At 73.2% G+C, this 56,445-nt stretch carries 46 protein-coding genes (1 of these 46 cut by a window edge); 23 read left to right on the top strand and 23 right to left on the bottom strand.

Annotated features, from left to right (window positions below):
- The first annotated feature begins 212 nt into the window (after positions 1–212).
- Positions 213–1,145, top strand: a complete 933-nt coding sequence (locus RM446_RS20095; RefSeq protein ID WP_311546920.1) for a nucleoside hydrolase — start codon at positions 213–215, stop codon at positions 1,143–1,145.
- Positions 1,146–1,187: 42 nt separating this feature from the next.
- Here the strand turns inward: RM446_RS20095 and RM446_RS20090 are convergent, their stop codons facing one another.
- Positions 1,188–1,862, bottom strand: a complete 675-nt coding sequence (locus RM446_RS20090; RefSeq protein ID WP_311546919.1) for a response regulator transcription factor — start codon at positions 1,860–1,862, stop codon at positions 1,188–1,190.
- Between the two features lie 79 nt (positions 1,863–1,941).
- Positions 1,942–3,180 carry a PspC domain-containing protein gene (locus RM446_RS20085; protein WP_311546918.1) on the bottom strand — a complete coding sequence of 413 codons (1,239 nt, stop codon included), beginning with the start codon at positions 3,178–3,180 and terminating at the stop codon, positions 1,942–1,944.
- A gap of 283 nt (positions 3,181–3,463) precedes the next feature.
- Between RM446_RS20085 and RM446_RS20080 the strand changes: the two genes are divergently transcribed.
- The 8 genes from RM446_RS20080 (at position 3,464) to RM446_RS20045 (ending at position 13,748) form a co-directional block, all read left to right on the top strand.
- Positions 3,464–5,119, top strand: coding sequence for a PspC domain-containing protein (locus RM446_RS20080; protein ID WP_311546916.1), 1,656 nt, complete (start codon positions 3,464–3,466; stop codon positions 5,117–5,119).
- The gene (locus RM446_RS20075) at positions 5,106–5,351 is read left to right on the top strand and encodes a hypothetical protein (RefSeq protein ID WP_311546915.1); all 246 of its coding nucleotides are present in this window, start codon (positions 5,106–5,108) and stop codon (positions 5,349–5,351) included. Before RM446_RS20080 ends, RM446_RS20075 begins: the two co-directional genes overlap by 14 nt.
- A gap of 201 nt (positions 5,352–5,552) precedes the next feature.
- The gene (locus RM446_RS20070; protein ID WP_311546914.1) at positions 5,553–6,113 is read left to right on the top strand and encodes a (2Fe-2S)-binding protein; all 561 of its coding nucleotides are present in this window, start codon (positions 5,553–5,555) and stop codon (positions 6,111–6,113) included.
- A 2-nt stretch (positions 6,114–6,115) separates the two neighbouring features.
- Positions 6,116–8,518, top strand: coding sequence for a xanthine dehydrogenase family protein molybdopterin-binding subunit (locus tag RM446_RS20065; RefSeq protein WP_311546913.1), 2,403 nt, complete (start codon positions 6,116–6,118; stop codon positions 8,516–8,518).
- A complete protein-coding gene (locus tag RM446_RS20060; RefSeq protein ID WP_311546912.1) occupies positions 8,515–9,366 on the top strand; it encodes an FAD binding domain-containing protein in 852 nt (283 codons plus the stop codon). The genes RM446_RS20065 and RM446_RS20060 overlap by 4 nt, the downstream gene beginning before the upstream one ends.
- Before the next feature lie 207 nt (positions 9,367–9,573).
- Positions 9,574–10,446, top strand: a complete 873-nt coding sequence (locus RM446_RS20055; protein ID WP_311546911.1) for an SRPBCC family protein — start codon at positions 9,574–9,576, stop codon at positions 10,444–10,446.
- A gap of 194 nt (positions 10,447–10,640) precedes the next feature.
- On the top strand, positions 10,641–11,006 hold the full coding sequence (locus RM446_RS20050; protein WP_311546910.1) for a hypothetical protein: 366 nt from the start codon (positions 10,641–10,643) through the stop codon (positions 11,004–11,006).
- Positions 11,007–11,684: 678 nt separating this feature from the next.
- Positions 11,685–13,748 (top strand): serine/threonine protein kinase, encoded by a 2,064-nt coding sequence (locus RM446_RS20045; protein ID WP_311546909.1) that lies wholly within the window; start codon positions 11,685–11,687, stop codon positions 13,746–13,748.
- A gap of 15 nt (positions 13,749–13,763) precedes the next feature.
- Here RM446_RS20045 and RM446_RS20040 read toward each other — a convergent pair whose 3' ends face one another.
- The 4 genes from RM446_RS20040 to RM446_RS20025 form a co-directional block, all read right to left on the bottom strand.
- Entirely contained in the window at positions 13,764–14,618 is an 855-nt protein-coding gene (locus RM446_RS20040) for an ABC transporter ATP-binding protein (RefSeq protein ID WP_311546908.1), read from the bottom strand.
- A 76-nt stretch (positions 14,619–14,694) separates the two neighbouring features.
- Positions 14,695–15,717: a FecCD family ABC transporter permease gene (locus tag RM446_RS20035; protein WP_311546929.1), complete on the bottom strand. Its 1,023-nt coding sequence runs from the start codon at positions 15,715–15,717 to the stop codon at positions 14,695–14,697.
- Between the two features lie 95 nt (positions 15,718–15,812).
- Complete coding sequence (locus RM446_RS20030) at positions 15,813–16,919, bottom strand: FecCD family ABC transporter permease (RefSeq protein ID WP_311546907.1); 1,107 nt, start codon at positions 16,917–16,919, stop codon at positions 15,813–15,815.
- A 240-nt stretch (positions 16,920–17,159) separates the two neighbouring features.
- The gene (locus RM446_RS20025; RefSeq protein WP_311546906.1) at positions 17,160–19,481 is read right to left on the bottom strand and encodes a molybdopterin-dependent oxidoreductase; all 2,322 of its coding nucleotides are present in this window, start codon (positions 19,479–19,481) and stop codon (positions 17,160–17,162) included.
- 261 nt (positions 19,482–19,742) lie between these two features.
- On the opposite strand from RM446_RS20025, the gene RM446_RS20020 reads away from it, so the two are divergent.
- The 7 genes from RM446_RS20020 (at position 19,743) to RM446_RS19990 (ending at position 26,596) form a co-directional block, all read left to right on the top strand.
- Positions 19,743–20,684 (top strand): HpcH/HpaI aldolase/citrate lyase family protein, encoded by a 942-nt coding sequence (locus tag RM446_RS20020; RefSeq protein ID WP_311546905.1) that lies wholly within the window; start codon positions 19,743–19,745, stop codon positions 20,682–20,684.
- Between the two features lie 132 nt (positions 20,685–20,816).
- Positions 20,817–21,776, top strand: coding sequence for a bifunctional helix-turn-helix transcriptional regulator/GNAT family N-acetyltransferase (locus RM446_RS20015; protein ID WP_311546904.1), 960 nt, complete (start codon positions 20,817–20,819; stop codon positions 21,774–21,776).
- Between the two features lie 126 nt (positions 21,777–21,902).
- Complete coding sequence (locus RM446_RS20010) at positions 21,903–22,079, top strand: hypothetical protein (RefSeq protein ID WP_311546903.1); 177 nt, start codon at positions 21,903–21,905, stop codon at positions 22,077–22,079.
- A 134-nt stretch (positions 22,080–22,213) separates the two neighbouring features.
- Entirely contained in the window at positions 22,214–22,813 is a 600-nt protein-coding gene (locus RM446_RS20005) for a hypothetical protein (protein WP_311546902.1), read from the top strand.
- 24 nt (positions 22,814–22,837) lie between these two features.
- A complete protein-coding gene (locus RM446_RS20000; RefSeq protein WP_311546901.1) occupies positions 22,838–23,545 on the top strand; it encodes a response regulator transcription factor in 708 nt (235 codons plus the stop codon).
- A 4-nt stretch (positions 23,546–23,549) separates the two neighbouring features.
- Positions 23,550–25,016: a sensor histidine kinase gene (locus RM446_RS19995; RefSeq protein ID WP_398695555.1), complete on the top strand. Its 1,467-nt coding sequence runs from the start codon at positions 23,550–23,552 to the stop codon at positions 25,014–25,016.
- Between the two features lie 464 nt (positions 25,017–25,480).
- On the top strand, positions 25,481–26,596 hold the full coding sequence (locus RM446_RS19990; protein WP_311546900.1) for a DMT family transporter: 1,116 nt from the start codon (positions 25,481–25,483) through the stop codon (positions 26,594–26,596).
- A 10-nt stretch (positions 26,597–26,606) separates the two neighbouring features.
- Here the strand turns inward: RM446_RS19990 and RM446_RS19985 are convergent, their stop codons facing one another.
- The 5 genes from RM446_RS19985 to RM446_RS19965 all read right to left on the bottom strand — a co-directional run bounded on the left by RM446_RS19985 (position 26,607) and on the right by RM446_RS19965 (position 32,221).
- The gene (locus RM446_RS19985) at positions 26,607–27,890 is read right to left on the bottom strand and encodes a glycosyltransferase (RefSeq protein WP_311546899.1); all 1,284 of its coding nucleotides are present in this window, start codon (positions 27,888–27,890) and stop codon (positions 26,607–26,609) included.
- A 300-nt stretch (positions 27,891–28,190) separates the two neighbouring features.
- Positions 28,191–30,068, bottom strand: coding sequence for a trypsin-like peptidase domain-containing protein (locus tag RM446_RS19980; protein WP_311546898.1), 1,878 nt, complete (start codon positions 30,066–30,068; stop codon positions 28,191–28,193).
- 361 nt (positions 30,069–30,429) lie between these two features.
- Positions 30,430–31,332, bottom strand: a complete 903-nt coding sequence (locus tag RM446_RS19975) for a sulfurtransferase (RefSeq protein WP_311546897.1) — start codon at positions 31,330–31,332, stop codon at positions 30,430–30,432.
- A gap of 111 nt (positions 31,333–31,443) precedes the next feature.
- Entirely contained in the window at positions 31,444–31,863 is a 420-nt protein-coding gene (locus RM446_RS19970; RefSeq protein WP_311546896.1) for a hypothetical protein, read from the bottom strand.
- On the bottom strand, positions 31,856–32,221 hold the full coding sequence (locus RM446_RS19965; RefSeq protein ID WP_311546895.1) for a hypothetical protein: 366 nt from the start codon (positions 32,219–32,221) through the stop codon (positions 31,856–31,858). The genes RM446_RS19970 and RM446_RS19965 overlap by 8 nt, the downstream gene beginning before the upstream one ends.
- 263 nt (positions 32,222–32,484) lie before the next feature.
- Between RM446_RS19965 and RM446_RS19960 the strand changes: the two genes are divergently transcribed.
- On the top strand, positions 32,485–33,306 hold the full coding sequence (locus RM446_RS19960; RefSeq protein ID WP_311546894.1) for an LLM class F420-dependent oxidoreductase: 822 nt from the start codon (positions 32,485–32,487) through the stop codon (positions 33,304–33,306).
- A gap of 49 nt (positions 33,307–33,355) precedes the next feature.
- Here RM446_RS19960 and RM446_RS19955 read toward each other — a convergent pair whose 3' ends face one another.
- The 4 genes from RM446_RS19955 to RM446_RS19940 all read right to left on the bottom strand — a co-directional run bounded on the left by RM446_RS19955 (position 33,356) and on the right by RM446_RS19940 (position 39,808).
- Positions 33,356–34,033, bottom strand: coding sequence for a hypothetical protein (locus RM446_RS19955; protein ID WP_311546893.1), 678 nt, complete (start codon positions 34,031–34,033; stop codon positions 33,356–33,358).
- 951 nt (positions 34,034–34,984) lie between these two features.
- Positions 34,985–36,571 (bottom strand): glutamine-hydrolyzing GMP synthase, encoded by a 1,587-nt coding sequence (guaA, locus tag RM446_RS19950; protein WP_311546892.1) that lies wholly within the window; start codon positions 36,569–36,571, stop codon positions 34,985–34,987.
- Positions 36,572–36,650: 79 nt separating this feature from the next.
- Entirely contained in the window at positions 36,651–37,769 is a 1,119-nt protein-coding gene (locus tag RM446_RS19945) for a PP2C family protein-serine/threonine phosphatase (protein ID WP_311546891.1), read from the bottom strand.
- A gap of 458 nt (positions 37,770–38,227) precedes the next feature.
- Positions 38,228–39,808 carry a succinic semialdehyde dehydrogenase gene (locus RM446_RS19940; protein WP_311546890.1) on the bottom strand — a complete coding sequence of 527 codons (1,581 nt, stop codon included), beginning with the start codon at positions 39,806–39,808 and terminating at the stop codon, positions 38,228–38,230.
- Positions 39,809–39,929: 121 nt separating this feature from the next.
- Here RM446_RS19940 and RM446_RS19935 point away from each other — a divergent pair, with 121 nt between their 5' ends.
- Together RM446_RS19935 and RM446_RS19930 are read left to right on the top strand one after the other, a co-directional pair.
- Positions 39,930–40,328 (top strand): FAD-dependent monooxygenase, encoded by a 399-nt coding sequence (locus RM446_RS19935; protein WP_311546889.1) that lies wholly within the window; start codon positions 39,930–39,932, stop codon positions 40,326–40,328.
- Positions 40,325–41,095, top strand: a complete 771-nt coding sequence (locus RM446_RS19930; protein WP_311546888.1) for an SDR family NAD(P)-dependent oxidoreductase — start codon at positions 40,325–40,327, stop codon at positions 41,093–41,095. The genes RM446_RS19935 and RM446_RS19930 overlap by 4 nt, the downstream gene beginning before the upstream one ends.
- A 1,066-nt stretch (positions 41,096–42,161) precedes the next feature.
- On the opposite strand, the gene RM446_RS19925 is transcribed toward RM446_RS19930, so the two are convergent.
- On the bottom strand, positions 42,162–42,845 hold the full coding sequence (locus tag RM446_RS19925; RefSeq protein WP_311546887.1) for a hypothetical protein: 684 nt from the start codon (positions 42,843–42,845) through the stop codon (positions 42,162–42,164).
- Positions 42,846–43,023: 178 nt separating this feature from the next.
- Between RM446_RS19925 and RM446_RS19920 the strand changes: the two genes are divergently transcribed.
- Positions 43,024–43,830, top strand: a complete 807-nt coding sequence (locus RM446_RS19920) for a helix-turn-helix domain-containing protein (protein ID WP_311546886.1) — start codon at positions 43,024–43,026, stop codon at positions 43,828–43,830.
- Position 43,831: 1 nt separating this feature from the next.
- Positions 43,832–44,011: a DUF397 domain-containing protein gene (locus tag RM446_RS19915; protein WP_311546885.1), complete on the top strand. Its 180-nt coding sequence runs from the start codon at positions 43,832–43,834 to the stop codon at positions 44,009–44,011.
- A gap of 124 nt (positions 44,012–44,135) precedes the next feature.
- Here RM446_RS19915 and RM446_RS19910 read toward each other — a convergent pair whose 3' ends face one another.
- The 7 genes from RM446_RS19910 to groES form a co-directional block, all read right to left on the bottom strand.
- On the bottom strand, positions 44,136–45,863 hold the full coding sequence (locus RM446_RS19910) for a glycerol-3-phosphate dehydrogenase/oxidase (protein WP_311546884.1): 1,728 nt from the start codon (positions 45,861–45,863) through the stop codon (positions 44,136–44,138).
- 336 nt (positions 45,864–46,199) lie between these two features.
- Positions 46,200–47,090 (bottom strand): lytic murein transglycosylase, encoded by an 891-nt coding sequence (locus RM446_RS19905; RefSeq protein WP_311546883.1) that lies wholly within the window; start codon positions 47,088–47,090, stop codon positions 46,200–46,202.
- A 199-nt stretch (positions 47,091–47,289) separates the two neighbouring features.
- Positions 47,290–48,396, bottom strand: coding sequence for a GuaB3 family IMP dehydrogenase-related protein (locus RM446_RS19900; protein ID WP_311546927.1), 1,107 nt, complete (start codon positions 48,394–48,396; stop codon positions 47,290–47,292).
- Positions 48,397–48,586: 190 nt separating this feature from the next.
- Positions 48,587–50,080: an IMP dehydrogenase gene (gene guaB, locus RM446_RS19895; RefSeq protein WP_311546882.1), complete on the bottom strand. Its 1,494-nt coding sequence runs from the start codon at positions 50,078–50,080 to the stop codon at positions 48,587–48,589.
- A gap of 155 nt (positions 50,081–50,235) precedes the next feature.
- On the bottom strand, positions 50,236–50,859 hold the full coding sequence (locus tag RM446_RS19890; RefSeq protein WP_311546881.1) for a sigma-70 family RNA polymerase sigma factor: 624 nt from the start codon (positions 50,857–50,859) through the stop codon (positions 50,236–50,238).
- A 252-nt stretch (positions 50,860–51,111) separates the two neighbouring features.
- Positions 51,112–52,725, bottom strand: coding sequence for a chaperonin GroEL (gene groL / locus RM446_RS19885; protein WP_311546880.1), 1,614 nt, complete (start codon positions 52,723–52,725; stop codon positions 51,112–51,114).
- Positions 52,726–52,826: 101 nt separating this feature from the next.
- A complete protein-coding gene (groES, locus tag RM446_RS19880; RefSeq protein WP_186356718.1) occupies positions 52,827–53,138 on the bottom strand; it encodes a co-chaperone GroES in 312 nt (103 codons plus the stop codon).
- A gap of 214 nt (positions 53,139–53,352) precedes the next feature.
- Between groES and RM446_RS19875 the strand changes: the two genes are divergently transcribed.
- Positions 53,353–54,624: a class I SAM-dependent methyltransferase gene (locus RM446_RS19875; protein WP_311546878.1), complete on the top strand. Its 1,272-nt coding sequence runs from the start codon at positions 53,353–53,355 to the stop codon at positions 54,622–54,624.
- Between the two features lie 401 nt (positions 54,625–55,025).
- A protein-coding gene (locus tag RM446_RS19870) for an apolipoprotein A-IV repeat region-like domain-containing protein (RefSeq protein WP_311546877.1) crosses the window boundary here: on the top strand, positions 55,026–56,445 show its 5' portion. It continues 698 nt past the right edge of the window; the window shows 1,420 of its 2,118 coding nt (coding positions 1–1,420); the start codon lies at positions 55,026–55,028; the stop codon falls past the right edge of the window.

Genomic DNA, 56,445 nt, shown 5'->3' with positions numbered 1-56,445 from the left:
CAGCGCATCTGCGCCCTCAACGCCGCGATCTGGCACAACTGGCTCATCGACGCCCCGGTCAAACGGTCTCTGATCGCCTACGACCACTGACCCGGGACACCCAACAACCCCCATCAACGATCTAGGCTGTCCGTGCGAGCACCCGTCCGGGCATGAGCAGCGGCGCGCGTCGGCCGGGGCGGCGGGAACCACGTGGCAGAAGGGTTGGAAGAGTGCGAATCTACGTCGACTGCGATCCCGGGATCGACGACGCGTTGGCGCTGGCCTACGTGACCGCCCAGCCCGATGTCGAGCTGGTCGGCGTGGGCTCGGTCTTCGGAAACAACCTCGTGCCGACGACCACGGACAACGCGCTGCGGCTACTCGAGCTCTACGGCCGCCCGGACGTTCCCGTGGCGCGCGGCGCCGGGCGCGCGCTCGCACAGCCGCCGCGCCCCGCTTTGCACGTGCACGGCGAGAACGGTCTGGGCGGGGTCGAGCTCCCCGAGCCGGCTGCCGCGCCGGCGGACCTCTCGGCGGCCGAGACGCTGGTCCGCAGCGCGCGGTCGGCACCCGGCGAGATCGACGTGCTGGCCCTGGGGCCGCTGACCAACATCGCCCTCGCACTGAGCATCGAGCCAGACCTGCCGCGGCTGCTCGGCCGCGTGGTGGTCATGGGCGGCGCGGTGCGCGCTCCCGGCAACACCGCGCCGCTGGCCGAGGCCAACGTGGCCTCCGACCCGGAGGCCGCGGACGTGGTGCTGGGGGCCGGGTTCGACACCACGCTGGTCGCGCTGGACGTCACGATGCGCACCGTGGCCACCGCGGACTGGCTGGACGGACTGGAGCGTGTCGAGGGGCGCCGGGCCGAGACCACCGCGGCCATCCTGCGCTTCTACACCGACTGGTACTCGGGGATGTTCGGCGCGCGCCGGTGCGCGATGCACGACCCGCTGGCGGCGGCCGTCCTGCTCGATCCGGCGCTGGTGACCGAGGCGGTCGAGGTGCCGGTCCGCGTGGAGCTGCGCGGCGAGCACACGCGCGGCCAGACCGTCGCCGACCTGCGCCTGAACCGCGACCGCAGCGACGAGCGCCCGGCCGTGACGCTGGTGGGCGACGTGGACGGCGAGGCGTTCTTCAAGCGGATGACCGACGCGCTGCGCTGACACTTAGGCGGCCGGAACGGACCCCGCCGACGGTCGCCGTTCTCAAACGAGCTTGCGCGCCGTGGCCCATCGGCTCAGCTCGTGCCGGTTGGAAAGCTGGAGCTTGCGCAGCACCGAGGAGACGTGGGTCTCGACGGTCTTGACCGAGATGAACAGCTCCTTGGCGCACTCCTTGTAGGCGTAGCCGCGGGCGATGAGCCGCAGCACCTCGCGTTCGCGCTGGGTGAGGCGGTCGAGCTCGGGGTCCATGGGCGGCGCGTCGGTGGCGGAGAACGCGTCGAGCACGAACCCGGCCAGGCGCGGCGAGAACACGGCGTCGCCGTCGGCGACCCGGACGATGGCGTTGGCCAGCTCCCGCCCGGAGATGGTCTTGGTGACGTAGCCGCGCGCACCGCCGCGCACGACCCCGATGACGTCCTCGGCGGCGTCGGAGACCGACAGCGCCAGGAAGCGGATCTCAGGACGGCGGGACAGGACGCGCCGCAGGACCTCGCTGCCGCCCCCGCCGGGCAGGTGGACGTCTAGCAGCACCAGGTCGGGCTGCTTCTCGGCGATGACCTGGACGGCGCTGTCGACGTCGCCGGCCTCGCCGATCACGTCCACGGCGTCGCCCAGCTCGCCGCGGACGCCGCTGCGGAACAGCCGGTGGTCGTCGACGATGACGACGCGGGGCGGGGTGCCGCTTTCTGCGAAGGTCGCGGTGCTCTCGTCTTCCACAACACGGACTCTACCCACAGGTCCCCGGCCGCAGGCGCCGGTGCCCGGGTCCGGCCACGCGCGCAGCCGATCGCAGGGGTCAGGCCGGCTGCTCCTGGTCGCGCGGCATGCGCAGCTGCACCTCGGTGCCCTCGCCGGGGGCGGTGCGGATGCGGGCGTTGCCGCCGTGGCGCTCCATGCGGCCGAGGATGGAACCGCGTACGCCCATCCGGTCTTCGGGGACGGCGTCGAGGTCGAATCCGGCGCCCCGGTCGCGGACGAAGACCAGGACCTCTTCGGGCTCGACCTCGCCGAACACCGAGATCGAGTCGCTCCCGGCGTACTTGGAGGCGTTGACCATGGCCTCGCGGGCGGCCCGCAGCTCGGCGTGGACGCCGTCGTCGATGGGGCCGTCTCCGACGCAGACCACCTCGATGGGCACGCCGTGGGCCTCCTCGACCTCGGCGGCCACGCGCTCCAGCGCCGCCTTGACCGTGGTCTCGGCGTCGGCGGGCCGCTGGTAGAGCCAGCTGCGCAGGGCGCGCTCCTGCACCCGGGCCAGCCGCTGGACCTCCCGCGGATCCTCGGCGCGGCGCTGGATGAGGGTGAGGGTGTGCAGCACGGAGTCGTGGATGTGGGCGGCGAGCTCGGCGCGCTCCTGGCTGCGGATGCGCTCGCGGCGCTCCCGGTCGCGCTCGCGCACCAGACCGATGATCCACGGCGCCGCGATCACGCACATGCCGGCGATGATCGTGGCTGCGAAGGTCAGCCCGGCGCGTGCCTCGCTGAGCTGCTGCTGGAAGACGAGGAAGCCGATGGCGCCGATGACGACGAGCAGGATGCCCGCGCCGGTGCGCAGCCAGCTCTTGCTGCTCTGGCCCAGCACCGAGGTCGACATCCACTCCTCTCGCAGCGCCGGGTTGGCCTGCTGCCAGAGGATGGTGGCGCCCAGCGCACCGAAGATGATGAACCACAGCACCGGCTGGAACCAGCCGCCGAAGAGCAGGGCGAGCATGCCCAGCCCGCCGGCGAGGGCGCAGTAGGCCAGGAGCTGGCTGATGTCGCGGCCCTTGCGTTTGGCCGTGTCCTCGGGGGTGGCCTCGACCGCAGCGGAGGGATCGCCGGTCGCGCGCTTCTCGACCGGGATGAACAGCACGAGGACGATGTAGACCGCGATGCCCACCCCGCCGAAGCACAGGGCCAGCAGCGCCAGCCGCGTCACGACGGCGTCGATTCCCAGGTGGGCGGCGAGTCCGGCGCCCACTCCGGCGACCAGGCGCCCGTCGCGCGGGCGCACCAGGCTCGGCGCCGGGGTCCGCGGACTCGCCGATTCCGTCACGCTGTCCGTGCCTTCCCTTCAGGTGCTCGGCGCGCGTTCCGCGCGCATCGGGCGGGGCCGACCGCTGCGCCGCCGCGGAGCACGGCGGCGGCGCGGCGGTGAACGCGCCCGTGCGACCCAGGATGCCCCCACCCGAGGCGTCGGGGCATCAGGGACCCGCCCCGGGACTCGCCGTCGGCGCCTCAGGGTCGGGTCCGGGTAGTTCCGGATGGGCGTTCGAGCACGTGGCGGGGGAGGATGGGACCATCCGGCAGAGCTGTCGGCCGAAGGCGGAGAGGGCGCGGTGAACGAGAGCGGACCAGGAGCGGACGGCGCGGCGCGCGGGCCCGGCGACGGGGACGCCCCGCCGCCGACCGGTCTTGCCGCGGGCTCCTCGCCCGGTGAGACGGCGGGCACCGCCCCGCCGTCCCCGCCCCGATCCTCCTTCGCGCCCGCCGGTGGGCCGGAGCACCCCCCGGAGCTGGTCCGCGACAACGAACGCGGTCTGGCGACCGGGGTGTGCGCCGGCCTGGGCGCCTACACGGGCATCGACCCGATCGTGTGGCGGGTGGGCTTCGCGATCACGGGTCTGGCCGGGTTCACCGGGGTTCTCCTGTATGTGGGCGCGTGGATGGCGATGCGCGATGCGGGCCGCGGCCCGGCGATGTTCGAGCAGCTGCTGAACCGGCGGATCGACGACCGCGCGGTTCCGGCGCTGCTGGGGCTGGGCGTGGCCCTGGGGGTGGCGCTGAGCCTGATCGGCGGGGTCAGCTGGGGAACGCTGATGCTGGCGACCCCGCTGATCCTGGGTGCGCTGGTCGCGCACAACCGCGGCGTCGACCTGCGCGCGGCCTACCGGGAGCTGCCCCGGCTGCTGCGGTCGGCCGAGCCGCCGCCGTCCACACCGCCCCCCGCACCCAAGCCGGCGTACTACAACCCCGCCCAGCCGTGGGCGCAGGCGCCGAGCGGGCCGGTGGACCTGGCGGTGGTGTCCGACCCCGATCGGGACGGCGCGGCGGACGCGGACGGTACAGGCGGCGCGGCGGGCGCGGACGGTGCCGATGCCGGGACGCAGGGCGCTTCGGGGAAGGGCTCCCTGCACGGCGGGGACGACTGCGGCGACGCGGGCCGTCCCGGCCCGCGGTCCGCGAAGGCGCGGCTGCGCTCCGCCCAGGAGCGCCGCGAGGGGGCGCGCGAGCGGCGCAGGAGCCGTCGGGTGCGCAGGCGGGACCGTCGGCGGGCGCGCGGGTTCCGCCTGCTCGGCATCGTCTGGTGGGCGGTGGTGGCGGCGGCCGCGATCACGGTGGCGGCGACCCCCACTCCGTTCGTCGAGGCCCTGCTCGGTCCCCAGACAGGTCCGACCTTTCTCGGGAGCGTCGTCGTGATCGTGGGCATCGCCGCCGTGGCGGGCGCCTGGGTCGGCGACCCCCGCGGTCTGATCACCGTCGGTACCGTCGCCTCCCTGTTGCTGGTGTGCTCGGCAGCGGTGGACGCGTCGAACCTGCGGTTCGGCTCGCTGAACTGGCGTCCCGAGTCCGTCGCCGCGGCCGGGCGGCCCCACGAACTGACGGGCGGGGAGGCGCGGCTGGACCTCACGCGGGTGCCGCTGGAGCCCGGCCAGCGCGTGCGAGTCGGCGCCGAGGTCGGATTCGGGACGCTGACGGTGCTGGTGCCGAAGGACGCACGCGTGGAGGTTCGCAGCCGGGCCTCCGGCGAGGTCCGCACCCCGGACGCGGTGCGCTGGGGCATAGGGCTCGACGTGCGGGAGACGATCGAGCCCGACCCGGCGGCGGCCGCCCGCGGCTCGGACGCCCGGGGCGGCGGCGCGGGCGGCGGGGCAGCGGCCTCCTCCGGCGAGGTGCGGCAGGGCGGGAAGGACGAGCGGGGCGGGCCGCCCACGCTCGTGGTCGACCTGGCCTCGCAGTTCGGTGACTTGGAGGTGCGGCATGCGGCGACGTAGGACCGACTGGGGCTCGCTGATCGCCGGCCTGCTCTTCATAGCGCTGGGGACGGCGTTCGTCGTCTCCGGCCCCTCGCGCTGGGGCTTCGAGGCCGTATGGATCGTGCCCGTGCTGGCCGTGGGCCTGGGCATCGCCGGGATCGCCCGAGCGCTGGCGGCCTCGCGCGACCGCCGCGATCAGCAGGAGGGCCGCGAGCACCGCGGGTCGGACCCGGATCCCGGATCCTCCTGACGGCTCGGGCGGCTGAGCGCCCGACACGCGGATACGCCCGGGAACGCGCCGCGTTCCCGGCGTCGGCGCGCGGCGCACGGCCTTTCCAAAGAACTTGCGGAAAGGGGCCTGGATAGCCCACACCTCGTGTTTTACGGTGGTCGAACCTCCCATGACCAGTAGTAACTGACTGAGGCCACTACTTGAGGAGGTCTTGGCCCCATGCCACACATCCGCGTAACAGTCGACGGCGTGCGCTACGACGACCAGGTCGAAGCCCGCCGGCTGCTCGTCCACTACCTACGTGAGCAATTGGGCAAGGTCGGCACCCCGGTCGGGTGCGACACCACCAACTGCGGCGCCTGCACCGTCCTGATGGACGGGCAGTCGGTGAAGAGCTGCTCGGTCCTCGCCTGCCAGACCGACGGACACGAGATCACCACCGTCGAGGCGCTGGCCTCCGACGGCGAACTGCACCCGATCCAGCAGGCCTTCCACGAGACCCACGCCCTCCAGTGCGGCTACTGCACGCCCGGCATGATGATCGCGGCTCTGGACCTGCTGCGCGACAACCCCGACCCCGACGACCAGGAGATCCGCGAGGGTCTCGAAGGCAACATGTGCCGGTGCACCGGCTACGTCAACATCGTGCGCGCGGTGCACAAGGCCGCGGCCGCCATGCGCGCCGAGGCCGCCGGGTCCGAGCCGCGCACACACGGGGTGCCGCCCCAGGTGGTGCGCGAGCAGGAGCCCACACCGCACGCAGCCAGCGGGGGTGCATAGCCATGACGACGGCACCTGAGGCGCCGCGCACCGACCAGGTCGGCAGCCCGCGCCTGCGCAAGGAGGACGCCCGGCTGATCACCGGGCAGACCAACTGGACGGACAACATCCAGCAGACCGGCATGCTGCACGTGGCGTTCCTGCGCAGCCCGCACGCGCACGCCCGCATCGTCGCGGTGGACACGTCGGCGGCCATGCAGCAGCCCGGCGTCACGGCGGCGTTCAGCGGGGCCGACTTCGCGGAGGAGCAGGGCAGCCTGCCGTGCGCGTGGCCGGTCACCGAGGACATGGCGCTGCCGGAGCACCCGCCGATGGCGGTCGACGAGGTGCGCTACGTCGGCGAGGCCGTGGCGTGCGTGGTGGCGCGCGACGCCTACGCGGCCGCCGACGCGCTGGAGGCCGTCGATGTCGAGTACGAGCCGCTGCCCGCCGTGGTCGACATGGAGGCGGCGCTGGCCGAGGACTCCCCGCTGGTGCACGCGGGCTCGGGCCAGGGGCAGGGACGGAACAAGGCCTTCGTGTGGCCGTTCACGGCGGGCGACGTCGACACCGCGTTCGGCGGCGCCGACATCGTCCTGAACCGCCGCTACCACCAGCAGCGGCTGATCCCGGCGGCGATGGAGCCCCGCTCGGTGGTCTGCCGTCCCGAAGGCGACTCCTTCACGCTGTGGTCGGCCACGCAGGTCCCGCACATCCTGCGGCTGATGCTGGCCATGACGACCGGCGTTCCCGAGCACAAGCTCCGGGTCATCGCGCCGGATGTCGGCGGCGGCTTCGGGTCGAAGCTGCAGGTGACCGCCGAGGAGGTGCTGGCGCTGCTGCTCGCCCGGCGGCTGCGCAAGCCCGTCAAGTGGACCGAGACCCGCACGGAGGGGTTCCAGACCACCCACCACGGGCGCGACCAGATCCAGGACATCTCGATCGCCGCGGACGCCGACGGCCGGATCCGCGGACTCAAGGTGGATCTGCTGGCCGACATGGGCGCCTACATGATGCTGGTGACCCCGGGCGTGCCGGTTCTCGGCGCGTTCATGTTCCCCGGCATCTACAAGATGGACGCCTATTCGTTCAGCTGTACCGGGGTCTTCACCACGAAGATGCCCACCGACGCCTATCGCGGTGCGGGCCGGCCCGAGGCGACCTACGGCATCGAGCGGATCATGACCGAGCTCGCCGACGAGATCGGGATGGACCCGATGGAGCTGCGGCGGCGCAACTGGATCAGGCACGAGGAGTTCCCGCACACCGGGGTCGCCGGCCTGACCTACGACTCGGGCAACTACGAGGCGGCCACCGACCGGGCGACGGAGCTGTTCGACTACGACGGGCTGCGCGCCGAGCAGCGCCGCCGCCGCGACAGCGGCGACCCGGTGCAGCTGGGCATCGGGATCTCCACCTACACCGAGATGTGCGGGCTGGCTCCCTCGCGGGTGCTGGGGCAGTTGTCCTACGGGGCCGGCGGCTGGGAGAACGCCTCAGTGCGGATGCTGCCCACCGGCAAGGTCGAGGTCGTCACCGGCTCCTGCGCGCACGGGCAGGGCCACGCCACGGCCTGGAGCCAGATCGCGGCCGACCGGCTCGGGGTGCCGTTCGAGGACGTCGAGGTGCTGCACGGCGACACCCGTGTCTCGCCCAAGGGCATGGACACCTACGGGTCGCGCTCGCTCGTCGTGGGCGGCACGGCGGTGGTCGAGGCCTGCGACCGGGTGGTCGAGAAGGCCCGCAGGATGGCGGCCCACATGATGGAGGCCGACGAAGGCGACCTGGAGTTCACTGCCGGGCGGTTCACGGTGCGCGGCACCGAGCGTCCCGCCACCACCATGCAGGAGGTGGCGCTGGCGGCGTTCGCCGCACACGACCTGCCGGAGGGGGCCGAGGCGTCGCTGGACGCCGACTCCACCTTCGACCCGGAGAACTTCTCGTTCCCGCACGGCACCCACCTGTGCGCCGTCGAGGTCGACACCGAGACCGGCGAGGTGGACATCCGCGCCTACACGGCGGTCGACGACGTGGGCACCGTCGTCAACCCGCTGATCGTGGACGGGCAGGTGCACGGCGGCCTGGCGCAGGGCATCGCGCAGGCGCTGTACGAGGAGGCCGTGCACGACGCGGACGGCAACCTCCTGACCTCGACCATGGCCGACTACACGGTGCCGACGGCGGCCGACCTGCCGGACTTCACGACCGACCGCACGGTCACGCCGTCGACGACCAACCCGCTGGGCGCCAAGGGCGTGGGCGAGGCGGGCACGATCGCCTCGACTCCGGCGGTGGTCAACGCGGTCGTCGACGCTCTGCGGCCGTTCGGCGTGCGCGATCTTCGGATGCCGTGCACGCCGCAGCGGGTGTGGCGGGCGATCGCCGAGGCCCGCGAGGCCGAGCGCAGCGAGGGAGGGCAGCGATGATCCCGGCACAGTTCGACTATGTGCGGCCCGACGACGTCGCCGAGGCGGTGCGGGTGCTCGCCGACTGCGAGGAGCCCAAGGTCATGGCGGGCGGGCAGAGCCTGACGCCGCTGCTGCGGTTCCGCCTGGCCTACCCCGACGTGGTGGTGGACCTGAGCGGGTTGACCGAGTTGCGCGGTGTGACCGACGACGGCGATCGGCTGCGCGTCGGCGCGATGACCACGCACGACGAGGTGATGCGCGATCCGATGGTGGCGCAGCACTGCGATCTGCTGGCGCAGGCCACGCGGACCGTCGCCGACCCCGCGGTGCGCCACCGCGGGACCCTCGGCGGATCGCTGGCCCACGCCGACCCGGCGGGCGACCTGCCCGCGGTCGCCCTCGCCCTGGACGCGGAGTTCATGGTCAGCGGTGAGGACGGCGAGCGCACGGTGCAGGCGTCGGAGTTCTTCCAGGACTACCTGACGACCGTGCTGGACGTCGGCGACGTGCTGACCGCGGTGCGCTTCCCGAAGATGGGCGGGTGGTCCTGCCACTATGAGAAGTTCTCCCAGGCGGCGCAGGCCTGGGCGATCGTGGGAGTGGCCGCGGCGGTCCGCCTCGACGGCGGCACCGTCGCCGAGGCGCGCATCGGTCTGACGAACATGGGCAGCACGCCCGTCCGCGCCCGCGGGGTGGAGGAGGCCTGCCGGGGCGTCCCGGCTCGCGCCGACGCGCTGCGGGAGGCCGCGCAGTCGGCCGACGCGGGTACCGATCCGCCGAACGACCTCAATGCGCGGGCCGACTACCGGCGCCACCTGGCCCGCGTCCTGACGGGCCGGGCGCTCGCACGGGCGGCGGGGGTCTGAGGCGTCCGGCATGGCAGCTCGGGCCGCGCGGCCCTGTGCCATGCGGGGCGGGCCGGCCGCTGCGGCGGCCGGCCCGCCCATCACACCCGGGCGGCGGGTGGCCGGCTCCGCGCCGGGTAGTAAGGGTTTGGGTTCGAAGCGCCCGCACGCGGGGCAGATGGAGGGCGAGCCGATGACGCCGAACGCGGCAGGAAGGCGGCGCTGCGAATGAGTACACGGCTGAACAACCGGTTCACGGTTCCGGTACCGGTGGACCAGGCCTGGGACGTGCTGATGGACGTCGAGCGCGTCGCACCGTGCATGCCGGGGGCCACCCTCGAGTCGGTCGAGGGCGACACCATGACCGGCAAGGTGCGGGTGAAGGTCGGGCCGATCAGCGTGACTTACCGAGGCGAGGCCCACTTCACCGAGATCGACGCCGCGGAGCACCGCGTGGAACTGCACGCGGGCGGCAAGGAGGCCCGCGGCTCCGGCTCCGCTTCGGCCACGGTGATCGCCCGGCTGCACGGGCGGGACGACGGGACCACCGAGGTGACCGTCGACACCGACTTCACCGTCACCGGCCGCGTCGCCCAGTTCGGGCGCGGCGTGATGGCCGACGTCAGCGCCAAGCTGGTCCAGAGGTTCGCCGACAACCTCGCCGCCGAACTGGAGGGGGGGCAGGCGGCCGCCGACCGCGGCGGCCCTGGCGAGGGCGAGCGGACTGCCGACCGGGGCGGCGACGGGTCGCGCTCCAGCTCGGCGGCGACGGCGGGCACCGCCACTGCCGAGGCGGGCACGGCGGCCAACGCGGTCGTGCCGCCGCAGGCCGGCGAGGAGGAGCACCGGGCCGGGACGTCCGGCGAGCCGGGCGGGCGGGACTCCGGCGGGGCGCAGGTCCGGCCGGAGCGGGACGCGCGGTCCGACAGCCCGGGGCTGCGGGCGCGCGACGACAGCATCGACCTGGTCTCGACGGTCGGCCTGCCGCTGCTCAAGCGCGCGCTGCCGGCCATCGGGGCAGCGGGGCTGCTCGCGATCGTCTTCAGCTGGCTGCGCAGACGTACCAAGCGCACCAAGCGCAGGGGGCGCAAGAAGGGCTGAGGCGCCGCGCCCCGGGGTTCGGCGGCGACGGGGCGGGGCACCCGGGTGACTTCCCGCACCGGTCGGGGCCGTCCGGCGCGGACGACCGTCGGTGCCCGTGACCGGATCCGGCATTCGGCGGCGGGCCCGTCGACTTCGCTGTGCGCATGGGGGACCCTGGCTGCGAGGCCGCTCGACCCGAAAGGCGATTCCCCATGCGCACAACCCTCCGTGCGGCCGTCCTCGCAGCGGCCGCCGCCCTCGCGACCGCTCCCCTGCCCGCCGCAGCGGACGACTCCCCGACCGCGCTGCCGCCGGGCTGCGACGCCGGCAGCATCTGCGGATACACCGGGTACGGCTTCGCCGGCGACCTGGTCCCCCTCCAGGCCGGAGCGGGCTGCGTGAACCTGAAGACCCCCATCCGGTCGATCGCCAACACCTACGGCAGCCCCGGAATCCCCGCGGCCGCCGGCGTGTACTCCGGCCCCGACTGCACCGGCGACCTCGTCGCGACCGCGGGCCAGGAGCAGTCCGTACCCCGCATCGTCCCGGACGGAGCCAGCGTCTCCCTGGCCTGGTAGGCGCGCCGGCCTGAGAAAGGCCTCTCCTCGTCCTGCGGGTGCCGTCCGTGCGCCCGCAGGACGGGTTGGCAGGGCCGGATCGGGGAGGCCGCGGCCTGCGGGCGGGCTCCGCGTGCCCGTCCCGCCGGGTGCCGGCCGGCGCCACCTCGGCGGTGCGGTCGCACTTTCGCAGGTGTCGGCTGCGGGCGCCGGGCGGCGAGACTCGCGGACATGATCGAGTCCGACCGCATGTGCGAGGGCGTGCCGCCGGCGCCTCGGTGCCGGCCCTGCTCCCGCAGACTCTGCCGGGCTCGGTGGCGGGGGTGATTCACCGGCCCTGCCTCGCCGAACGTGCGCCGTAGCGAATACCCTGCCACACAGAGGAATCCGTCCCTCCTCCACGCCGCCGGCGCAGGGACGGGCGCCGGAGTGTCCGCCCTCCGTCCGGATACCGCGGTCCCCGAGGAATCCGCCGCACGGACCGGTCGGCGGCACCGCGTTCCCCGGCGCGGCGACCGGTCCGCCGATGCGGCGCCGGCCGCTCCCGCCCCGCAGTGCGTACGGCCTGCGGGCTGCCCCGCTACCCCCGACCGGGTGACCGCGACCGCGGCCAGGACGAGCAGGCCGCCGTCCTGTGCCGGGGATTCCGGGCCCCGATCAGCAAGCCGCATGCCGGCTCGCGAGCAGAAAGAAGCAAGTATGAGCGCGCAGCACGGGGCCGGTGACGTGCCCCATTCCCCTCACCTGCGACCGCTGGCCGACAGCGACCCCGGGTCGGTCGGGCCCTACACGCTGACCGGGCGGCTGGCCCAGGACGGCGCGGGCGTCGTCTACGGCGCCACCGACTCCCAGGGATCCCCCATCGCCGTCCGGGTCGCCGACGAGCGGCTCGCCGCAGACCCCGGAGGGCGCTCCGCGCTTGAGCGCAGGATCGCGGCGCTGCAGGGCGTGGCAGGCGTCTGCGCGCTGCCCGTCCTCGCCGCCGACACCCGTGCCGAACGCCCGTGGGTGGCCACCGGGGCCCCCTCCGGGCCCAGCCTGCGCTCCCAGGTCGAAGCACGAGGGCCGCTGCCGCGCGAGGCCCTCCTCGCGCTGGCCGCGGGCACGGCCGAGGCGCTCACTGGCGCCGAGCCGGCCGGGCTCGCCTACGGGGCGATCACCCCCGACGACGTCGTGCTGGCCCCGGACGGCCCGCGCCTTGCCGGGCTGGACGCACTCGGGGGCACCGGCGGGTCCGCGTTCGCGGCCGCCGACATTCCGATGGGTCGGGCCGAGTGGGCGAGTCCGGAGACAGCCGAGGGCGCCCCGCTCTCCGCGTCCGGCGACGTCTTCTCGTGGGGCTGCCTGGTCGCCTACGCCGCGACCGGGCGCCACCCGTTCATGCCCGCCGGGGCCGCCGATGAGGAGGCCGACCCGCACCTGCGCGTCCGCGAAGGGAGCCCGGACCTCGACGGCGTACCGGGCGAACTTGCACCACTGATCGGGCTGGCCCTGGTCGCCGACCCGGGCTCCCGGCCGACCGCGGAGAGCGCCTACCGCGGGCTGGTCGCCTACGCCTCCGCCGACGACACCTCGCAGACGCCCACCCGCGAGCTGGCCGACCGGCTGCGCGCCATCATCGCCGCCGGCTGGAAGGCCGACGCCTCAGCGGTCTCCCCGGACGCGTCGGCGACCGGCGGCTCCGGCGCCGACGGCGCACCCGCGAACGGGACGGTGCCTGCCGCCGATGCGCCCGGCCCCGGCAGACCGGGGGCGCTGGCGACGGCCGTCGTGACCGTGTCGAGCATGGCCGCGGCGATGGTGATCGGCGCGGGAGGCTTCCTCACCGCCGCCTCGTTCGCGGGCGAGCCGCAGGCCGCGCCGAGCGAGTCGCCGTCGCCCGAGTCCCCGTTCGGCTCCGCGGAGCAGGCCGTGTCCGAGGCCGCGGCGGCGCTGAAGTCCGGCGAGAGCTACCGCGCGGTCGAGGACGTCGAGGGCGGGGGCACGCCCACCGCCGAGCGCCGCGAGCACGTCCTCACGTCCCTGGAAGGTGAGCCCTTCTTCCAGACCGCGACCCTGCTGGGCGATCCTGAGGCGCCGGCCGCCGGAAGCACGGCCTACGTCTACCGGCCGCAGTCCGAACTGCTGCTGCGGCGCGACTTCGGGGGCGGTGTCGAGGGCCGGTACGTCGTGGCGGCGCTCCCGGACGAGTCGGCCGGCGACCGGCTCGGCTCGCGCACCCCGGCGGTGAAGCCGTTCGAGGAGCTGATGGAGACGATGCGGGTCGCCGAGCGCATCGAGGGCCGCCTGAACGGGACGCCGGCGCTGCACGTCGGCGGGAGGTTCGCCCCCGCGGCGGACGGCGAGCGGCACTCCGGGGTCCGCTTCGACCTGTGGACGGACGCCGACGGGCATCCGCTCCGCCTCGACTACACCGCCGGGGGCACCGAGCACAACTGGAACTACTCGGGCTTCGGCGGCCTGGAGAGCGGCATCTGCGGAGTGGTCGACGGCGTCCCGGATGTGGAGCGCGCCTACCTGGTGCCGACACGCGGCGACCTGGCCTGCGACGAGGTCCGGCCGGTCGTGGAGGAGTACCTCGCGATCCCGGAGGCGGACCAGCAGGCGGCGGGCTATGTCGCCGAGGTCGGCGAGTGGACCTGCCGGATGTCGCCGCCCCCGGACGGCGACCCCGCCACCCGCGCCTACACGTCGGACGTCGGCGCCTGCGAGCGCGGCCCCGCCGAACGCGTCGACCTGGTCCTGCTGGACGAGACGCCCTGAGGCGCGTGCCGTGCGTCAGGCGCTGCGCGCCTGTTCGATCCGCTCCGCCGCCTCCGGCGCTCTCCGGCGGGCGATGCGGCCGCCGCGGTCGACCGGGACGACCAGCGGGGTTCCGGTCTCCGGGTCGGGGATGACGCGCACCGGCATGCCGAAAACGTCCTCGACCAGCTCCTCGGTGACGATGTCGGCGGGGTCGCCCTCCGCGGCGACCTGGCCGTCCTTCATCGCGATCAGGTGGGTGGCGTACCGGCACGCGTGGTTGAGGTCGTGCAGCACCGCGACCAGCGTGTAGGAGCGCTCATGGTGCAGCTCGGCGCACAGGTCCAGGACGTCCATCTGGTGGGCGATGTCCAGGTAGGTCGTGGGCTCGTCGAGCAGCAGCAGCGGCGTCTGCTGAGCCAGCACCATGGCCAGCCACACCCGCTGGCGCTGGCCGCCCGACAGCTCGTCGACCATGCGCCCGGCGAGGTCGACGATCCCCGTCGCGTCCATGGCCTCGTTGATGACCTTCTCGTCGGTGCGCGACCACTGCTTGAGGAACTTCTGGTGCGGGTAGCGCCCCCGCGCCACGAGGTCGGCGACGCTGATGCCGTCCGGCGCGATCGAGGACTGCGGCAGCAGCCCCAGGCGGCGGGCGACCTCCTTCGAGGGGTAGGAGCCGATCAACCGCCCGTCCAGGTGGACCGCCCCGCCGCTGGGCTTGAGCATCCGCGACAGCGCGCGCAGCAGCGTCGACTTGCCGCAGGCGTTGGGGCCGACGATCACGGTGAAGGAGTTGTCCGGGATGGTGATCCCGAGATCGCGGGAGATCACGCTCTGGTCGTAGGCCAGCGTCAGGTTCTCTCCCCACAGCCGGGACGGTTGGGGCATGGTCTCTCCTTCATTCGTCCGACGCGCCTGCCGCGCCGGACCCCTGTTCCGCTTGCGATGGATTGCGCGGCCGGAGTCACGCATGACCGGTGCGCCATTCCCGGTACAGCACCCAGACCAGGTAGCTGCCGCCGATGACCGCCGTCACCACGCCCACCGGCAGCTGGGTCGGGGCCAGCGCCTGCTGGGCGATCAGGTCGGCCGCCGCCAGCAGCAGCGCGCCCATGAGTCCGGCACCCAGGAGCGCGGTGCCGTTGGTGCGGGCGAGGCGGCGGACCAACTGGGGCGCCGCCAGGGCGATGAAGCTGATGGGGCCGGAGACGGCGATCGCCGCGCCGGTCAGCGCGCTCGCCGCCAGCATCACCGCGACCTGGGTGCCCTGGACGGGCACCCCCAGGCCGCTGGCGGCCTGCTCGCCCATCTCCATCATGCGCAGCCGCGGCCCCAGGGCGAGGACGACGGGGACCAGCACGGCCGCCGCGATGGACACGGCGAGGACCTCGCCCCAGCCGCGCCCGTTGAGGCTGCCGATCATCCAGATGTGCGCGGTCATCGCCTCGGTCAGCTCGGCCCGTGTCATCAAATAGTCGCGCACCGCCAGCAGCAGCGCGTTGATGCCGATCCCCACCAGAACCAGCCGGTAGCCCTGCACGCCCCGCCTGAACGCGAGCAGGTAGACCACCACCGCCGTGCCCACACCGCCGACGACGGCGCCGAGGGAGATCTGCACGAGGCTCCCGCCGAACACCAGGATGACGGCGACCGCGCCGGTGGAGGCGCCCCCGGTGAACCCGATGATGTCGGGGCTGCCCAGCGGGTTGCGCGAGATGCTCTGGAACACGCCGCCGGCGATGCCCAGGGCGGCGCCGACCAGCACCGCCACCCAGGCGCGCGGCAGCCGGACATCGCGGACGAAGAAGAGGTCGAGCCGTTCGCCCTCGCCGGCCAGCGCCCACAGCACGCGCGGCAGCGGGATGGAGTATTCGCCCACCGACAGCGAGACGGCGAAGACGACGACGGTCGCGGCGAGCAGCCCGCCGTAGACGGCGGCGACGCGCGGGCGCACCGCGAAGCTGACGCGGCCGCCGGCCAAGCGCATCGCCCGTGTGGAGCGCCGGCGGCGGCCCGGCGGCGCGCCGGGTGCGCCGCCGGCCGCTGTGTCGGAGCCGGCGCCGGTACGGGCGGGGGTGAGGGTCACAGCTGGGCCATCCTTCTCCGCCGCACGAGGTAGATGAACACGGGCGCGCCGATCAGGGCGGTGACGATGCCGACTTCCAGTTCGCCGGAAGAGGTCACGACGCGCCCGGCGGTGTCGGCGAGGGTCAGCAGCACGGCACCGACGGCCGCGGAGTAGGGCAGCAGCCACCGCTGGTCGGGGCCGGTGAACGAGCGCGCGAGGTGGGGCACGATCAGGCCGACGAACCAGATGGGCCCGGCCGCCGCGGTAGCGCCCCCGCACAGCAGCACGATCGCCAGCGCGACGAACGCGCGCGTCCGGTTGACGTGGGCGCCGAGCGCGGCCGCGAGGTCCTCGCCGAGCGCGATGGCGTTCAGCGCGGGTCCCAGCATGAGGGCCAGCACGATGCCCGCGGTCAGGAACGGCCAGATGCGCAGGAAGGTCTCCAGGTCGCGGCCGACGAGGGAGCCCACCTGCCAGAAGCGGATCTGGTCGAAGACGTTCTCGTTGAGGACGGTGATCCCGTAGACGAAGCCCTGAAGCACCGCACCCAGCGCGGTTCCGGCGAGGGCGAGGCGGACGGGGGTGGCGCCGCTGCGGCCGCGCGAACCCAGGGCGTAGACCAGGACCGCGGCGATGGCGGCGCCGAGGAACCCGAACCAGACGTAGGCGTCCGCCCCGGTCAGACCGAAGGCGAAGATCGCGGTGACGACCGCGGCGGCGGCGCCGGAGTTGACGCCCAGGATGCCGGGCTCGGCGATCGGGTTGCGCGTGAGGCCCTGCATGAGCGCCCCGGCCAGCCCGAGGGCCGCGCCGACGAAGACGCCCAGGACGGTGCGCGGCAGCCGCAGCTCCCACACGACGCTGGCGTTGTAGCTGCCGTCGGGTTCCAGCAGCGCACCGAGGACGGTGCCCAGCGGGATGGCCTTGGCGCCGACGGCGATGCTGAGGACCGCGCAGCCGGCCAGGGCCGCGGCCAGCGCGAGCAGGCCGGCGGTGCGCAGGACGTGGGTGTGCGCGGCGGCGCTGGTGCGGCGGTCGAGCGCGTCAGCGGCGACGACGGAGTCGGGAGCGCCGGCGTCCTCGCCCGCGTCCAGGGCGGTGGACGGCCGTTCCAGGCTCATCGCGCTCCGCCAGCGGGGGCGGCCGTGCGGCGCGCGGGCAGGGGCAGCACTGTTCCTCCGGGGCGGTTCCGCGATCCACTCGAACTTAGTAGAGGCTAACCTATCCCCGCATTTCGGCGGAAGTGGGACCCGGAGGTGAGCGGCGTCTCCCCGTCGCCGCAGGTGCGCGCGGTCGCGGGCCGGGCGCAGCGGCGGCCGTCCGGACGGCCGCCGCTGCCCCCCTGCGCGCTCCGCCCGCTGCTAAGGAGCGCCGGTCCGCGGCGGCTCGAACACGCGCACCGGAGGGGGCTCGCCCTCGTGGCGGGCCACCTCCACCAGCGCGTGCTGGCCGGTGGTGCCCTGGCTCAGGGCGGAGGACCCGATGTCGGCCGTGAGGACGTTGGGGTTGCCGTGGACGCAGGTCGCCGCGGGCGAGGACGGGTCGTACCAGGCGCCGGTGGACAGCTGGACGACGTCGGGCCGCACGTCGGTGCTGGTCTCGACCCCGGCCAGCAGGCTGCCGCGGTCGTTGTACACCCGCACCACGTCGCCGTCGGCGATGCCGCGGGCCGCCGCGTCGCCGGGGTGCATGCGCATCCGCGCCCGGTCGGCGATCTCCAGCGAGCGGCTGTAGTCGCCCATGTCCTGCTGGCTGTGCAGGCGGCCGCGCGGCTGGTTGGCGACGAGCAGCAGCGGCCACCGGCGCGCCCGGTCGGTGCCGATCCGCTCGGGGGAGGGCAGCCATACCGGGTGGCCCGGGCAGTCCTCGTAGCCGAAGGAGTCGACGGTCTGCGAGTACAGCTCGATGAGCCCGCTGGGAGTGGCCAGCGGGTGGGCGCCGGGGTCGGCGCGGAAGTCGCCGAAGAGGGTGGTGTCCTCGACCCGGTCGGGGATGTCGACTGCACCGGCGGCCCAGAAGTCGTCGAATCCGGGCGGCCGCCGGGTGGTGTACCGGGCGCGCCACTGCTCGTAGATGTGCCGCAGCCACTGCGCCGAGGTGCGTCCTTCGGTGAACTCCGCACGCGCGCCGAGCCGTTCGGCGAGGTCGGTGTAGACGTCGTACTCGTCGCGGGCGCTGCCGTGCGCGGCCACCGCGCGCGGCATGGCGCGCACCCGCAGGTCGCCCTGGCTGGCGCCGATGTCGTCGCGTTCCAGGGCGGTGGTGGAGGGCAGCACGATGTCGGCGTGGCGGGCGGTGGCGGTCCAGTGGGTCTCGGCGACCACCACCGTCTCGGGGCGTCCGAAGGCGCGGGTCAGCCGCGCGAGGTTCTGGTGGTGGTGGAAGGGGTTGCCGCCGGACCACACCACCATGCGGATGTCGGGGTAGGTGCGCCGCCGCCCGTCGTAGTCGTAGGGCTCACCGGGGTGCAGAAGCATGTCGGCGATCCGGGCGACCGGGATGGCGGAGTCGACGGGGTTGGCGCCCTGCAGGAAGCGCGGCAGCCCCGAGGGCGTGGAGCCGCCCGCGTAGTTGCCCGAGGACCCGTAGCCGGTGGCGAACCCGCCGCCGGGCAGTCCGATCTGGCCCAGGCATGCGGCCAGCGCGATACCGGCCCACAGCGGCTGCTCGCCGAAGCGGGTGCGCTGCACCGACCAGCCGACGTTGACCAGGGTGCGGCCGGCGGCCATGCGCCGGGCGAGGTCGCGCAGGGCCTGCGCGGGGAGCCGGGACAGGCCCTCGGCCCACTCGGGGGTCTTGGCGACGCCGTCCCGCTCACCCCTCACATAGCGGCGCAGCACGTCGGCGCCGACGGTGTAGCGGTCGAGGAAGCCGTAGTCGGCCAGCCCTTCGTCGAAGAGGGTGTGGATGAGCGCGAGCTGAACGGCGGCGTCGGTGCCGGGATCGGCCGGCAGCCATTCGGCGCCCATCTCCTCGATGGTGTCGTCGCGCAGCGGGCTGACGGACACGGTGCGCACGCCGCACTCGGCCGCCGCCCGCATGCCCTCGGCGGCGGTCTGGCGGGCCCGCCCGCCGGAGGAGTTCCAGGTGTTGGACAGCCGCAGCCCGCCGAAGGTCACCACCAGGTCGGTGTGCCGGGCGAGGGCCTCCCAAGTCGGGGCGCGTTCGAGCAGGTCGGCGGTGCCGCCGAGGCCGACGACGTGCGGAAGCAGGACCTCGACGCAGGCGTAGCTGTAGGTGTTGCGCGAGCGGGTGTAGCCGCCGACGGAGTTGAGGAAGCGGTGGACCTGGCTCTGCGGGTGGTGGAAGCGGCCCGCACTGCCCCAGCCGTAGGAGCCGCCGTAGATGGCGGCGCTGCCGTGCTCGCGGCGCACCCGGTCGATGTCGGCGGCGAGCAGGTCCAGCACGGCGTCCCAGCCGAGCTCGACGTACTCGTCTTGGAAGGTGCCGCGCAAGCTGTCGGGGCCGGGGCCGTTCTCCAGCCACCTCCGCCGCACCGCCGGAGCGGCGACGCGGGTCCGGTGGTGCTGGGCGGCGGGGGCGTTGCGGATGAGCGGCGAGGGGTCGGTGTCGTCGGCGGCCGGCCGCACCCCCACGACGCGGTCGCCCGAGACCAGGACGTCGTAGGTCCCCCAGTGGGCGCTGGTCGGGTGGCTGGTCGTGTGCTGGTCCGGCTCGTCCATCGCGCCTCGCTCCCTTCGGGAGCGTGCCGGCGCACCCCGCTTGCGCGCAGCCGTCCCCGTGCTGGTTCCGTTCCCGGTTGGCAGCCTACGCACTGCCCGGTCGGCGCGGTGCGCCGGGTGCTGCGGCATGCCCCACGGCGAAACCGCAGGCGGGAGCGATCCGCCGGCGCCGGTTTGCGAGGATGTCGAGCGGCGCCCCCGCCGCCCGCGGCGGGCGGGCGGCATGGGGGCGCCGGATCCGAATCGAGCAAGGGAGGCACCATGAGTGCGGTGGCATCGCGGCCGCGCCGTTCGGTTCTGGCGGTTCCGGCGTCCAACGCCCGGTTCATCGAGAAGGCCCGCGACCTGGAGGCCGATGCGTTCTTCCTCGACCTCGAGGACGCCGTGGCACCGTCGGAGAAGGAGGCGGCCCGCGCCAACGCCGCGGCCGCGCTCAACGCCGGCGGGTGGGGCGCCAAGGTGCGCACGGTGCGGGTCAACGACCTGGAGACGCCGTGGACTTACCGCGACGTCATCGAGGTCGTGGAGGCGGCCGGCGCCGAGCTGGACTGCCTGGTGCTGCCCAAGGTCACCGGGCCCGACCATGTGCGCTGGCTGGACACCCTGCTCACGCAGATCGAGGCGGCCACCGGCCTCGAAGCGGGCCGGATCGGGATCGAGGCCCAGATCGAGGACGCCCGCGGCGCCTCCCGGGCCGACGAGATCGCGGCGGCCTCGCCGCGGCTGGAGAGCCTGGTGTACGGGCCGGCGGACTTCATGGCCTCGGTCAACATGCGCACCCTGGTGGTCGGCGAGCAGCCGCCCGGCTACGACGTGGGCGACGCCTACCATTACGTGCTGATGCGCATCCTGCTGGCCGCCCGAGCGAACGGGCTCGAGGCGGTCGACGGTCCCTACCTCCAGATCCGCGACGTCGAGGCGTTCCGCCGCTCGGCGGGGCGCACCGCCGCGCTGGGCTTCGACGGCAAGTGGGTACTGCACCCGTCGCAGGTGGCGGCCGCCAACGAGGTGTTCACACCCGGCCAGGAGGACTACGACCACGCCGAACGCATTCTGGAGGCCTACGAGCACGCCACTGCGGTGGAGGGGCGGGGCGCGGTGATGCTGGGCGGCGAGATGCTCGACGAGGCGTCCCGCAAGATGGCGCTGGCGGTGGCGGGCAAGGGCCGTGCGGCGGGTATGCGCCGCACCGAGCACCGTTGATCACGTAGCCGTCCCGGCCACCGCTCGTTTCCAAGCACCCCCTCCGCGCGGTAGATTGTTTGTCAGAGTCAAACAATTCTGCTTCGGCGGCGGCCGGGACCGCCACAGGGGCGAAGGCAGCTGGGGATGGCCATGGACAAGCTCGAAACCGACACCGGCGTCCCGATCGACGACGTCTCCGCGATCCGCTCCTTCAACCGCTTCTTCACCCGCCGCGTCGGCGCGCTCAAGCCCGGGCTGCTCGGGTCCCCGTGGTCGCTGACCGAGGTCCGCACGATGTACGAGCTGCGGCAGCGCACCCGGTCGGAGGCCCTCGAACTCCGGCGCGCGCTCGATATGGACGCCGGGCAGCTCAGCCGCGTGCTGGCACGGCTGGAGCGGTCCGGGCTCATCGTCCGCTCGCCCTCCCCTGAGGACGGGCGGCGGCAGGTCGTCGAGCTGACGGACGAGGGCGGGCGCGCAGCCGCGGTACTGGACGACCGCGCGAACGAGGAGGTCGTCGGCCTCATCTCGCACCTGTCCGCAGCCGACCGGCGGCGGCTCATCGAGGCCATGAGCACCGTTCGGCGGCTGTTCGAGGACCCCGCTCCCGCCGATTCCGCCCCCGCCTCCGAAGGGCTGTCACTGCGCGAGCCGGGCCCCGGCGACCTCGGCTGGGTGGTCGAGCGCCACGGCGCGCTCTACCCCGCCCAATACGGCTGGGACTCCTCGTTCGAGGCCTGGGTGGCGCGCCTGGTCGCCGACTACGCGCAGGAACCCGGCGGGACGGGCCGCCGCCTGTGGATCGCGGGGGCCGACGACCGCCGCGCCGGGTGCATCGCCTGCGTACCCGACGACGAGAGCACCGCACGGCTGCGGCTGTTCCTCGTCGAGCCCGAGGCGCGCGGCCGCGGCGTCGGCTCGATGCTGATGCGGGAATGCCTGGCCTTCGCGCGCGCAGCCGGCTACCGGCGCATGGTGCTGGCGACGTACTCGGTGCTCGGCGAGGCCCGGCGCCTGTACCAGGCCGCCGGGTTCCGCCTGGTCTCGTCGCACGACGAGCGCGCCTTCGGGCAAGACCTCACGGCGCAGGCCTGGGAGCTGGAGCTCTGACCCGGTCCCCGGTCACCCGCAGGGGCCGCGCGGAGGGAACCCGCGGGCGCCGCGCCGCGTCCGATCTGCGGTATCGCCCACGACGCCGCCGTCCGAATCGGCGGATCATCCAGGATGGAGGCACCGATGAAGTGGAACACGTCCGCGTTCTCCGGACTCGCCATCGGGATAGGGGTCGGAATCGCTCTCGGGGTCTCGCTCGACAATCTGGGCCTGGGGATCGCCCTCGGCATCGGGATCGGCATCGCCTTCGGTATCGCCTTCCAGCAGGGCGGGCGCAGCAAGGGCGGCGACGGTGAGTAGCGGCCGGCGGCCCCGCGGGGCCATCGGTCCGCCGAGCCGGCACGCCGCCGACCGGCACCGCTCCGGCGAGGGCGGCCAGCACCGCAACGATGAGGGCCCGCACAGGTGCCCGTAGGAAAGAGGCCGCCTCTCCCATGCGCCAGCGACTCGCAGGAATACTGATCGGCTGCGTCTTCGGCGCCGTGTTCGTCTTCGTCAACGCCGGCGCCCCGATGGGTCCGGGGCTGGTCGTACTCGCGCGCGCCGCAGCGGTGCTCGCCTTGGCGACCGCCGCGGTACTGGCGGTACTGGCGGCCCGGAAGGCCGCCGGCCGCGCTCCGGACGCCCCGGGCGCGGACTCGGCCGACGGGCGACCTGCCATGTTCAACCGCCGCTACGCCGCCGTCGTCGCCGCCGAGGTCGCGCTGCTCTTCGGCGGGTTCCCGGCGCTGCGGGCGCTCGGCGCGCCCGTGGAGGCCAACGTCGCCTGGATCGCGGTCATCGTGGGCCTGCACTTCGTCGCGCTCGCGGCGGTGTGGCGGGAGCTCTCCGTCCTCGTGCCGGGAGCCGGGCTCACCGTGCTCGGCGCAGCGGGCTTCGCGCTCGTCGGCCTGTCCCATACGCCACTGGTGCCGATCGTCAGCGGCGTCCTCTCGGGCGCGGTGCTGCTGCTCTCCGCCGCGCGTAGGCCCTCCGGCGCCGTCTGGGACTCCGCGGACCCGCAGTGGCCTCGCGTTGCTCTTACCGGCGGCTAACCCGGATACGCCACCATTGGCACCATGACCCGACCGAGCAGCGTCCTGATCGCCGACGACGACCGCGCCATCCGCGACTCACTGGATCGGGCGCTGCGGTTGGAGGGCTACGAGGTGCGCATGGCGGCCGACGGGGTCGAGGCCCTCGCGGCCGTGCACGCCGAGCCGGTGGACCTGCTGGTGCTCGACGTGATGATGCCGGGCGTCGACGGCCTTGGCGTGTGCCGCGTGCTGCGCAAGGAGGGCGACAGCACCCCGATCCTGATGCTGACGGCGCGCGTGGAGACCTCCGACCGGGTGGCCGGGCTGGACGCCGGCGCCGACGACTACCTCCCCAAGCCCTTCGAGCTGGACGAGCTGCTGGCGCGGCTGCGGGCGCTGCTGCGCCGCGCGGCGCCTACGGACGAGGACGGCTCACCCGCGGCGTCGCTGCAGGTCGGCGACCTGAGCCTGGACCCCGGAGCGCGCCGGGTGTGGCGCGGCGGGCAGGAGGTCGAGCTGTCCAAGACCGAGTTCGACCTGCTGGAACTGCTCGTCCGCAACACCGGGATCGTGCTGGACCATCCGACCATCTACGACCGCATCTGGGGCTACGACTTCGGCCCGGAGTCCAAGAACCTGGCCGTCTACATCAGCTACCTGCGCCGCAAGCTGGAACCCCAGGGGACGCCGCCGCTGATCCACACCGTCCGGGGCGTGGGCTACACCATCCGGCCGCAGGAGGCGGGGTGATCCGGTGATCCGCAACCCGCGTCAGCTGGCGCATGCCCTCAAAGAGCGCGTCGTGCCGGTGCGCGACTGGCGCCTGGGCACGCGCTTCGCAGTTTCATTCGCCCTGGTGGCGGCCGTGGTGATCGCGCTGGTGGGCTCGCTGGCCTACAACACCGCGGCGTTCCTGATCCGCACCGACGAGCAGACGGAGTTCGACACCACCGTCGAGAGCCTCTCGCGCGACCTGCGCGGACCGGCGATGGACCCGTTCGACGGCGGGAACGGGCCCACACTGCTGCACTCCGACTCCTTCACCTACCAGGCCATCACCCCCGACGGCGGCCTCCAGGTGCAGGTGCGCGGCGATCAGCCCGTCCGGTTCCTGCCGGTCACCGACGAGGACCGGGCGACCGCCGCCGAGGAGCAGGCCGGTGCGGTGCACACCCGCGAAGACGCCGCCCACGGCGAGGAGTACCGCATCGCGACGGTCTCCCTCGGCGGCGGCAGCGGCGCCATCCAGATCGGCCAGCGGCTCTCGCCGACCGAGAGCATGCTGGACAGCCTCGCCACCCAGATGCTGGGCGTCGGCGGGGCGGTGCTCATCGGAGCGGGCGTTGCCGGGTGGCTGATCGGCCGCCGCGTCACCGGCCGCCTGGTGCGACTGACCGAGGCCGCGGAGTACGTCAGCGCCACCGGCAGGCTCGACTACCCCGTGCCCGGCGGCGAGGCCTCCGCCCGGCAGGCGGCGGGCGACGAGGTGGGCCGCCTGGGCAACGCGTTCAGTGCGATGCTGGCCAGGCTGGCCGGGTCCAAGGAGGAGCAGCGGCGGCTGGTGCAGAACGCCTCGCACGAGCTGCGCACCCCGCTCACGAGCCTGCGCACCAACGTCAGCGTGATGCGGCGCTTCGAGCAGCTGCCGCCGGAGGGACGGCGGCAGCTCGTCGACGATCTCCAGGGCGAGACCCGCGAACTCACCGACCTGGTCGACGAGCTGGTGCAGCTGGCGACCGACAGCCGTGAGGACGAGCAGCCGGCCGATGTGGACATGAGCGCCCTGGCCGAGCGCGTCGCCGCCCGCACCCGCAGGCGAACGGGGCGCGAGGTCGCGGTGGATGCCGACGGCACGGTGGTGCACGGCAGGCCGGGGGCGCTGGAGCGGGCCCTGTCGAACCCGGTGGAGAACGCGGCGAAGTTCGATCCCGACGGGACGGAGCCCGTCGAGATCGTCGTCCGCGAGGGCAGGGTCGAGGTGCGCGACCGCGGTCCGGGCGTCGACGAGCAGGAGCTGGAGCACATCTTCGAGCGCTTCTACCGTGCGGCCTCGGCGCGGAGCATGCCCGGCTCGGGACTGGGCCTGTCGATGGTCCACGACATCGTGAGCGCGCACGGCGGCCGCGTCCTGGCCGCGAACCGCCCCGGCGGGGGCGCCGTCGTCGGGTTCTGGCTGCCGCCCCGCAGCGAACCGGGCGGAGGGACCGCCCCCCGGGACTGACCCCGCGGGGTCCCGGTGCCGTCCGCGGGCGGCTCCGGGAGGCCCTCGCGGTGCGGCTCGGACTTCCGGCCCGTTTATCGGATCTTGACCTTTCATATAGCAGAATTCCCAGGCCAGGAGGATGGGCCCCGTGCGGCGCCGGGCCGGAAGCGCCCGCGCATGCGGTGGTCCGGGGAGCGGACCCTCCGCAGAGCGCGTCGGGACCACCCGCGGTTCACTCCGCACACGTGGTACCTGTCACACTCGGCTGGGTGGTCGGGATTGTTCGGGAGTATCCGCAATTCGACATTGCCCGGTCGCACCCGAAGCGGTCGTGGACGGGCACTGCTGTTCCCGCCTCAGCCGCGCACGATGTCCGCGACCGGCACCGGAGAACGCCGACGCCCGCCCGCCGGATGCACCACCCGATCGACGTACCGCCGCACCCGCCAGGCGGATGAGACGCAAGGAGGGCGCAGCAGCACATGTCGTTGCCAGTGGTCATCGCCATCGCGGGTGCGCTCGCAGTCGCGGCGGGGGCGGCCTTCCAGGAGAGGGCGGTCGTCCGGGCGCCGCGGCTCGGGCAGTTGCGGCTGCTGTCCTTCCTGGTGCGCAGCCGCGGTTGGTGTCTGGGTACCCTCTTGACGGTGGCCGGTGTCGTGGCGCACATGGTCGCTCTCAGCGGCGCGCCCCTCATCATCGTCCAGCCGATCGGGGTCAGCGGTCTGCTGTTCGCGGTGATGCTCTCGGCGTTCTTCCGCCGCCAGCGCCTGAAGAAGGCCCAGGTCATCGGATCGCTCGCCGTCACCGCGGCACTGGCCGGGCTGCTGGCCACGCTTCCCGACCACGCCGGCGCGCCGGTGCCCACCCGCGCCGAAACCTTCCTCATGCCCCTGGGCTGCGCCGGCGTGATGCTGGCGTGCCTGGCGGCCGCGCGGTTCACCGGACCCGTCACACGGGCCTGGACCCTCGCGCTGGCCGGAGGCGTGGCCTACGGCGCGACGTCGGCGTTCGCCCGCGTCATCGGGTCGGCCGCCGTCGCGGACGTGCTGGCGATCGTGCAGCCGCTGAGCCTGGTGGGCCTGGCGATCGGCCTGTCGGGCGCCATGATCGTGCAGAACGCCTACCGCAGCGGGCACTTCGCGCTCGCCTACGCGACGCTGCTCATCAGCGACCCGCTCTCGGCCGCGGTCATCGGTGTCGTGCTCTTCGACGAGCGGATCCCGACCGGGCCGGTGGAGGGCACCATCGCGGTCGGCGCCGCGGTCTTGCTCGTGGTCGGGGTGGTCACCCTTGCCCGCGCAAGCCGCCCCGCTCCCGCCCCGCCCGTTCAGGGCACCGCCCGGCTCGGCAAGGGGGGCATCGGCGAGCCGGTCGGCGGCAGCACCGCGCCGGCTCCCTCCGGAACGGGCTCCGATCAACACGTCGCGGCCGATGACGAGCGGCCGGCCGAGGGGGCGCACCGCAGGCGCGACCCGTCGGCGCGCCCCCTGAGGTCCGCCGGAGGTACCGCGGGGGCCGCGGCGCACCGCTCCGAGCGCGGCCGCAACCCCGGCGCGGGACGCGGCCGCGGCCTGTCCGCCGAGCCCGCCGTGGAGTGAGCCGCGGCCGCTAGAGCCGACGGATTCGCCCGCCCGGGTCCGGCGACAGCTCGCGGTAGATCTCCTCATACCGCGCCAAGGAGGCCTGGTGGTCGTGCCGGGAGGCCAGCCGCCGGCTCTCCTCGCCCATCCGGTCGCGCTCCTCGCCGCCCGCCAGGATCTCGCCGGCGTACTTGGCCAGGTCGCCCGCGTTGCCCGGCGGGTAGAGGTAGCCGTTTCGCCCGGTCTGGACGAGGTGCGGCAGCGCCATCGCGTCGGCGGCCACGACCGGCAGCCCGCTGGCCATGGCCTCCAGGGTCGCGATGCTCTGCAGCTCGGCGGTCCCGGCGATGATGAAGACGTCGGCCGCGTGGTACACGTCGGGCAGGTCCGCGTCGGGCACGAACCCGAGCAGATGCACCCGGTCGGCCACGCCGCGCTGCCTGGCCAGCTCCTCCAGGTGCGGCCGCTGCGGGCCGGCTCCGGCCACCACGAGCTGGGTGTCGGGCACGGTGACGTGCGGAAGGGCCTCGACGAGGTCGGCGATGTTCTTCTCGGAGTCCAGGCGCCCCACGAAGGCGAGCGTCGGCCGGTCCGGCAGGCCCAGCCGCCGCCGGGCGCCCGCGCGCTCGGCCGAGCCACCGCCGAGCGGCCGGAAGCGGTGCAGGTCGGTGCCGCAGGAGACCGCCTCGACGGTGCGGCCGAAGCCCTTGTCCAGCAGCAGCTGGGCGGCGATGCGCGTGGGGGTCGTGACGTGGTCGGCCCCGGAGGTGACGCGCACGAAGTCGCGCCAGGCGCGGTCGCCGAGCGCCGCGTGCAGCGCCGCCGGGCAGTGGAGGTAGGTGAACAGGTTCTCCGGCATGAAGTGGTTGGTGGCCACGACCGGGATGCCGTGCCGCCGCGCCGCGCGCAGCAGCAGGCGGCCGACGATGAAGTGGTTCTGGATGTGCACCGCGTCGGGGCGCAGGCGGGCCAGGAGGCGGTCGATGTGCCCGGGAAGGCCGGCGGGCACCGCCAGGCGCACCGTCTCGTGCACCAGCGACGGAGCCGAACGCACCCGGTGCTCGACGGCACCGCCGATCTCGGTCACGCGCGGCGGGCCGTCCGCCGAAGGGCACAGCACGTGCACGTCGGTGCCGCGGTCGGCGAGCCCGCGCGCCAGGCGCGCGCTGAACAGCGCGGCGCCGTTGACGTCGGGCGGGTAGGTGTCGGAGCCGATGAGTACGCGCCGGCGCTCCGGCGATCCGCCGGCGCCGCGCCGGGCGCCGCTGTGCGTCCGACGGCGGCCCGGGAGTGTGGAAGGGGCTTCGCCCATTGTCAGGTCTCCAGATCGAGGCGCGGGTGAACGGACCGCACCGTGCTCGCGGGTCGGCTGCCCGGTCCGGCCGCCGGTGACGCGGTCCCGCCCTGCCTGAGCGGTTTCGTCACCGCGGGCGCACGGCCGGTCGCCGTACAGTGCCGGGAACGATACCCTCCGCCCCGGCGAAAGCGTCGAGCCCGCGACCGGTGTCGCCCACTACAGCCCCGGCGGGGCCCGGCGCGTGCCGCACGCGCCGGGCCCCGCCCCCTGTTCCCTTCGCAATCCCCGCTCCCGGTGAGGTCTCGCGGCGGCGCCTCAGCTGCCGAGGCTGTTGGACGACTGCGCCGAGAGCGTCACGTCGGCCTCCTGCTCCTCGCCGTTGCGCACGTAGCCGATGGTGATCGTGTCGCCCGGCTGGTGGGCGCGGATCGCGGCGATGAGGGCGTTGGGGCCGTCCACCTCTTCGCCGTTGACACGGGTGATGCGGTCGCCCCGCTCCAGGCCGGCCCCGGCCGCGGCGCCGCCGTCGTTGGTCTCCACGACCGTGGCGCCTTCCTCGTTGCTCTGGGTGATGGTGGCCTCGATGGCGGCGTAGCTCGCCTGGCCGTCCTCGATGAGCTGCTCGGCGATCGGCTTGGCCTGGTTGATCGGGATGGCGAAGCCGAGCCCGATCGAACCGGCCTGGCCCCCCGTGGTGCTCGTGGAGGCGATCGCGGTGTTGATGCCGATGACCTCGCCGCTCATGTTCATCAGCGGGCCGCCCGAGTTGCCCGGGTTGATGGGCGCGTCGGTCTGGATGGCGTTGATGACCGTCGAGGTCCGCAACTGCTGCTCGCCCTGCCCCTGCTCCTGCTCCTCCGGCAGGCCGAAGGGGTTGTCCGGCTGCTGCTCCTGCTGACCGGTGGCGCCGGTGTTGACGGGGCGGTCGAGGGAGCTGACCACGCCGCTGGTGACGGTGCCCTGCAGGCCCAGGGGAGAGCCGATCGCGACGACGTCGGCACCGACCTCGACCTTGTCGGAGTCGCCGAGCTTGGCGGTGGTGAGCCCGCTCTGGTCCTCGGCCTTGATGACGGCGAGGTCGGAGACGGGGTCGGTGCCCAGGATGCGGGCCTTCGCCTCGCTGCCGTCGTTGAACGCCACGGTGACCGTGTCGCCCTGGGCTTCGGAGACGACGTGGGCATTGGTGAGGATCTGGCCGTCGGAGCTGATGACCGCGCCACTGCCGGTGCCCTGGCCCGCCTGGATGGAGACCACGCTGGGCAGGGACTTCTCGGCGACGGTGCTGACGTCTCCGGTCGAGGGCGATCCGCCCGAGCCGTCGGTGAGCGCAGACGTGCCTCCCTGGCCCGCGTCGACGAAGTAGGCGGTGATCGCCGCGGCGGCGGGGCCCACGATCAGGCTGGTGACCAGCGCCGTGACGGCGGCGACCACCACGACGGCGTTGCGCCGCAGGAGGCCGGGCTTGCGGGGCGGCTCGCCCGGACGGCCCTCGCCGTGCGGGGGCGGCGGGAAGCCGCCGGGGTGTCCGGGACCGCCGGGATAGCCGGGACCACCGGGGCCGCCGGGGTGGCCGCCGCCGTAGTGCCAGCCGCCGGTGTGGTGCGCCCCGGCGTCCTGCCCGGGGTACGCGCCGTAGGGGGCGGACGGGTCGGCTGCCCCGCTCGCGGCGCCGGCGGCCGCGCCGGACCAGGCCGCGGACTCGGCGTCGCCGGGGTGCTGCCCCGGCTGCGGACCGTGGGGGCCATGGCCGCGCGGCTGCCCGGACCCTCCCGGGAAGGCGCCCTGAGCGGGGCCGTGGTGTCGGAGGGGATCGGCGGGAGCGGCGTGTTCGCCGGGCTGGGCGGCTCGGGAGGCCTGCGGCTGCTCGTGGGGTACCGGCGCCTCGTCTCCGGCCGCTTCGTAGGGGGTGGCGCGCGGGGGCCGGTTGGCCACGGCGGACCGCCAAGGCCCGGTGGTCTCGGAGGCACCGCCCCCGGACTGGGCCGCTACCGCCACGTCGGGGTCGTCGCCGGGCGCGGGCTCGGTCCAAGCGGCCGCTTCAGGCTGCGCCGCGCTGTCGGCGGGTTCAGGCGGAGACGCGGGGTCGGCACCGGGCGGGGCGGCGTCCGCGGACACCTCGGGCGGCTCGGCCGGACGGCCTTCGCCTACGTGGTCCCCGGTTGGGAACCCCTTGCTGGGGTCGCTGGCGCTCATGTGCTCCTCCGGACTGCTCGACCTGTTACCGACAACGATCGGATGCCGAGGTTAGACAGCAGTGAGACCCGAGAAAAAATGCGTCTCGAAGAGACCCGGTTCGGGCGGCGGAGAGCCTCCGGCTCCGAACCGCCGCCCGCAGGCGGTGTCGACGGCCGTTCGTGCCGGTACCGCTACCCGCCGACTCGAACAGGCGACATCGGCGTGCCGCGCACCGCAAACCCGACCGCGGCCGCACCATGGACACAGGGCGCCGCTCGTCGCCGGGACCCGCCCGGCCGTCGTGCACACGTGTACCCCGCGCCCTCGTCCGATCAGCCGCGTGGCCGCCCACTGACCCTGGGATCAGGCCACGCGGTGTCTACCCGCCCCCGTCACACTCCCCCCTCCCGCCGATCCCCCCGGCTCCGCCGACCTCCCCCGTCTCCACGGGAAGGCCGGTGTCGGCCCCCCATGCGCTCCACGATCCGGGATAGAGGCGGGCACCGGCGTATCCCGCGTGTTCGAGGGCGACCAGGTCAAGGCACGCGGTGACGCCCGAGCCGCAGTAGGCGGTGACGGTCTCGGCGCTGTCGGCACCCAGTGCGCGGAACCTCTCGCGCAGCCGCTCGGGCGGCGCGAAGCGCCCGTCCGCGGTGAGGTTTCCGGCCCAGGCCGCGCTGCGCGCGCCGGGGATGTGCCCGGGGCGCGCGTCCACCGGAGCAGGGGCCGCGCCGGTGTAGCGCTCATGGACGCGGGCGTCGAGCAGCAGCCGGCGCTGGTCGCCGGACTCGGCGCGCACGGCGGCGGTGTCCGCGAAGCGGTCGGCGGGCCAGGGCACCGCGGTGCGTTCACGCCGGATCGGCTCGACGCCGCCGCGCTCCAGCGGACCGCGCCAGGCGTCGATGCCGCCGTCGAGCAGGGCGGCCGGCGATCCGAGCACGCGGAGCAGCCACACCAACCGCGCCGCGGTCGAACCGCCGCTGTCGTCGTAGGCGACGACCGGCGTGCGGTCGCCGATGCCCAGCGCGGACATGGACTCGGCGAAGTCGTCCGGGTCGGGCAGCGGATGGCGGCCGCCGGACTCGGTGGCGGGCGCGGCGAGATCGGTGTCGATGTCCGCGAACACCGCACCGGGCAGATGCCCCGCCAGGTAGGCGTCGCGGCCGGACCGGCCGTCGAGGTACCAGCGCACGTCGGCGAAGAGCACCTCGTCGGCGTGCGCGGCGGCCCACTCCGGCGGGACGACGACGGGCAGTGCGGGGGCGTTCTGATCGGTGGCCATGGCTGCAAGCTACCCGGGCAGGGCGGAGGTCGGAGCGGCGCCGAAGCCGCATCCCCGAACCCCGTCGATCTTGTAGCTATCGTGATGTAAAACGATTTCCATTTGCGATAGCTACAAGATCGGCGGTGAGGCGGCGCGCGAGCGGCTCACGCGGCGCACCCACAGCAGGCCCAGCACCGGCAGTACGAGCGGGATGAACAGATAGCCGCTGCCGAAACGCGACCAGACGGTGTCGTCGGGGAACGCGGCCGGGTCGAGCAGGCTGAATGCGCCCACGACGAGCACGCCGACCAGTTCGACGGAGCACGACACCGCCGCGACGCGCAGCGACGTCCGACCGCCGGCTACCAGGCCCGCGGTCGCGACGATGTAGACGACCCCCGCCAGCGCCGAGAGCAGGTAGGCCAGCGGCGCCTCGTGGAATCGGGTGAGGATCTGCACGGCCGCACGCGAGGTCGCCCCGATGGCGAAGACGGCGTAAACGGCGACGAGGACGCGGCCGGGGCCGCTGCGGGCGACGGATTCAGACACGTGCGGGGCCCCACAACTGTTCGAGGCGGACCATCATGACGGGGAGGACGAGGCAGGCGAAGGCGATGACCGCCGGCCCCCACCTGCTCCGCTCGACGAAGCCCCACACCGCGCACGCCGGGGGGATGAGCACGATGGTGGCCAGATAGCTGATAAAGACCAGCGTCTCGTCGGGGCGCCCGCCCTGCGCCATCAGCACCCCCGACACCACGGCCTGGGCGATCACGGCCAGCCACAGCACGCCCATGGCCACCAGGTGGGGCACGACCATCGGCTGGTCGCGGAAGGTCGAGATCAGGCACCATGCGGCCAGGAGCAGCGATGCGACCTGGATGGTGGTGGTCAGCGCTTCGACCACGGTAGTCCTCCACCCGGGTTGGTGCGGTTGCGCCCGATCGGTCGCGCCGCCCGGCGGAACGGACGGAGCGCCGGGCGGATCGGCACGAATGTCTACGACAGACTGTAGTACCACCTGCGGCGAGCCGGTAATCGACGAGCGCGGTACGCGCGGGCCGGCCCGGGTAGCGCCCTCACCGCGTGGCGTCACGGCCAGGCGTAGACTCCAGACGTTTGCAGGCGCATACATAAGGAGACGCAACGGTTATGAAGTACGGGATTCTTATGTTTCCCACGCATGACGCGATCGATCCGGCCACCCTCGCGCGCGAGGCCGAGGACCGCGGTTTCGAGTCGCTGCTGTTCCCCGAGCACAGCCACATCCCGGTCAGCCGGCGGTCTCCCTATCCCGGTGGCGGGGACCTGCCGCGGATGTACGTGCACACCTACGACCCGTTCGTGGCGCTGAGCTACGCCGCCTCGGCGACGACGACACTGCGCGTCGGTACCGGCGTGTGCCTGGTCACCCAGCGCGACCCCATCCACACCGCCAAGGAGGTCGCCAGCCTGGACTACCTCTCCGGCGGCCGGTTCCTGTTCGGTGTCGGCGCGGGCTGGAACCGCGAGGAGATGGCCGACCACGGCACCGACGCGCGCACCCGCATGCGGCGGATGGCGGAGAACGTCAAGGCCATGAAGGAGCTGTGGACAGAAGACGAGGCGGAGTTCCACGGCGAGTTCGCGGACTTCGAGAAGAGCTGGGCCTGGCCCAAGCCCGCCCAGAAGCCGCACCCGCCGGTGATCGTCGGCGGCAACGGGCCCACGGTTGAGGAGCGCGTGATCGACTTCGGCGACGAGTGGATGCCGCAGGGCGTCACACTCGACACCGCCGCCGAGTTCGGTCGGCGAGTGACCCGGCTGCAGCGGCTCGCCGCCGAGGCCGGGCGCGGCACCATCCCGGTGTCGATGTACTACGCGGTGCCCGAGGAGAAGACGGTCGACGCCTACGCCGAGGCGGGCGTGGGCCGGGTGTTCTTCGGCGTGGACTCCGCGGGGCGCGACACCGTGCTGCCGCAACTGGACGAGCTGGCCCGCCAGATCCGCTGACCCCGCACCGGCCCGGCAGCCGAGCACGGTCCGGGGACGCGAACGGCCGTCAGTACCGCGGGTCCTCTGCCTGCGGCGGACCCGCGGGCGGCCGGCCTGGCTGTTCGTGCGCTCCGGGCTGCGGGCCGGAAGGCCGGTGCTGGGGCCCTGTCGAGGGCTGCTGCCCGCCGGACGGCCCGCCGTAGTGCTGTCCCGCGTTCGGATCGTACTGCGGGCCGACGGGACCGCCGTGCGCAGAGGGCTGACCGTACGGCCCGGCCTGAGGGCCGTGTTGTGCGGTGCCCGGACCGGCCGGACCCCAGCCCGGACCGGGCGACTGCGCGTACTGCCCCGCACCGGGGCCGCCCGGCGGGGGCCATCCCCCGGGGCCCGCGGGCTGCGGCGTTGCGGCGCCCCGCTGCGCCGAGCCGCGGCCGCTGCCCGCAAGTGCGATCAGCAGCAGGATCAGGGCGGCGGCGAAGACGATGATGCTGACCACGTCGAACCCGATGAACAGGCCGGGGCCGACGCTGTCGAGCGATGCGACCTCCAGAGTCACACTGAACGCCACGCCGAGAATCCAGTTGAGGATCAGCAGCCCGCCCCCGGTACGGATCAGCCCGCGCATCGCCGGTGCCCGACCGGCCAGAGCCAGCGCGAGTACGCCGACGATGACCAGAGGGAACCGGATCGCCATGTTGACGAACGGGTTGGAGATGAGCAATGCCGGGGTATCCAGCGAATCCATTGCGGTGCTCCGTGTCGTCGGCGGGACTCAACCGTTGGTCTGGGGCGGAGGGCCCGAGGGCCATTGGGGCGCGCTCGGTCCGTGCTCCCACGGGGGCTGGCCGCTCTGCGGCCCCGGCTCGCCTCCGTGGCCGTACCCCGGTTCCTGAGGTCGGGGTCGGGCACCTGCGGGGGCCTGGGGCCCGGAGGGACCGGCCGGAGCCTGAGGCCCGGAGGGACCGGCCGGAGCCTGAGGCCCGGAGGGACCGGCCGGAGCCTGAGGCCCGGAGGGACCACCGTACGAAGGGCGACCGGGCCCCGGGTGGGCGCCGCCGTAGCCCGGCGGGACCGGGCCGCGCTGCGCCGCGGGCGGCGGCGCCGACCAAGCGGGATCGGGCGGCGGCGCGGGAGCCGTCCGGACGCGCCGGACCAGCCCCATCAGCACCAGCAAAAAGCCTGCGGCGAGCATCAGGTTGAGTACGTGCCGCACCAGCGCGGGCCATACTTCCATCGGAAGGATGACCCCCTGATACGTCATCACACCGAGGACCATGTCACCGATCCCGTCGACCAGGATCAGTACGAGTCCGAACGCCGGCAGCATGCGGCGCCCTCGGGGGGCCAGCGCTACGGCGATGAATCCCAGTAGCGGAATCGCGACGGACGGCGCGCTCCACAGGATCGGCTGCAAGAGGTCCACGGCGGCTTCCCACTGTTCGCGGCTGATGTCGTCGCACAAACCTAAGGGAGTGCCGAACGGAACACCAACCCGCCTGCCTGCTTGAACTCGCCGGTGTCCGGGTGCGGTCACGGAGCGGACGCCGGTTCCCGCGTCCGTTCAGCGGGACCGCCGGCGGCCGATAGCGAGCGGATCGGCTCCGGCGGCCGCCCCGGGGACCGCTCGGCCCACCGGCCCGGCGGTCCGGGTGGGGCGGCGCGTCCCCGGGGCGGGGCGGGAGTCACCTCCCGACCGTCACTCCCACTCGATGGTGCCTGGCGGCTTGCTGGTGACGTCGAGGACGACACGGTTGATCTCGCGGACCTCGTTGGTGATCCGGTTGGAGATGGCCGCCAGCACGTCGTAAGGCAGGCGCGACCAGTCGGCCGTCATCGCGTCCTCGCTGCTGACCGGGCGCAGCACCACGGGGTGGCCGTAGGTCCGGCCGTCGCCCTGCACCCCCACCGAGCGCACGTCCGCCAGCAGCACCACCGGGCACTGCCAGATGTCGCGGTCCAGACCCGCGCGCGAGAGCTCCTCGCGGGCGATGGCGTCGGCCTCCCGCAAGACCTCCAGGCGGTCGCGGGTGACCTCGCCGATGATGCGGATGCCCAGGCCGGGGCCGGGGAACGGCTGGCGCCACACCATCTCCGCGGGCAGGCCCAGCTCCTCGCCGACGCGGCGGACCTCGTCCTTGAACAGCTCACGCAGCGGCTCTGTGAGCGAGAACCGCAGGTCTTCGGGGAGCCCGCCGACGTTGTGGTGCGACTTGATGTTGGCGGCACCGTTCCCGCCGCCCGACTCCACGACGTCCGGGTAGAGGGTGCCCTGTACCAGGAACTCGACGTCGTCGCCCGCCCTGCCGCCTTCGGCGACGACCTCGCGGGCCGCCTGCTCGAAGACCCGGATGAACTCCCGGCCGATGATCTTGCGCTTCTCCTCGGGGTCGCTGATCCCCGCCAGCGCGTCGAGGAACCGCTCCTGGGCGTCGACGACCTTCAGCACCGCGCCGGTGGCCTCGACGAAGTCCTTCTCGACCTGCTCGACCTCGCCCTTCCGCAGCAGCCCGTGGTCGACGAAGACACAGGTCAGACGGTCGCCGATGGCCCGCTGGACCAGCGCGCCGGCCACCGCGGAGTCCACTCCACCGCTGAGCCCGCAGATCGCGCGCTTGTCGCCGATCTGGGTGCGGATGCGCTCGACCTGCTCGTCGACGATGTTGACCATCGTCCAGGTGGGCCGGCACCCCGCGCCGTTGTAGAGGAAGTGCCGCAGCACCTCCTGCCCGTGCTCGCTGTGCAGCACCTCGGGGTGGAACTGCACGCCGTACAGCCCGCGCTCGGGGGCCTCCATGGCGGCCACGGGCGTGCTCTCGGTGCTGCCGGTGGTGCGGAAACCCGAGGGCGCCTCGGCGACGGAGTCGCCGTGGGACATCCACACGGTCTGGGCGGCGGGCAGGCCGGCGAAGAGAACGGTGTCGGTGCCGGCCTCCATGCGGGTGCGGCCGAACTCGCTGCGCCCGGTCCGGGCCACGGTGCCGCCGAGCGCCTGGACCATGGCCTGGTAGCCGTAGCAGATGCCGAGCGTGGGCACGCCGGTCTCGAACATCCCCGCGGGCGCCTGGGGAGCGCCGTCGGCGTAGACGGACGAGGGGCCGCCGGAGAGGATGATCGCCTTGGGCCGCTTGGCCAGCATCTCCTCGACCGGCATGGTGGAGGGGACGATCTCGCTGTAGACGTGGCACTCGCGCACGCGCCTCGCGATGAGCTGGGCGTACTGCGCGCCGTAGTCGACGACGAGGACGGTGTCGAACGAGGAGTCGCCGGCGTCGGAAGGGGACACGGAAGAAGCCTTCCCGCAGGTAGGAACGTGCAGGGCACGGGGATCGGACCGCTTCTCAGTCTAGATCCTCCCCAGAGCCTCAGAACCCGGCCACCAGGACCGCCCGGTCGTCGGCGTGGTCAGTGGGCGCCGACCACGCCATCACCGTGGTGCACACGTCCTTGGGTGTGGGCGCGTCGAACCCGGTGAGCAGTGCGGACAGCCGGCCGAGCCCGGTGTCCAGGGACTCGCGGCGCCGCTCGACCACCCCGTCGGTGTAGCAGACCAGCATGTCGCCGGGGTGCACCGCGACGCGGGCGGTGCGATGCGCGCCGCCCAGCGAGCATCCCAGCGGCGGGTCGACGACCGACTCCAGCCGCTCGCACTCCCCGTCGCCGCGCAGCAGCATGGGAGGCACGTGTCCGGCGTTGGCGTAGGCCAGCTCGTCGGCCCCCGGGTCGTAGACCGCGTAGCACATGGTCGCCATGTTCTCCGGCAGGTAGGTGTCGACGTAGGCGTCGAGCCGCGCGGTGACGCGGTCGGGGCGCACTCCCTCCTCCAGTGCGGCGGCGCGCAGCACGCTGCGCAGTTGGGACATGACGGTGGCCTCCGGCAGCCCGTGTCCGGCGACATCGCCGATCACCAGACCGATCCGGTCGGAGGAGGGAATGGCGAACACGTCGTACCAGTCGCCGCCGACCTCAGCGCCGTTGGCGGTGGGCACGTACTCGGCCGCGACTTCCAAGGGCGCGCCCTCGACGCGGCAGGGCAGCAGGCTGCGCTGCAGGCCCAGGGCGATCTCGTGCTCCCGCTCCAACCGCGCGCGCATGCGGCCCTCGCGGTCGCCGAAGGCGCCGGGGGCATCGGGTGTGTCGCGGTCGAACGCCGGAACCAGGCGGATCTGCACCGCGGGCTCGCCCGCGTCGGCCCAGGCCGCGCGGCTGCCGAACCCGGGGCAGCGGCGCGGCCGCCCGTCGGGGTCGACCAGGCACAGCACCCCGGCCGTCGGTTCGCCCGACCCGGCCCATCTGCGCAGCGTGTCGCCGGTCCGCTCGGGGCTGTCGGAGCTGACTCCGTAGAGGTCGGCGCCCGTGTCGGCCGCCGGGCACAACCTCCGCATGGCGGCGTTCCGGCCGAGGATCTCGCCGGAGAGCCCGACCAGCAGCATCGGCTCGCTCACGGCGCGGGTGATCGAGCCGAACAGCTCACCGGCGAGCACAGATCACCGCACCCCGCGCGCCCCGGCGGCGGGTCCGGGCCGGCGCGGTGGGGCGGCGGACGGGCCGCCGCTTCGGCGGCGGGCGGCGGTTCGCGCTGCCGCGCCCGTCCCCGATGGTCGAGTCCGCTCCTCGCATCGTCCCTCCGTTGGCTTCCGCGGATACGCGGTTGTCGCCGGTGTCGAGGGTCGGGGGAGATGTGTCCGGCGGCCACGTGAAGCGCAGGCTACGCCCGGTCGGCGCCCGGCGCAGGAGTTTCCCGGTTTTTGCGGCAGCGGATCGGAGTGTGGAAGTTCACTGCGCCCCGATGAGGCCTCCCGAAGGGCTTCGGGGGCGCGGAAGTCCCAGGTCAAAGGCCCGAGAACGTCGGGCGCGATCGGTTCGGCCCCGGTCTGCCCCGGCCGGCTTGAGCGGGCCGGGCAGACCGGGGCAGACGCGGCCCGTGGGTGCTGCGGGCGGATCAGCGGATGCGGAACCGCTTCATCAGCCGGGCGCCGGCCGTCATCACCGTGGAGAGGGTCTGGGCGTCCATGCCCGGGGTGCCGCCGAAGCCGACGTAGTGCTGGCTGGCGACGGTCTGGGACTCCGTGTAGCGCAGCAGCCCTTCGGGGCCGTGCCGGCGGCCCACACCGGAGCGCTTCATGCCGCCCATGGGTGCGCCGTAGCTGGCCCAGGCGGCGCCGTAGCCCTCGTTGACGTTGACGGTTCCCGACTCGATGCGCTCGGCCAGGCGGCGCCCGCGCGCAGTGTCGCGGGTCCACACGCTGGCGTTGAGCCCGTAGTCGGTGGAGTTGGCGGCGTCGACGGCCTCGTCCTCGTCGAAGAAGCGGTAGAGGGAGACCACCGGGCCGAAGGTCTCGGAGGCGCAGGCGTCCATGGTCGGGGCCACCCCGGCCATGACCGTGGGCCCGTAGAACAGCGGGCCGACGTCGTCGCGGGGGCTGCCGCCGGCGAGGACCTCGGCGCCCTTGGCGCGCGCGTCGTCGACGTGGGCGCTGACGCGCTCGAACTGCCTGCGGTAGGTCAGCGAACCCATGTCGGCGGAGTAGTCGAAGGCGGCGTTGAGCTCCATGCCCCGCACCGCATCGGAGAACCGCTCGGCGAACTCGTCGTAGACCGAGTCGTGCACGTAGATGCGCTCCATGGAGATGCACAGCTGGCCGGCGTTGCTGAAGCTGGCCCGCTGGAGGCCTTCCACGGTCCAGTCCATGTCGGCGTCGGCGCACACGACGGCGGGGTTCTTTCCGCCCAGTTCCGCCGAGAAGCCGATGAGGCGGCGCGCGGCGCGCTGGGCGATCTCGGCGCCCACCGCGGAGGAGCCGGTGAAGGAGACGTAGTCGGCGTTGTCGATGAGGGCGTCGCCGATCTCCTCGGGCCTGCCGAGCACCGGGATCCACAGGTCCTCGGGCAGGCCGGCCTCGACTGCGGTCTCGATCGCCCACAGCGCGGTCAGCGAGGTCTGGGTGTCGGGCTTGGCGACCACGGCGTTGCCGGCGAGCAGTGCGGGTACGGCGTCGGCGACGGGCAGGGCGAGGGGGTAGTTCCACGGACTGATGACGGTGACCGCGCCGCGGGGCAGGCGGCGGTGGTAGGTCCGCGTCGCACCGGGAAGGGCGCCGGGGGTGCGCCGGGGCCGCAGGAGGCGGGGCGCGTGCCGGGCGTAGTGGAGGGTGCCGGCGGCGGCGTCGTAGACCTCTTCGAAGGCGTGCCGACGGGCCTTGCCGGTCTCCCACTGGATGAGGTCGAGGATTTCGCGCTGGCGGGAGAGGACCAGGTCGTGGAACCGCACGAACGGCTCGGCGCGCTCTCGGGGGGAGCGCGCGGCCCAGGACCGCTGCGCCGCGCGGGCGCGCTCGAAGGCAGCGGCGACGTCGTCGGCGGAGGACTCGGGGAGTTCGGCGAGGGGCGCTCCGGTGAAGGGCGCCGCGGTCTGCGTCGTCTTGCCCGACGCGGCGGCCACACGGCGTGTGAGCCGGGGGGTGACGCCCTCCAGCCCCGCCGGCGACGCGGAGCTACCGGAGGTGCTCGTAGCGGTGTCCATGGCGGGAGGGTAATCCACGTCACCGGAATTGGCTACCCGCCGGTAACCGCGCCTCTCCGGTCAGGGAACCCGCCGCTGGGGACGCCGAGGACTCCGCGCCGTCCTCGTCCAGGAGGTTGCGATGCCGCCAACCGAGAACACCACCGTCGCCGTCGCGGGCGGCGGCCCGGCGGGAATCATGCTCGGCCTGCTGCTGGCGCGGGCCGGCGTGGACGTCACCGTGCAGCAGCTTGTCCTGGAAGGTCTCGATCGCTTGCCCGCGGGTGGCGTCGTAGCCGCCCTTGGGGATGATGAACGCGCCTCCGAACCCCGTCGATCTTGTAGCTATCGTGAAGGAAAGCGATTTCTGTTTGCGATAGCTACAAGATCGACGGAGCGCACGTGCCGCGGTGCCACGCGCTGCGCGGTGTCCGCGGCGGAGCACCGCGGCCGCGGTCTTGTGCGGAGAACGCGAGGAGGGACGGCCATGGCCACGACCACGCACCCCGCGGCCTCCGGCGACGCGGGCCTCGCCGCGTGAGCGCCCGGCAGAGCCGCGGCGTCCTGGTCACCGGGGCTTCGGGCGGCATCGGGCGGGCGGTCGCCCGGCGCTTCGCCGCCGACGGCGACCGGGTGGCCGTGCACTACGCGGAGAACCGGGACGGTGCCGATGCCACTCTGGCGTCACTCGACGGCTCCGGGCACCTGCTCGTCCACGGAGACGTCGCCGACCCCGCCGCGGCCGAGGCCGTCGTCGACGCGGCCGTCGAAGGGCTCGGCGGGCTCGGCGTCCTGGTGAACAACGCCGCCGCGATCATCCCGCACCCGCTGCCCGAGACCTCCTTCGCCGAATGGCAGGCGGCGTGGCAGCGCATCATCGGCGTGAACCTGTTCGGAGCGGCGAACCTGAGCTACTGCGCGGCGCGGCACATGATCGAGCACGGCGAGCGCGGCGCCGCCGGGCGGATCGTCAACGTCGGTTCGCGCGGCGCCTACCGGGGAGAGCCCGACATGCCGGCCTACGGAGCGAGCAAGGCGGCGCTGCACTCGCTGGGGCAGTCGCTGGCCGTGTCCCTCGGCCCCCACGGCATCGGCGTCGCCTCGGTCGCCCCCGGTTTCACCTCGACCCCGCGGGTCGAGGCGCGGCTGAACGCGGACGGTGGCGACGCGATCCGCGGGCAGAGCCCGTTCGGCCGGGTCGCGACGGCCGACGAGATCGCCTCGGCGGTGGCCTACCTGGCGTCTCCGGAGTCGGTATGGACCTCGGGCGCGGTGCTGGACGTCAACGGCGCCTCCCACCTCAGGTAGAGCGGCGTTGCGCGGAGTGGCGCCGACGGAGAGTGGTTTCGCCATGGCGACGTCCGGCGGTCGGCGACCGGTACCCGGACTGGGACCGGGACTCGGACGGGCGTTCCGCACGGCGGCCGACGGAACTTTTCCAAGAGCCGCGGCGGCTCCCGTCACCTGCTCGAACGGCGCATCAGTCCGTGCACACCGCGGAACAACGGGCGAAGCCTGCTATACCGGCGCGATTCCGGGTAGCTCGTCCGGAGGGCTGGAATCCGCAAGGACACCCGGCACCAGCGCCCCCTGGGACGGGCCCCTACGGCCCGATGCGCGAGGCGGCGCAGGAACCGGGGTACGGCCCGACGCGCGGACCGGCAGGCGGACCGGCTCACGGTCCGGTGCACGGCCCGATCTGAAGAGCGACCCGACAAGACAACGGCCGACAGGAGATCTCCCTGCCAGAGCGCACCATCGCCATCCCCGAACGCGCCGGGGACCGGCCTCGTCCCGTCCGCGAGACCGTTCCCCGGCGCACCCTTCTCCACTGAGCCGACGGCGATGGCCGTCCGCGCTGGCAGGGTGACGGAAGGGCGGTTGCCCCAGCCCCAGCCCCAGCCACGTGGGGATCGATCCGGTCAATCCGGAGCCGGGGTTCGACGCGTTCTACCCGGCCTGAGGACGACCGCCCTCCGGAACCGGGCCGCGGCTCCGGTGACCGGCGGCGATGCACCGGTACCCGCGCGTGCCCCGGCCGTGACCGCTTCCGGCCGGACACGGCCACGTGGCGGGAAGGTGCGAGCAGGGGGCGGGACGGAACGGCCGGGCGCCCGGACCGTCGGAACGGTGCGCGCGGCGGGCCGGTCGGACGGCAGCGGTCGGCCGAGGACCAGTGCCGCGAGGAGCCGTTCGAGCGCCTCAGAGGTCGGCGCCTCGATCAGGTGCGGATGCCCGCGCAGGACGGCCCACCAAGTGCCGGTGTGGCTGCCGTACCAGGCACTCGTGCCGGGGAAGATCCGGCTCAGCCGCGCCGCGGCCGGGTGGACCGTCGCGGACCGGCGCCGAGGGCGCGGGAGCGGGGCGGACGCACTCATCGGTCCCCTTCCTCGGCGTCGCCCCAGATGAGTCCGGAGCCGTCCAGGTGGCAGCCGTCGTGCGCAGAGGGACGCAGGCAAGCGGACCGGTCGGTCCGGCCGGGGTCGTGCGCGGGGGCGGACACGGGTGCGGGCGCGGCAGCGGGGGCGGGGAGCCCGCAGGTCTCGCCGAGCAGGCGGGCGACGCGCGCGAGGATCTCCAGGGAGGCGTCCCGGACGGCGGAGGTCCAGTAGGCGTGCTCGTGCGCGCCGGCCGCGAGGTCGTCCGCCATCTCGTGGAGGCACCGCGCATCGGCAGGGCCGACCACCCGGGCGGGCAGCGCGAGCCGGGCGGACCGCGCGGGCGCCCCAGGGCCGCTCGGGCCACCCGGCCCGCCCAGGTCGCCGACGTAGGGCCGCGGGCGCGGCGGAGGCACGAACCGCGCGAGAGCGAAGTCCAGCGCGTCCAGGTCGGTCGCGGCGAGCGCCACGCTGTCGCACCGCCGATGGTGGGCCACGTAGGGGGCCTGCTGCCCGGGCGCATAGGTGAGCCGCCACAGCTCCCGGTGGCGCGTGTGGACCTCGCAGAAGCGGACGTAGTCGGGAGGTACAGGAGCCTCGTAGACGTAGGGGCGTGTGCGGTCGCAACGCGTCGGTGGAGGGACCTCTGGCGTCGTGGCGCCCGGGATAAGGTCGGACATGTCATCAGCTCCAATGCAGCTGGTGGCCAAGCCCCGGGACGGTGCCCGCCGTCGCCGGGGTCTTTCACGTGCACCCACAATGGAGCCCGGCAGGTGAGAAAGCTATAGCGAACCGGATACCGGGCAATCTTGGGGAAGCGTGGGGCAGGCTGAATAGATCTGTGCTCACATGTGGCACATGAGCCAAGAACTTCACGACGCGGCGCGCCGGTTCGGTCGCGAACTGGCGCGCTTGCGCGAGATTTCGGGAATCACCCAAGGGACACTGGCGAACCAACTGGGGATCAGTTCGTCCCACATATCGAATCTTGAGCGCGGCTATCGGACTCCCAAGGGCCCGGTAATACCCAAGCTCGACAAGGCGTTGAACGCCGAAGGGAGGCTCACGCGACTCTGGGAGGACCTGACACACAACGGTCGGCCTGTGTGGTTGGACGAGCTGGCCGAACTCGAACGCAGGGCCGTATCGATTCTCGAGTGCCAAACGGCCATCCTGCCGTCGCTGCTCCAGACAGAGGACTACGCGCGGTCTGTGATGACGACCTTGACTCCTTGGGCTGACCAAGAGCAGATTGAAGCAGGTGTTCAGCGGAGGAAGAAGCGCACAGACTGGTTCTTCACCTATCGAGAACCGATCTATTGGGCCGTGATCGACGAGACTGTGATCACTCGCGAAGTGGGCGGCCCCGGGCTAATGAAATCCCAGATGGCCCATGTATCCGATCTGGTCGAGAGTGGCCGAATATCCGTGCAGCTTGTGCGCGGACAGCATCCTGGCCTACGCGGCCCCTTCAAGATCATCTCGCCGAGCACGGCTCCGGATGTGGTTTACGTCGAGTCTGCCCGTTCCGGCCAGGTCATCGACTCCCCCGACGATGTCCGGCGGTTTCGCCTAGTTTATGGTGCTATTCAAGCGGCTGCTCTGTCGCCGCAAGAGTCGGCACAGTTGATCCTGAAGACGGTTGATGGTCTGGGAGACAGGTGACATGGAGTTTTGGCGTAAGTCCAGCTACAGCGGTGGTGTCGATCAGGACTGCGTGGAGGTCGCAGAGTCCCCCGAACAGGTGAGCATCCGCGACACCCGGCACCGCGGCCTCGGACACCTCTCGATCCCGGCCTCCGAGTGGTCCGCCTTCCTCGCCGACCTGAAGAGCGACCGCCTCTAGCCCTCGCCCGCGCCCGCCCGTCCGCCCTCGACACGTCCGCCCCGCACGACTCTGGCGCCCCGCCGGTCTCCGGCGGGGCGCCAGTCGAGTTCCGAGGTCGATGGACCGACTCCGCTGGCCGCCCTCAGCTCACTCCCGCTCCCATCGACGCCGCGGGGACGATCTCCGGGGCGCCGTGCTGGACGGCGTCCGCCTCGTTGTCGTTGTCCTGCTCCTGAGCGGCGCGCTCCACCTCGATGCGCTTGCGGTAGTAGGCCACCTCGCGCTCGACGTGCTCCTCGCTCCAGCCCAGCTGCTCGCCCATCAGACGCGCGGCCTCCTCCGACACTGCGATGCCGCGATCCCAGGTCTCTATCGAGATCCGGGTCCGGCGCGCCAGGACGTCGTTGAGGTGGCGGGCGCCCTCGTACGCCGCCGCGTAGGCGATCTCGGCACGCAGGTAGTCGTCCGCGCCGGTCAGCGGCTCCTTGAGGTCGGGGCGCTCGGCCATCATCCCCAGGATCTCGTCGATCATGGTGCCGTAGCGGCGCAGCAGGTGGGTGATCCGCGAACGGTGCAGCCCCGACTCGTTGGCGAGCTTGCGGCGCTGGTTCCACATGGCCGCGTACCCCTCGGCGCCCGCCAGCGGCAGCCGGTCGGTCACCGACTGCGGAATGCGCCCGTCGAGACCGTGCGCCACGGCGTCGACCGCGTCCTTGGCCATCACCCGGTAGGTCGTGTACTTGCCGCCGGCGATCAGCACCAGCCCCGGCACCGGGTGCGCAACAGTGTGCTCGCGCGACAGCTTGGAGCTCTCGTCGGACTCCCCCGCAAGCAGCGGGCGCAGGCCCGCGTAGACACCCTCGACGTCGTCCCTGGTCAGCGGCACCCGCAGGACCGAGTTGACGTGGTCGAGCACGTAGTCGATGTCGGTCCTGCTGGCCGCCGGGTGGGCCTTGTCGAGGTCCCAGTCGGTGTCCGTGGTGCCGATGATCCAGTGCCGCCCCCACGGGATGACGAAGAGCACGCTCGTCTCCGTGCGCAGGATGAGCCCGGAGGAGGCCTGGATTCGGTCGCGCGGCACGACCAGGTGGATCCCCTTCGACGCGCGCACGTGGATCTGGCCTCGCCCGCCGACCATCTCCTGGATGTCGTCGGTCCACACGCCCGCCGCGTTGACCACCTGCTTGGCGCGGATGTCGAACCGCTCGCCGGTCTCCAGGTCCTGGGCTTGGGCGCCGGTGACGTGCTCGCCCTCGCGCAGGAAACCCACCGCCTGCACCCGCGAGGCCACGTGCGCCCCGTAGGTGGCGGCGGTGCGCAGCACGGTGAGGACGTAGCGGGCGTCGTCGACCTGGGCGTCCCAGTACTGCACGGCCCCCACCAGGGAGTCGCGGCGCAGCGCCGGGAAGAGCCGCAGCGCGCTGCCGCGCGTCAGGTGGCGGTGGTGCGGCAGACCGCGGGCGCTGCCCATCGACATCGAGAGCGTGTCGTAGAGGGTGACCCCGGCCCCGACGTAGGGCCGCTCGTAATGCTTGGTGAGGGGGTAGAGGAACGGGACGGGCTGGACCAGGTGCGGCGCAATGCGGTGCAGCAGCAGCCCGCGCTCGACCAGCGCCTCGCGCACCAGCTCGAAGTCGAGCTGCTCCAGGTAGCGCAGGCCGCCGTGGATGAGTTTGCTGGAGCGGCTGGAGGTCCCCGATGCGAAGTCGCGGGCCTCGATCAGCCCGACCGAGAGGCCCCGCGAGACCGCGTCCAGGGCGACGCCGGCTCCGACGATGCCCCCGCCGACGACCAGGACGTCGAGTTCGCCTCCCGACATGGCCTCAAGCGCCTCGGTTCGCTGATCGGGCCCTATCCGCGCTGAAGTCATCTCACGCCTTCCTTGGACTGTGCCTTGCCGGGCCGCACACTCGAAACGTCCCATGGCCAGGCTAACCCGACAGGCCCGGACCAATCCGGTGGCGCGCCTCGCATCCCCTCGAACGGGCGAGCGCCGGAGGCTTCCGGCACGGTCGGGTTCCGGAGCGCCCCGGATCTGCGCAGAGCCCGCGCGGGCGCGCTCATCGGGGAAGCGCGTGCCCGCACTCGCCGGTGCACCCGCCGTGTTTGCGGCGCGTCGTCGCCCGGCACGCGTGGGAGGACTCACAAAACCTCACGGCCGATGCGCCCCGCACGATCGCCGCGGCCTCATCGCCCGCCCGCGGTGTCACACAGCTTCGGCGGCCTCGGTGGCGTAGCGGTCGGCGGCGGCCAGCACGTCCTCGCCGTAGCTGCGGGACTCGTTGTAGGTGAGGATCGCGTCCCACCAGCCGGAGTCGCTGGTCAGCACACGCCCTTCGGAGCACAGGTAGCGCGCGGCGGACAGCGCCGCGTCGTCGATGTCGTGCGGGTCGGCCCCGGCGGCGGAGTCGGCGTCGGCTCCCCACGTCCGCCAGGTGGTGGGGATGAACTGCATGGGCCCCACGGCGCGGTCCCACTCGGAGTCGCCGTCGAGGGAACCGCCGTCGGAGTCGGGGATGGCGGCGGTGTTGTCGGTCCCGTCGAGCGGGATGCCGATGACGTCCTCGGTGGTGCGGCCGTCGGCGCCGATCTCACCGCCGGCGGCGGTGCCGTGGCCGGACTCGATCTCGCCGACGGCCGCCAGGGTCGGCCACGAGATGCGGCACGCCGGCTGTTCCTCGGTGGCCGCCAACTGGGCGCGTGCGTAGCCCTCCAACGCCCGGCGCGGTATGCCGGTGGCCTCCGAGACGGTGTCGAGCCACTCCGGGCTGGGGTCGGCGACACGGTCCGGGTCCGGCGAACGCCTGCTGTCGGCGGCCTGGTCGGTACCCCCGGAGGCGCCGGAGCCCGCGGACTCCCCTTGTCCCGCGCCTCCCGGAACCGTGTCGATGCTGCCCGCGGCGTCGTCCGGGCCCGGCGGGAGCTGCGGCGGCCGGGACGGCTCGAACATGCCGGCGACGCCCGCGACGCCCGCGGCGACGCCGAGGGTCGAGACCACCGCCGCCGCTGCGGCGACGCCCTGCTTCCACCGGGGCGGCGGGGGGTGTTCGACCGAGGCGGGGGACGCCTCGGAACCGGTGACGGGGGGACCGCTCACGGACACCTCATTCACGTCTTGGTCACGATCCGCCGGAAGGCAGGCGTTTGGCTGGGCGCACACGGCACTGACGTGATAGTGCACCTCATTCGCACGGCCCGAGTCAACAACCAACCCGCTGACCTGCCCGGTCGCGGCGGTATCCGCGATTAGGCGGGCCACCCGGTCCGCGCGGGCGTGCTCGGACCGGGCGCGGCGCTCAGCGGTGGGGGTTGACCACGACCTCGACCCGCTGGAACTCCTTGAGGTCGCTGTAGCCCGAGGTGGCCATGGTGCGGCGCAGCGCACCCGTGAGGTTCATCGCGCCGTCGCTGGTGGAGGCGGGGCCGTGCAGGATCGACTCCAGAGAGCCGATCGTGCCCACGTGCAGCCGCTCGCCCCGCGGAAGCTCGCCGTGGTGGGCCTCACTGCCCCAGTGGTAGCCGCCGCCCGGGGCCTCGGCCGCGCGCGCCAGCGGCGAGCCGATCATGACGGCGTCGGATCCGCAGGCCAGCGCCTTGGCGATGTCGCCGCTGAGGGACATGCCGCCGTCGGCGATCACGTGCACGTAGCGGCCGCCCGACTCGTCGAGGTAGTCGCGGCGGGCCGCGGCGACGTCGCCGATGGCGCTGGCCATCGGCACCGCCACGCCCAGCACGGACCGGGTGGTGTGCCCCGACCCGCCGCCGAAGCCCACGAGCACGCCCGCGGCACCGGTGCGCATCAGGTGCAGCGCGGCGGTGTAGGTGGCGCAGCCGCCCACGATCACCGGCACGTCGAGGTCGTAGATGAACTGCTTGAGGTTGAGCGGCTCGGCGCGGCCCGAGACGTGCTCGGCCGAGACCGTGGTGCCGCGGATGACGAACAGATCGATCCCGGCGTCGATGACCGCCTTGTGGTACTGCGCGGTGCGCTGGGGAGACAGGCGCGCGGCCGTGACCACGCCGGCCTGGCGGATCTCCTCGATGCGCCGTCCGATCAGCTCCTCCTTGATCGGCTCGGCGTAGATCTCCTGCAGCCGCCGCGTGGCGGCCTCGTCGTCGAGCTCGCGGATCTCCGCCAGCAGCGACTCCGGGGACTCGTAGCGCGTCCACAGCCCTTCGAGGTCGAGCACGCCCACCGCGCCCTGGCGGCCCATGGCGATCACCGTCTCGGGCGAGGCGATGCTGTCCATCGGGCTGCCCATCAGCGGCGTCTCGAAGCGGTAGGCGTCGATCTGCCAGGTGATCGACACTTCCTCGGGGTCGCGGGTGCGGCGCGCCGGCACGATCCCGATCTCGTCGAGTTCGTAGGAACGGCGCGCGTTCTTGCCGAGCCCGATCTCCAGCTGAGCCAACGCTTCGGTCCCCTCTCGCGTGCTTCACCGGCGAAGACGGCCGGCGGGTACTGCCGCGCCGAGTTTACCGCCGCGCGGCGCGGCGCCCGCGCCGCGGCCCGGCGGCCCGTCCGCGGCCGGGTTTCCGCGCTTTTCGCGACCGCCGCGCCCGCCGGGGAGGGGCGCGGACGCATGCCTTGCGTCAGCGGCGCCCCTGGTAGTTGGGGGCCTCCACGGTCATCTGCACGTCGTGGGGGTGGCTCTCCTGCAGTCCGGCCGACGTGATCTGCATGAGCTGCCCGTACTCACGCAGGTCGCCTACGGTGCGCGCACCCGCGTACCACATCGACTGCCGCAGGCCGCCGATGAGCTGGTGGGCCACCGCCTCCAGCGGGCCGCGGTAGGGCACCTGCCCCTCGACGCCCTCGGGGATGAGCTTCTCCTCGGTGGCGACGTCGGCCTGGGAGTAGCGGTCCTTGGAGTAGGAGCGCCCCCGCATCGCGCCCAGCGAGCCCATACCGCGGTAGGTCTTGAACTGCTTTCCGTTGATGAAGACGAGCTCGCCGGGGCTCTCCTCGACCCCGGCCAGCAGGCTGCCCAGCATCACCGTGCTCGCGCCGGCGACGATCGCCTTGGCTATGTCGCCGGAGAACTGCAGCCCGCCGTCGGCGATGATCGGCACCTGGGCGGGACCGGCGGCCTTGGCGGCCTCCATCACGGCGGTGACCTGCGGCGCGCCGACCCCCGCGACCACGCGCGTGGTGCAGATGGAGCCGGGGCCCACGCCCACCTTGACCGCGTCGGCGCCCGCGTCGACCAGCGCCTGGGCTCCGGCTCGCGTGGCGATGTTGCCGGCGACGACGTCGGCGGAGGAGTTCGCCTTGAGTTTGGCGATCATCTCGGCGACGCCGGAGGAGTGCCCGTGTGCGGTGTCGACGACGACGAAGTCGGCGCCCGCCTCGACCAGCGCACGCGCGCGCACCTCGGACTCGGCGCCGACGCCGACCGCGGCACCCACCACCAGGCGCCCGTCGGCGTCCTTGGTGGCGTCGGGGAACTGCTCGCTCTTGATGAAGTCCTTGACGGTGATCAGTCCGCGCAGCCGGCCCTGGGGGTCGACCAGCGGCAGCTTTTCGACCTTGTTCTCGCGCAGCAGCCGGAAGGCGTCGTCGCGGCTCACCCCCACCGGCGCGGTGACCAGCGGCATCGGTGTCATGACCTCGCGCACCGAGCGCTGGCGGTTCAACTCGAAGCGCATGTCGCGGTTGGTGACGATGCCCAGCAGACGGCCGTCGTCGTCGGTGACCGGGGCGCCGGAGATGCGGTAGTGGGCGCTGAGCGCCTCGACGTCGGCCAGGGTGTCGTCGGGCTTGCAGGTGACCGGGTCGGTGACCATGCCGGCCTCGGACCGCTTGACCAGGTCGACCTGGCCCGCCTGGGCCTCGACCGAGAGGTTGCGGTGCAGCACCCCGGCGCCGCCCTGGCGGGCCATGGCCACGGCGGTGCGGGCCTCGGTGACCGTGTCCATCGCCGCGGACAGCAGCGGGATGCGCAGTCCGATGTTGCGCGAGAGCCTACTGGCGGTATCGGCCTCGCCGGGCTGCATGTCCGAGTAGGACGGGACCAGCAGGACGTCGTCGTAGGTCAGCCCCGGCGGCAGAACTTTGCCGCCGTCCCCCGTGAACAGCTGCGTCATATCTCTTCCCAACCACTCGCGCGTGTCGTTTCATCCTAGAACCGCCGGGAGGGGGCGCGGAGCGGAACGGTCGCGGCCACGGGGTCCGGTGGCGATCCTCACAGCACCGCACGAACGGGGCGGGCGGCGCGGGGCCGGCGGGGGGCCGGCGCGGCTCAGATCAGCCGGTTGGCGATGGCGACCTTGCGCAGCCGGGCGAGGGCGCGGTGCTGGGCCACCCGCACGGCTCCGGGGGACATGCCCAGCGCGTGCCCTGTCTCGTCGGCGGAGAGCTCGGCGATGACGCGCATCAGCAGCAGGCGGCGCTGCTGCTCGGGCAGCTCGTCGAGGAGCGCGCGTGCACGTTCGGCCTCGGCGGTGCGCACGGCCGACTCCTCGGGTCCGGGGCCGTCGTCAGGACAGTCGGGCACGGTGTCGGTGGGCACGTCGGCCCGAGTGGAGCGGCGCAGCGCATCGGCGACCTTGTTCGAGGCGATCTTGAAGACGAACGCCGCGAAGGGGCGCCCTTTGTCCTCATAGCGCGGCAGCGCCGCGAGCAGAGCGATGCAGACTTCCTGGGCGACGTCGTCGGAGTGGTGGACGTAGCCCGAGACACGCGAGAGCTTGGCGCGGCAGTAGCGCAGCACCATGGGCCGGATTTCGCGGATAAGGGAGTCCACCGCGCCGTCGTCGCCTTGGACGGCCAGCGAGGTCAGGTAGTTCAGTTCCGTCTCGTTCGCTCTGCGCAGGGCCTCGGCTCGGCTCGCGAGCGCGCCCCCCGCTGCGCGTAGATCCGCCACGTAACGCATCATGCCCCGCTGTGCCGGTTTACACGTCACCGAGTTCGGCTACAGAATGATCACATTTGGTGGAAATACCCGATAAGTGACGCGAGTCCCGTGCCGAAATCCGCGCCTCGATGGTAAAGGACGACCCCGCGCCCGCAGGTGTGCGGACGCGGGGTCGGGCCGCGGGGAGCCCGCCCGCAGGGGCGGTCCCCCGCGGTCGGTGACGTCGTCAAAGCGTCGTCGGGGTGTCGGTGTCGGCCGGCCTCAGTGGCCGTGGCCGTGCCCGTGGCCGCCCTCGGACTCCTCCTCCTCGGGCTTCTCGACGACGAGCGCCTCGGTCGTCAGCAGCATGCCGGCGATGGAGGCGGCGTTCTGCACCGCGGAGCGGGTGACCTTGACCGGGTCGATGATGCCGGCCGCCATGAGGTCGCCGTAGGCGCCGGTGGAGGCGTTGTAGCCCTGGCCGACCGGCAGCTCGGAGATGCGGTAGGTCACGACGTAGCCCTCGGCGCCGCCGTTCTCGGCGATCCAGCGGGCCGGCTCCACAAGGGAGTCGCGCACGATCTTCACGCCGGTGGCCTCGTCGCCGGTCAGGCCGAGGTCGTCCAGCTGCGCGGCGGCGTGCACCAGGGAGGCGCCGCCACCGGCGACGATGCCCTCCTCGATCGCGGCGCGGGTGGCCGAGATCGCGTCCTCCAGGCGGTGCTTCTTCTCCTTGAGCTCGACCTCGGTGGCCGCGCCGACGCGAAGCACGGACACGCCGCCGGCCAGCTTGGCCAGGCGCTCCTGCAGCTTCTCGCGGTCCCAGTCGGAGTCGCTGTTCTCGATCTCCTTGCGGATCTGGCCGACCCGGTCGTCGACCTCGCTCTGCTCGCCCTTGCCGTCGACGATGGTGGTGTCGTCCTTGGTGACGGTCACGCGGCGGGCGCCGCCCAGCACGTCGACGTCGGCGTTCTCCAGGGTCAGGCCGACCTCTTCGGCGATGACCTGGCCGCCGGTCAGGGTCGCGATGTCCTGCAGCATCGCCTTGCGGCGCTCGCCGAAGCCGGGAGCCTTGACCGCAGCGACGTCGAGGGCGCCGCGGATCTTGTTGAGGACCAGCGCGCCCAGCGCGTCGCCTTCGATGTCCTCGGCGATGATCAGCAGCGGCTTCTTGCTCTGGACGACCTTCTCCAGCAGCGGGAGCAGGTCGTTGAGGCTGGAGATCTTGCCCTGGTTGATCAGGATGAGGGCATCCTCCAGGACCACCTCCTGGCGCTCCTGGTCGGTGACGAAGTAGGGCGAGACGTAGCCCTTGTCGAACTGCATGCCCTCGGTGAAGTCGAGGTCGAGGCCCATGGTGGGGGCCTCCTCGACGGTGATGACGCCGTCCTTGCCGACCTTGTCGAAGGCCTCGGCGATCATGTCGCCGATCTGGGCGTCCTGGGCCGAGTTGGTGGCGACGTAGGCGATGTCCTCGCGCTCGCCGACCTCGCGGGCGCGCTCGCCCAGCAGGTCGGAGACCTTCTGCGCGGCGGCGTCGATGCCCTTCTTGAGCGACATCGGCGAGGCGCCGGCTGCGACGCTGCGCAGGCCCTGGTGGACCAGCGCCTGGGCGAGGACGGTGGCGGTGGTGGTACCGTCGCCGGCCGCGTCGTTGGTCTTGGTCGCGACCTCCTTGACCAGCTGGGCCCCGAGGTTCTCGTAGGGGTCCTCCAGCTCGATCTCACGCGCGACGGTGACGCCGTCGTTCGTGATGGTGGGCGCGCCGAACTTCTTGTCGATGACGACGTTGCGGCCGCGCGGGCCGAGCGTCACCTTCACGGAGTCCGCGAGGCGGTCGACACCGCGTTCGAGGGCGCGCCGGGCGTCGTCCTCGAATTCCAGGATCTTGGGCATGGTGAGCTTCCTCTATCCGTACACCTGCGGCGGCTAAGGAAAAACCGCCCCGCCCGGCAGCGTGCCGGCCGGGGCGGGAAGGTTCGTCGACTGACGAGGGTTTACTTCTCGACGACCGCGAGCAGGTCGCGGGCGGAGAGGACGAGGTACTCCTCGTTGTCGTACTTGACCTCGGTGCCGCCGTACTTGCTGTACAGAACGACGTCGCCGACCTTGACGTCGAGCGGGATGCGGTTCTCGCCCTCGTCGTCCCAGCGGCCGGGGCCGACCGCGAGGACCTCGCCCTCCTGGGGCTTCTCCTTGGCGGTGTCCGGGATGACCAGGCCGGAGGCAGTGGTCTGCTCGGCTTCGAGGGTCTTGACGACGACGCGGTCCTCAAGCGGCTTGAGCACGGTCTTGGTGGCGGTCGACACGGTTGTGACCTCCCCCTTCGGGTTCGAGGATACGAAACGGCATGCTTGGCAAAGGGGCGACCACGGCGGCCTGCCGTCGCGGGTGCCAGACCAACCTCGTCGCGATTAGCACTCTACCTTTGAGAGTGCCAGTATGGAACATTAGCCGGGCCCATAGGGCGCGTCAAACAACTGGTCACAAGGGAACACCTCAGGGGAACGGTGAACAAACGTGGTGTCCAGCGGGCAAACCGCACCCGACGCGGCCAAGGCGTTCGCGAGCCTTTTCACACCGGCGGGGGGCCGCGTGCTCGCGGCTGCCTCCGCGGCGCCCGCGGACCCGCTGAGGGCGGCCACCGCCCTGCGCAGGGAGGCTGAGGAGGCGCTGTCCGTGGCGGAGGGGTCGGGCGGGCCCTGCGACGTCTCGCCGGCCGACCTCGCCGGCGCAGCGCTGACCCAGGCGCGGCTCCGCGATCGGGCGCGGCGCAAGTTCGGCGAGCGGGCCGGACGCATGTACTTCACCGAGCCCGGCCTGGAGCAGGCCACCCGGCGGGTGGCCGCCGAGTACCGCGCCCGCCGGCTGGCGGGGGCTCTGGGGACCGGAGCGCGGGTGGCCGACCTGGGCTGCGGCATCGGCGCCGACGCGGTCGCCATGGCCGAGGCGGGCCTGCAGGTGGAGGCGGTGGAGGCCGACCCGCTGACCGCCGCCGTCGCCGCCGCCAACGCCGAGGCGCTGGCACCGCCCGGACGGATGCGCGTGCGCGAGGGTGACGCCGCCGCGGTCGACCCCGCCGGCCGCGACGCCGTTTTCTGCGACCCTGCCCGCCGGACGGCCCGCGGCCGGGTGTTCGACCCCGACGCCTACTCCCCGCCCTGGGACCGCGTCCTGGACCTCGCCGCGCGCGCGCCGGCCTCCTGTGTGAAGGCCGCCCCCGGCATCCCGCACGAGCGCATCCCCGAGGGGGCCGCGGCCGAGTGGATCTCGGTGGACGGCGAGCTCAAGGAGACCGCGCTGTGGCAGGGCCTCGGCGAGGACTGGTCGCGGCGCGCCACGCTGCTGCGCGGCGACGGCTCGGCGCCCGCGGCCCTGACCGCGGACCCCGGCGCCGCACCCGCGCCCGTCGGCCCGCCGGGGCGCTACCTCTACGAGCCCGACAACGCCGTGGTGCGCGCCCACCTCGTCGCCGAGGCCGCCGCTCTGGTGGGCGGCGCGCTGCTGGACCCCGACATCGCCTACGTCACGTCCGACCGCCTGGTCGCCACACCCCTCTGCCGCGCGTTCGAGGTGCACCGGACGATGCCGTTCTCACTCAAACGCCTGCGGACCGAACTGCGGGAAAGGGGCGCGGGAACGGTAACGATTAAGAAACGCGGATCGGCCGTAGACGTCGACAAACTACTCCGCGACCTCAAGCCGAGCGGCCCCGGATCCGCCGTCGTGGTGCTGACCCGCATTGGAGACCGGCCCTTGTGCCTGGTGTGTTCCGAGGTCACAGCTTCACCGTAGACACCGTTCACCGAGCGGACATCGCGGAGCTCTCGCCACAAGGGTGACTGAAGCGCCGATCAGTACTAGCGTGACGCAACAGATCGGTGTGCATCGATCTCCCGTCATTCCCCTCATTATTGTCAGTTGACCACGGTGAACGAGGCACATGTCGTTAAACTGGTGCCCGCTGAATCCCTTCTCTTTGTCCTGGATTCGACCGGCGACGCACCGGGATGGTCGGCGGCGGCCGATCGGCCGACTCCCTCCCCATGACACCCGGGCGTCACCGCGCGTGGTCACCGCACCGCCGACCGTGACAGCGGCGACGCCCGCCCACCGGCGCCGCGCCGGCGACCAGGAGGACACCGCCCATCCACAGCCGACACGGGTGGGGGCGCCAGATCTTAAGGAGCACCTCGGTGGAACAGACCAACCACAACTTCCTCAACGGGGGAGGTCAGACCGGGATCTCCGACCGCATGCGGGACCTCCTCTCACGAGCCGCTCAGGACCAGATGTCCGAGCAGAAGTCGCAGGGCGCGGTCAACGAGGAGATGCGCCAGCGCCTGGAAGGCATGGAGTGGCTGCTGCGCGAGTTCCGCGAACGCGAGTTCGCGACGCTCGCGGAGTCGGTCGCCGGCGTCCAGGCGCGGGTCGACGAGCTCTCGTCGCGCCCGCCGGAGTGGGCCGAGACCCTCGCCGAGCACATCGCGCTGGTCGGAGAACGCGTCAAGCCACTGGCCGAGATGTCCGCGCTGCGTACGGATATCCGCACCATCACCGGCCACCTCGACACCACGCTGTCGCGCCTGCAGGAGCTCGCTGAGAACGGCGAGCAGGCCTCCGGGCGGATCGACGCGCTCACCGAGCGGGTGGAGAAGCTGGCCGCAGGAACCGAGGAGCGGTTCGGCCGGATCGACGAGGCCGTCGAGGGCCTGGCCGCCGGCTCCGCGGAGCTGCGCGAGTCCCTCTCCGTGCTCTCGGAGCGCCTGCAGGCCCAGCACGACACTGCCATGGACACCGCCGCCGAGCGGCACGAGAGCGTCACCGCCGCGATCGACAGCGGTCGCGAGACCCTGGCCGCCGCCGTCGAGCAGGGTCGCGCGTCCATCGAGCAGGCCGTGTCCGAGGGTCGCGAGAGCCTGGTGACCTCCATCGGCGAGAGCCACGACACCCTTGAGGCCGCCCTGCGCGAGCAGCACACGCGGCTCGGCGACAAACTCGACTCCGCTACCGAGTCCCTGCGCGGCGCCACCGAGCAGAGCCGCGACGCCGTCAGCGGCGCTGTCTCCGAGGGCGTCGAGCGCCTCGACAGCTCCGCCGAGGCGCGCCACACCACGCTGCGCGAGGGCATCGAGCGCCTGGACGGCCAGGCCGCCGAGCTCCACACCGAGGTCACCTCGCAGCTCAGCGAGGGCGTCGCCCGGCTGAGCAACCAGGCCGAGGAGAACCACGCCGAGTCCACGGCGGCCGTGGCCGACGCCAACAGCGCCGTCGTCAAGCTCGCCGAGTCCACCGAGGAGCGCCTGGGCGAGATCCGCGCCCACGTCCGCGACCGGCTCGCCGAGCTGCACGAGCAACTGGAGCTGCACCGGGCGGAGCTGCGCGAGCGCGAGGACCGGAACCGCGGCGAGCTGGCGGGCAAGCTGGACGAGACCGCCCAGAACCTGCGCGCCAAGGCCGAGGAGGACTTGGCCGCCACCACCGCCGAACTGGCGCAGCTGCGCGGTTCGGTCCAGGAGCGCACCGGCGAGCTGCGCGAGTCCGTCGAAGCCCGCGTCGCCGAGCTGCGCGAAGCCCTGGAGGCGCGTGTCGAAGCGCTGCGGCAGCAGGGCGACG

The sequence above is a fragment of the Streptomonospora wellingtoniae genome, from assembly GCF_031845375.1.
In the GTDB taxonomy this organism is placed as follows: Bacteria; Actinomycetota; Actinomycetes; order Streptosporangiales; family Streptosporangiaceae; genus Streptomonospora; species Streptomonospora wellingtoniae.
Note: the sequence above shows the minus strand (reverse complement) of the source record. Positions and strands in the feature narration are given on the sequence as shown.

Bases quoted from the DNA above. Each gene is read 5' to 3' on its own strand.
- guaB (WP_311546882.1), bottom strand. From the start codon at position 50,080: ATGACGCAGCTGTTCACGGGGGACGGCGGCAAAGTTCTGCCGCCGGGG.
- RM446_RS19975 (WP_311546897.1), bottom strand. From the start codon at position 31,332: ATGGCCACCGATCAGAACGCCCCCGCACTGCCCGTCGTCGTCCCGCCG.
- RM446_RS20015 (WP_311546904.1), top strand. From the start codon at position 20,817: ATGGACAAGCTCGAAACCGACACCGGCGTCCCGATCGACGACGTCTCC.
- RM446_RS19985 (WP_311546899.1), bottom strand. From the start codon at position 27,890: ATGGGCGAAGCCCCTTCCACACTCCCGGGCCGCCGTCGGACGCACAGC.
- RM446_RS20005 (WP_311546902.1), top strand. From the start codon at position 22,214: ATGCGCCAGCGACTCGCAGGAATACTGATCGGCTGCGTCTTCGGCGCC.
- RM446_RS20065 (WP_311546913.1), top strand. From the start codon at position 6,116: ATGACGACGGCACCTGAGGCGCCGCGCACCGACCAGGTCGGCAGCCCG.
- RM446_RS19935 (WP_311546889.1), top strand. From the start codon at position 39,930: ATGCCGCCAACCGAGAACACCACCGTCGCCGTCGCGGGCGGCGGCCCG.
- RM446_RS19990 (WP_311546900.1), top strand. From the start codon at position 25,481: ATGTCGTTGCCAGTGGTCATCGCCATCGCGGGTGCGCTCGCAGTCGCG.
- RM446_RS20025 (WP_311546906.1), bottom strand. From the start codon at position 19,481: ATGGACGAGCCGGACCAGCACACGACCAGCCACCCGACCAGCGCCCAC.
- RM446_RS19920 (WP_311546886.1), top strand. From the start codon at position 43,024: ATGAGCCAAGAACTTCACGACGCGGCGCGCCGGTTCGGTCGCGAACTG.
- RM446_RS19955 (WP_311546893.1), bottom strand. From the start codon at position 34,033: ATGGATTCGCTGGATACCCCGGCATTGCTCATCTCCAACCCGTTCGTC.
- RM446_RS19915 (WP_311546885.1), top strand. From the start codon at position 43,832: ATGGAGTTTTGGCGTAAGTCCAGCTACAGCGGTGGTGTCGATCAGGAC.
- RM446_RS19980 (WP_311546898.1), bottom strand. From the start codon at position 30,068: ATGAGCGCCAGCGACCCCAGCAAGGGGTTCCCAACCGGGGACCACGTA.
- RM446_RS19960 (WP_311546894.1), top strand. From the start codon at position 32,485: ATGTTTCCCACGCATGACGCGATCGATCCGGCCACCCTCGCGCGCGAG.
- RM446_RS20075 (WP_311546915.1), top strand. From the start codon at position 5,106: ATGCGGCGACGTAGGACCGACTGGGGCTCGCTGATCGCCGGCCTGCTC.
- RM446_RS20040 (WP_311546908.1), bottom strand. From the start codon at position 14,618: ATGCCCCAACCGTCCCGGCTGTGGGGAGAGAACCTGACGCTGGCCTAC.
- RM446_RS19910 (WP_311546884.1), bottom strand. From the start codon at position 45,863: ATGACTTCAGCGCGGATAGGGCCCGATCAGCGAACCGAGGCGCTTGAG.
- RM446_RS20050 (WP_311546910.1), top strand. From the start codon at position 10,641: ATGCGCACAACCCTCCGTGCGGCCGTCCTCGCAGCGGCCGCCGCCCTC.
- groL (WP_311546880.1), bottom strand. From the start codon at position 52,725: ATGCCCAAGATCCTGGAATTCGAGGACGACGCCCGGCGCGCCCTCGAA.
- RM446_RS19925 (WP_311546887.1), bottom strand. From the start codon at position 42,845: ATGTCCGACCTTATCCCGGGCGCCACGACGCCAGAGGTCCCTCCACCG.
- RM446_RS20035 (WP_311546929.1), bottom strand. From the start codon at position 15,717: ATGCGCTTGGCCGGCGGCCGCGTCAGCTTCGCGGTGCGCCCGCGCGTC.
- RM446_RS20070 (WP_311546914.1), top strand. From the start codon at position 5,553: ATGCCACACATCCGCGTAACAGTCGACGGCGTGCGCTACGACGACCAG.
- RM446_RS20000 (WP_311546901.1), top strand. From the start codon at position 22,838: ATGACCCGACCGAGCAGCGTCCTGATCGCCGACGACGACCGCGCCATC.
- RM446_RS20055 (WP_311546911.1), top strand. From the start codon at position 9,574: ATGAGTACACGGCTGAACAACCGGTTCACGGTTCCGGTACCGGTGGAC.
- RM446_RS19940 (WP_311546890.1), bottom strand. From the start codon at position 39,808: ATGGACACCGCTACGAGCACCTCCGGTAGCTCCGCGTCGCCGGCGGGG.
- RM446_RS20060 (WP_311546912.1), top strand. From the start codon at position 8,515: ATGATCCCGGCACAGTTCGACTATGTGCGGCCCGACGACGTCGCCGAG.
- RM446_RS20010 (WP_311546903.1), top strand. From the start codon at position 21,903: ATGAAGTGGAACACGTCCGCGTTCTCCGGACTCGCCATCGGGATAGGG.
- RM446_RS20030 (WP_311546907.1), bottom strand. From the start codon at position 16,919: ATGAGCCTGGAACGGCCGTCCACCGCCCTGGACGCGGGCGAGGACGCC.
- RM446_RS20045 (WP_311546909.1), top strand. From the start codon at position 11,685: ATGAGCGCGCAGCACGGGGCCGGTGACGTGCCCCATTCCCCTCACCTG.
- RM446_RS20020 (WP_311546905.1), top strand. From the start codon at position 19,743: ATGAGTGCGGTGGCATCGCGGCCGCGCCGTTCGGTTCTGGCGGTTCCG.